Below are 53800 nucleotides of genomic sequence, written 5' to 3'. Positions count from 1 at the left end.
AAGCTCCAGGTGTTCGCCGTGGAGCCCACCGCGTCGCCGGTGATCTCGGGCGGGCAGCCGTCGCCGCACCCGATCCAGGGCATCGGGGCGGGCTTCGTGCCCCGCAACCTGCAGACCGACCTGCTGGACGGCGTGATCCAGGTCGACGCGGAACCGGCGCGCGAGATGGCGCGCCGCGCGGCCCGCGAGGAAGGCATGCTGGTGGGCATCTCCTCCGGCGCGACGCTGGCCGCGATCGCGCAGAAGCTGCCGCAGCTGCCGGCCGGGAGCACCATCCTGGGCTTCAACTACGACACCGGCGAGCGCTACCTCTCGATCGAAGGCTTCCTGCCTGCCTGACCGCTGCGCCGCTCCAGGGCCGCACGCGGCCCGGCCGTCTGCTTGATCGCCCCAAGCCACGACCCATGATCCGACTCTCCGAACTCAAGCTCACGCTCGGCCAGGCCGAACAGCCCGAGACGCACCTGCGGGCCGGCGCCGCCGGCGTGCTGGGCATCACGCCGGCCGAGATCGCCTCGGTCCAGGTCTTCAAGCGCAGCTTCGACGCCCGCAAGGCCGAGCTGATGGCGGTGTACATCGTCGATGTCGGGCTCGCCGATCCGTCGCGCGAGACGGCCCTGCTCGCCCGGCTGGCGGGGCGCCCGCACGTGGCTCCCACGCCCGACATGGACTGGCATCCGCCGGTGACGGCCAGCACGCCGCCCCCGGTGCGCCCGGTGGTGATCGGCTTCGGGCCCTGCGGCATCTTCGCGGCGCTGGTGCTCGCCCAGATGGGCCTGCGCCCGATCGTGCTCGAGCGCGGCAAGCCGGTGCGCGAACGCACGCAAGACACCTGGGGGCTGTGGCGCCGCCGCGTGCTGCAGCCCGAGAGCAACGTGCAGTTCGGCGAAGGCGGCGCCGGCACCTTCTCGGACGGCAAGCTGTACAGCCAGATCAAGGATCCGCGCTGGCTGGGCCGCAAGGTCATGGGCGAGTTCGTCAAGGCCGGCGCGCCCGAGGAAATCCTCTACGTCGCCCATCCCCACATCGGCACCTTCAAGCTGGTGAAGGTGGTCGAGAGCATGCGCGAGCAGATCATCGCGCTGGGCGGCGAGATCCGCTTCCAGCAGCGCGTCACCGACTTCGTGGTCGAGGACGGCGGCGTGCGCGGGCTGCGCATCCTGCACCAGGACAGCGGCGCCACCTCCGAGCTGCGCGCCGACCACGTCGTGCTGGCCCTCGGGCACAGCTCGCGCGACACCTTCGAGGCGCTGCATGCCCGCGGCGTGTTCCTGGAGGCCAAGCCGTTCTCGATCGGCTTTCGCATCGAGCACCCGCAGGGCATGATCGACCGTGCGCGCTGGGGCCGCCATGCCGGCCACCCGCTGCTGGGCGCCGCCGACTACAAGCTGGTGCACCACGCGGGCAACGGCCGCGCGGTCTACAGCTTCTGCATGTGCCCGGGCGGCACCGTGGTCGCCGCCACCTCGGAGCCCGGTCGCGTGGTCACCAACGGCATGAGCCAGTACTCGCGCAACGAGCGCAACGCCAACGCCGGCATGGTGGTGTCGATCGACCCGCGCGACTACCCCGGCGGCCCGCTCGCCGGGGTGGCGCTGCAACGCGAGCTCGAATCGCGCGCGTTCGTGCTCGGCGGGTCTAACTACGAGGCGCCGGGGCAACTGGTCGGCGACTTCATCGCCGGCCGGCCGTCGACCGCGTTCGGCGATGTCCTGCCGTCGTACAAGCCGGGCGTGAAGCTCGGCGACCTGCATCCGGCGCTGCCGCCCTACGCCATCGAGGCACTGCGCGAGGCGCTGCCGGTTTTCGGCCGCAAGATCCCCGGCTTCGACCGGCACGACGCGGTGCTCACCGGCGTCGAGACACGCACTTCCTCCCCGCTGCGCATCACGCGCGGCGAGGATTTCCAGAGCCTGAACGTGCGGGGCCTGTACCCCGCCGGCGAAGGCGCGGGCTACGCCGGCGGCATCCTGTCGGCTGGCGTCGACGGCATCCGCGTCGGCGAGGCCGTCGCCCGCAGCATCGCGGCCACACTGCACTGAAAGACCCCTGTCCCGAATGACCGAGATCCCCAGCACCGCCACGGCCCTGCAACAGCAGGCCCAGCCCGCCGCCCCGACGCCCCGGCCGCAACCGAAGCCCGGCGCCAAGTCCGGCGGCGGCGACCGCCGCCAGCGCGGCCGGCAGGCCGGCGGCCGCCCCACCCATCCGCTGCTGCACACGCTGTACGAGCTGTACCCGATGCTGTTCGGCGCACGGTTCCTGCCGCTCAAGGTGGGCATCTTCGAGGAACTGCGCGCCGCGCACCCCGACAAGCTTCCGGCCGAGGAACTCAAGGTGGCGCTGGGCCTGCACACCCGCTCCAGCCGCTACCTGGAGGCGGTCGCCTCGGGCCTGCCCCGCCACGACCTGGCCGGCCAGCCGACCGATCCTGCGGCGCCCGAGCACGTGCACCACGCGATCCTGGAGCTGTACCGCCGCAAGAGCACGACCCCGCAGGAGCCGGCGGCCCGCACCCGCGCCGTGACCCAGCTGATCGGCGCGATCGAGCGCTCCGGGCTTGGACGCGACGGCTACCGCGAGCGCTTCGGCGGCGGCCACGAGAGCGGCCGCGCACTCCTGGAGGAGGCCCTGGCCGCGCTGGCCCAGCAGGCGGCGCGCAAGGAAGCGCTGCTGCGCGCCTTCCAGGCCAGCGGCAAGAGCGTGGAGGCATTCGCCGAGATGTACGGCATGGAGCCGGGCGAGGTCGCGGCGCTGGTGCAGCCTGGCTGACTCCCCGCGTGGCGTGCAACGCTGCAGGCCTCTGCGGTGTCGCCGCCCAGGAAAAAAGCCGCCCGGAGGCGGCTTTTTCGTTGCGGCGCAGCGCGTCAGGCCTGCGCGCTCTGCAGTGCGGCGATGCGCTCCTCGATCGGCGGGTGGGTCGAGAACAGCTTGCCCACCCCCGAGGTGATGCCCATCGACTGCAGCCCGCGCGGCAGGTCGCCGGGCACCATGCCGCCCAGGCGGGCCAGGGCGTTGATCATCGGCTGGCGGCGGCCCATCAGCTGGGCCGAGCCGCGGTCGGCCCGGAACTCGCGCTGGCGCGAGAACCACGCCACGATGATGGCCGCCAGGAAGCCCAGCAGGATGTCCAGCACGATGGTCGTGACCATGTAGCCGATGCCGGGCCCGTTGCGCTGCTCACCGCGGCTGAGCCAACCGTCCACCACGTAGCCGATCACGCGGGAGAGGAACACCACGAAGGTGTTCATCACGCCTTGAATGAGGGTCATGGTCACCATGTCGCCGTTGGCGATGTGCGCCACCTCGTGGCCGATCACCGCCTCGACCTCGTCCCGCGTCATGCCCTGCAGCAGGCCGGTGGACACCGCGACCAGCGCGTTGTTCTTGAACGCACCGGTGGCGAACGCATTCGGCTCGCCCTGGAAGATGCCGACCTCGGGCATGCCGATGCCGGCCTGGTCGGCGAAGCGGCGGACGGTCTCGACGATCCAGCGCTCGTCGGGCGAGCCGCTGCCGTCGATCACCTGCACCCCCGAACTCCACTTGGCGATCGGCTTGGACAGCAGCAGCGAGATGATGGCCCCGCCGAAGCCCATGATGAACGCGAAGCCCAGCAGTGCGCCCAGGTTGAGCCCGTTCGCCGTGAGGTAGCGGTTGACGCCGAGCAGGCTGGCGACCACGCCCAGCACGACCACCACCGCGAGGTTGGTGGCCAGGAACAGGAAGATTCTTTTCATTCAGTGGCTCCGTCAGGAAGTCAGGATGGCGTTGACGCCGAGATGAGGCCGCCCGGGCCGATCTCAAGCATGGGTCCGGTGCGCTGCGCCCTCTTCTCGTCGCCTCATGGCTTGCGCGGCCGGAACACCAATGAGTCATCGTAGAACGAAAAGTTCTCGTTCTGCGCCGACCAGCCCGGAATTCCCAGCACCGGCAAGGGCGTGAAGGGCTTGGTCGCGAGCCGCGCCGCGGTGCACTCGCCGGCCAGCCACGCGTCCAGCCGCACCGGGTCGCCCACCGGCGCGGGGCCGGCCCAGACGTGGGCCGTCATGTCCTTGCGGGGCGCGGCGAGCTTTTCCAGCAGCGCGTGCCCGACCACCAGGACGTGGGCGTGCGCCCACAGCGGACGCAAGGTGACGAACAGTCGTTGCCAGTCGCGGGCGAGCAGCGCCTCCCACAACGGCGCCGGTGCGTCGAGCAGCGCGCCGTTCTCGTCGAACACGGTGATCGCGTCGCGCACGGGTCCGCGGCGGCCGCCGATCCCGCCGGCAGCGATGGCCTGCGCCTGCAGCTCGTTCAGCCGCCGCTTCGTGCGCGGCAGGCGCAGCCAGACCAGCCCGTTGAAGAAGTCGTGCAGGCCCGGACGCACGGGGCAGGTGCCGCTGTCGAAGATGAACTGCTCGTAGGCCGTGCGGGCCGGCAGCGCGTCCTGGGGGACGAAGCGCACCGCAGGCGAGGCGGCGTTCAGCGCCTCGTGCGGCGCCCGCCCGGCGGCCAACGCAGCGGCCACGGGGTGGCCGACCTCGCGCCAGGGCGCGAACCAGGGTCGCGTCCAGTCGATGCCCGAGGTCACCGGCGTCGGCTGGCCGGCGCCTGCTTCTCGCGCACCGCCACCCGCGATGTGCCCTCGTCGGCGAACTCGAACAGGTCGATGGCCGACAGCAGCTTGGTGAGCGTGGAGTAGCCGTAGTTGCGCTGGTCGAACGAGGCCTGGTTGCCGATCTGCTGGCGCACGTCGTTGACCGAGGACCAGCCGTCGTCGTCGGCGGCGGACTGCACGGCGTTGCGCAGCAGTGCGACGAGCTTGCGGTCCTGCCTGAGCTCGGCGGGGGACATCCGGAGCCGCGGGCCACGGTCGGTGTCGCCGGCATCGCCGTCGTCGGCGCCGCTGGCCGGCCGCAGGTCGTCCAGGAACAGGAAGCGCGAGCACGCGTTGACGAACGGCTCGGGCGTCTTGCGGGCCCCGAAGCCGTACACCGCGGCGCCCTTGGCGCGCAGGTGCATCACCAGCGGCGTGAAATCGGAATCGGACGACACGATGCCGAAGGCGTCCGGCTTGTCGGTGTACAGCAGGTCGAGCGCGTCGATGACCATCGCCATGTCGCTGGCATTCTTGCCCTTGCTGTAGTCGAACTGCTGCATGGGGCGGATGGCGTGCTCGTGCAACTGCTCCTCCCAGCCCTTGAGCTCGCTCTTCTTCCAGTTGCCGTAGGCACGCCGGATGTTCGTCTCGCCCTGGGTGGACAGCTCATTGAGGATCAACCCGATCTTGGAGGCCGGCGAGTTGTCGGCATCGATCAGCAGGGCGACGCGCGGTTTGGTGCTCATGCCACGGCCCTCCAGTCCAGCGTCTCGCCGGCACGCAGCGGCTTGAGCTGCGCCTCGCCGAAGGCATAGGCCTCGGGCACGGTCCACGTCTCCCGGCGCAGCGTCAGCTGGCCGCGGTTGCGCGGCAGGCCGTAGAAGTCGGCGCCGAAGAAGCTGGCGAAGCCCTCCAGCCGCTCGAGCGCCCCGGCGGCATCGAAGGCCTCGGCGTACAGCTCCATCGCGGCGTGGCCGGTGTAGCAGCCGGCGCAGCCGGTGGCGTGCTCCTTCAGGTGCGCCGGGTGCGGCGCGCTGTCGGTGCCGAGGAAGAACTTCGGGCTGCCCGAGGTTGCGGCCTCGACCAGGGCCAGACGATGGGTCTCGCGCTTGAGCACCGGCAGGCAGTAGTAGTGCGGCCGGATGCCCCCGAGGAAGATGGCGTTGCGGTTGTAGAGCAGGTGGTGCGCCGTGATGGTGGCGGCGGTCAGCGCGCCGGCCTCGCGCACGTACTGCGCCGCCTCCTTCGTCGTGATGTGCTCCAGCACGATCTTCAGGCCCGGGAAATCCCGGCGCAGCGGGATCAGCTGGCGGTCGATGAACACGGCTTCCCGGTCGAACAGGTCGATCTCGGGCGAGGTCACCTCGCCGTGCACCAGCAGCGGCAGGCCTTCGCGCTGCATCGCCTCGAGCGTGCCGTAGGTCTTGCGGATGTCGGTGACGCCGGCGTCGCTGTTCGTGGTGGCACCGGCCGGGTAGAGCTTCAGGGCGACCACGCTCGCCTCCCTGGCCCGGCGGATCTCGTCGGGTGGCAGGTTGTCGGTGAGGTACAGCGTCATCAGCGGCTCGAAATGGACGCCGCGCGGCACCACGTCGAGGATGCGCTGGCGGTAGGCCACGGCCTGGGCCGCCGTGGTCACCGGCGGCTTGAGGTTGGGCATGATGACTGCGCGGCCGAACTGGGCCGCGGTGTGCGGCACGACCGCGGCCATGGCCTGCCCGTCGCGCACGTGCAGGTGCCAGTCGTCGGGACGGGTGATGGTGATCTGCTGGGACATGGCGCGATTGTCCCAGACCGCACCGGGGCGCTAGCGCAGCGGCGCGCCCCGGAAGGCCGACGGGCTCATGCCGGTGTGGTCGCGGAAGACGCGGCTGAAGTGCGAAGGGTTGCCGAAGCCCCACGACAGGGCGATGTCCGTGATTGGACGGCTGCCGCCGTGCTGCAGTTCGCGGACGCAGGCCTCCAGCCGCAGTCGCTGGATGAACCCGGCGATCGATCCGCCTTCTCCCGTGAAGGCGTTGTACAGGTGGCGTCGGCTGCAGTTGAGGGCGCGTGCGATCGTGTCGACCGACAGCTCCGGATCGCGCAGGTGCTGCTGGACGTGGGCACGGATGCGGTCGCGCAGGGCCTCGCGCTGGGTGACGGCCGTCTCCTGCCCCCACAGCTCCATGAGCGACAGCCGCACCAGCTGCTTGATCGTCTCGCCGGCGCCTTGCGCCGCCGCGGCGCTCATGTGCGGCAGTTCCTGGTAGGTGTTGCGCAGCGTCTCCAGCGTCACCCGCGAGATGCCGCTCGCGCCCAGGCGGCGCGCCATCACGCCCTCGAAGCGCAGGCCACGTTCGGCGACGGCGTCTTTGGGCACCATCACGATCAGGTGGTCGCAGCGCTCGGGGTTCGCGATCTCGTAGGCACCGGTGGTGTCGTAGACGACCCAGGCACCGTCGCGTGCACAGGCTTGGCGCCCCTGCTGCTGCACGGTGGCGCTGCCCTGCCAGGGCGCGACGATCTTCAGGTAACCGACGTCGCTGGTGCGCGCCATCGACGGCGTGCGCAGCACCCGGTGGCGGTTGGCCTCCAGGCGGGTGAGGATCACGTCGCCGGCGTGCGAGGCGGCGATGTGGCCGTCGAAGTCGCTGTCGCCATACAGGTCCGACTGCAGGCCGCAGAAGTGCCGGGAGATCCACTCGCTCCACTGCGGCGCGCGGTCGCGCGGGGCGACGGCGTCGGTGCTGAGCAGGGTGGAGCTGGTCATGGCCGGACGATTATGGCCACCGCTCCGGCTGGCCCCGCCTTCAGGGAAAACCCGGGGCGGCATGCACGTCCAGACAAGCGCTTTCTGCCCGCACAGCAAAGCCGCACCGACGGCGGCTTCCTACGATTCGCGCTTCCCGCACACCACGACAGGAGACAGCATGGGACGCCATCCGGGCAGCAACCGCCGCCAGTTCATCCAGGGCGCCGCCGTGGCGGTCGGCGCGGCCGCCGCCGCTCCGGACCTGCTGGCGCAGTCGGCGCCGGTGCGCGTGGGCTATGCCATGTCCCGCACCGGCCCCTGGACCGGCGGGGCGCAGGTCAGCCAGGAGCCCAACTACCTGCTCTGGGCCGAGCAGCAGAACGCCGCCGGCGGCCTGGACATCAAGGGCACCCGGCGGCCGATCGAGCTGGTGAGCAGCGACGACCGCAGCGACGTCGAGACCGTCGTGCGCACCTACGAGAAGCTGATGGGCAGCGACAAGGTCGACCTCATCCTGCCGCCCTGGGGCAGCAACGCGAACTTCGCGCTGGCGCCGCTGGCCAACCGGTTCGGCTACCCGATGCTGGCGCCCACCGCCCTGTCGCGCAAGCTGATCGACATGAACCTGCCGTTCTTCTTCTCGCTCCTGCAGCAGCCGGATCGGATGATGGGCGCGCTGGTCGACATGCTGGTGGCGCAGGGCGCGAAGACGGTCGCGATCGTCTACATGGACGACCTGTTCGGGCTGGAGAACTTTGCCGCCCTGAACAGCGCGCTGAAGAAGACCAGCCTGCAGGTGGTCGAGCGCAAGAGCTATCCGCTGGGCGTGAAGGACCTCTCGCCGGTGCTGCGCAGCCTGAAGGAGCAGAATCCCGACGCGTTCATCGGCATCACCTACCCGCCCGACACCATCCTGGCCAGCAAGCAGGCCAAGGAGGTCGGCTTCAACCCGAAGTTCTTCTATGCGTCCGTCGGCACCGCCTTCCAGCTGTACCGCAACGTGATGACGCCGGCCGGCGCCGAGGGCGTGCTGGGCATGGGCTCCTGGAACCCGAAGACCAGCCCCGGCGCCAAGGCCTACTTCGACGCCCACACCCGCAAGTTCGGCGGCAAGGAGCCGGACCGCTGGGCGAGCGGGCATGCCTGGGCCGGCCTGGAGATCCTCACCGCCGCGGTCAGGCAGGTGGGCCTGGACCGCAAGGCGATCCGCGACCACGTGGCCAAGGGCACGCACAAGACCATCATCGGCGACGTGAAGTTCACCGGCAGCGAGAACACCGCCACACCGGGCACCGTGAGCCAGTGGCAGAACGGCGAGTTCGAGGTGGTGTGGCCCTCGCAGGTCGCGACGGCGAAGCTGGCGGGCAAGACGGCGTGGAAATGAAGCCCACGACGGCCGGGCAGACCGGCCGGTCCACCACGACCCTGACCCATGTCCCTCGGCGCCTGGACTGAACTCATCGCCTCCGGCCTGATCACCGGCGGCATCTACGCGCTCGTCGCGCTGGGGCTCAACCTCCAGTACGGCCTGATGCGCATCCTGAACATCGCCCATGGCGAGTTCCTGATGGTGGGCGCCTACCTCACCTGGATGGCGCAGACCGCGTTCGGCGTGTCCCCGCTGCTGATGGTGCCCGTCTCGTTCGCGGTGCTGATGGCCCTGGGGCTGGCCGTGCACCGGCTGTGCTTCCGGCGGCTGGCGGCCAGCTCCGCCAACCTCGACATCTTCGAGGCCCGCGGCCTGATGGTGGCTTTCGGCCTGATGTTCCTGGTGCAGAACCTGGTGTCCTGGGCCTGGGGCGGCGACCTGCGCGGCTACGACTTCCTGGCGGCGCCGGTGGCGATCGGCGGGGCCCAGTTCGCGGGCAACAAGCTGCTGGTCTTCGTCCTGGCCCTGGTGTTCGCCGGCGCCCTGATCGTGGTGCTGCGCCAGACGCTGCTGGGCAAGGGCGTGCGGGCCCTCATGCAGTCGCCCACCGGCGCGCAGCTGGTGGGCATCAACACGCGCGTGCTGCACCCGCTGATGTTCGGCATTGGCCTGGGCCTGTCGGGCGTGGCCGGCTGCCTGCTGTCGATGGCCTACACGATCTCGCCCTCGATGGGCGAGCCCTACACCGTCACGGCGCTGATCGTGATCACCCTGGGCGGCTTCGGCAGCATGGGCGGCGCGCTGGCTGGCGGGCTGCTGCTGGGGGTGGTCGAGGCGCTCGGCATGCATTTCACCAACCCCTCGCTCAAGGCGCTGCTGTCGTACGCCGTGTTCATCGCGGTGCTGCTGCTGCGGCCCGAGGGCCTGTTCGCCCGCAAGGGCCGCAAGGCATGACGTCCCGTCCCCTCCTCGTGCGTGACCTGCTGGTGCTGTTCGGCTTCACCGGCTGGGCCCTGGCGCTGCCGTCCTGGGGCAGCGACTTCATCGTCTCGCTGGCGCTCACCTGCCTGATGTACGTGGCGCTGTCCTCCAGCTGGGCCCTGTTCTGCGGCACCACGCGCTACCTGTCGCTGGCCACCTCGGCGTTCTTCGGCATCGGCGCGTACACCAGCGCCGTCGGCCTGCAGGCACTCGGCTGGGTCCCGGCGGTGCTGCTCGGCGCAGGCCTGGCGACGCTGGTGGCGCTGGTCATGGGCGCGGCGGTGCTGCACCTGCGCGGCACCTACTTCGCCGTGCTGACGTTCGGGATGACCGAGTTGATCCGCCACGCCATCACGTACTTCGAGAAGAGCGTGACCGGAACGGTGGGCCGGGTGCTGGCCGTGGCCCCGGAGCGCGACACGATCTACCAGACCGTGCTGGGCCTGGCGGTGCTGTCGGTGCTGGTGTCGATCGTCGTGCGGCGCACGCGCTTCGGCCTGGCGCTCGCCGGCATCGGCGCCGACGAGCAGCGCGCGCAGACCCTGGGCGTGAACACGCGCTGGGTCAAGCTGGCGGGTTTCGCGATGACCGCCGCCTTCGCAGGCGCCGTCGGCGCCGCCATGTCGGCGCGCTGGACCTACATCGACCCGCCGACGGTGTTCAATCCCTTCATCGGGTTCCAGACGGTGCTGATCGCGCTGGTGGGCGGCGCGCTCACGCTGTGGGGCCCGCTGATCGCCGCCATCGTGTTCAGCCTGCTGGCCGAGACGCTGCGCCTGCAGGCGCCCCAGGTGTACATGATGTCCCTCGGGATCCTGCTGATCCTCTCGGTGCTGTACCTGCCCGGCGGCCTGGCTTCGCTGCGGTGGGAGACGTTGCGCGGCTGGCGCGACGGCGCGCGGGCCTGGTGGAAGGACGGCCGCGCCACAGTGCGCGGCACCGAGGGGCGCGCACCACGTCGCGCCGGGGAGCGCCGCCTTGCCTGAGTTCCGCTGGCTCCCCCGCCCCCTCGTGCCGCCACGTGCCGGGCTGGCGCCGGAAGGCTCGGCAGGCGCGCCCGCGCCCACCTCGCCCGGCACGCCGCTGCTGGAGGCACGGGCGGTCACCGTGCGCTTCGGCGGCCTGGTCGCCGTGGACGGCGTCTCGGCCAACCTGCAGCCGGGCGAACTGGTGGGGATCATCGGTCCCAACGGCGCCGGCAAGACCACCTTCTTCAACGCGATCTCGGGCGTCCTGGCGCCGACCTCGGGCCGGCTGCTCGTGGACCGGACCGACCTCACCGGCCAGGCGCCGCACCGCTTCGCGGCCCACGGGCTGGCCCGCACGTTCCAGACGCCACGGGTCTTCCCGGACATGACGGTCGCGGCCAACATCGACTTCGGGCTGCAATTCGCAGGCCGCCGTCGGGGCAAGGGGTGGTCGGGCGGCGCCGGTGGCGCAGCGTTCGGGCCGCTGGCCGATGCGGCGCGCATCCTGCATCTCATCGGCCTGCAGGCCCAGGCCGACCAGGCAGCCGGTGCGATCACGCCGTCGCAGCAGCGGCTGCTGGAGATCGGCATGGCCCTGGGCACCCGGCCGCGACTGCTGCTGCTGGACGAGGTGGCGGCGGGGCTGACCGAGGCCGAGATCGAGAACATGGCGCGCCTGATCCGCCGGCTGCGCGACGAGCTGGACCTGACCGTGGTCTGGATCGAGCACGCCGTGCGCACGCTGCTGCGCCACGTGGAGCGGGTGATCGTGCTGCACCAGGGCCGCAAGATCGCCGACGGCACGCCGGCCGAGGTCACGCGCGACCGCGGCGTGATCGAGGCCTACCTGGGCGACGAGATGGTTGATCCCGGCGAGGAGGCCGCCTGATGCACTGGAGCGACCGTCCCTTCGAGCTGGGCACCCGCGGGCGCCGCGCGCACCTGGCCGTGCGCGGGCTGAGCGCCGGCTACGGCGCCTTCCTGGTGCTGCGCGACCTCGCCTTCGACGTTCGGCCCGGCCTCACCGTCGTCCTCGGCCCGAACGGCGCGGGCAAGACGACGCTGCTGCGTGCACTCAATGGCCTCCTGGCGCGCCAGGGCGACGTGCTGCTGGACGGCAACGACCTGCCGGAGGCGACGCACGAGATCGTGCGGGCCGGCGTGGCGCTGGTGCCCGAAGGACGGCAGCTCTTCCCGCAGATGACCGTGGCCGAGAACCTGGAGCTGGGCGGCTGGCTGGTGGCCCGGGCCGATCGGCGCCGCCGGCTCGAGCAGGTGCTGCAGGATTTCCCGAAGCTGCGCGAGCGCGCCAGCCAGCTGGCGGGCACCATGAGCGGCGGCGAGCAGCAGATGGTCGCGGTCGCCCGCGCGATGATGAGCGCGCCGCGGCTGCTCATGCTGGACGAGCCCTCGCTCGGCCTCGCGCCCCGCATGGTCGACGAACTGCTGGTGATCGTGCGGCGCATCGCGGATGCCGGCACCACCGTGCTGATGGTCGAACAGAACGTCAAGAAGGCGCTGGCCGTGGCCGACCGCGGCTACGTGCTCGAGCGCGGCGCGCTGGTGGCCAGCGGCCCGGCCCGCCTGCTCGCCCGCTCCAGCGTCATCCGCGAGGCCTACCTCGGCGCCGAGAGCACCGCCCCCGACACCACCCGTCCGATGGCGCGCGCCGCCACGCCGGGCTGACCCCCACGTTTGCTGTCACCAGGAGAACCACCGTGTCCGACATGTCCATGCTGATCAACGGCCTGAAGGTCAGTGCCGAAAAGGGCGCCACCTTCGAGCGCCGCAACCCGCTCGACGGGTCCGTCGCCACCCGGGCGCCGGCCTGCTCGCCGGCCGACGCGGTGCTGGCCGTCGAGGCCGCGGCCGAAGCATTCCGCACCTGGAGCGAGACCGGGCCGGGCGAACGCCGCGCCCTGCTGCTCAAGGCCGCCGAGCGCCTGGAAGCCAAGCTGCCGCAGTTCGTCGAAGCGGTCGCCACGGAGACCGGCGGCACCGGCATGTGGGCCGGCTTCAACGTCATGCTGGGTGCCGGCATGATCCGCGAAGCGGCGTCGCTGACGACCCAGATCACCGGCGAGGTGATCCCGTCCGACATCCCGGGCTCGCTCGCCATGGGCGTGCGCCAGCCGGCCGGCGTCGTGGTGGGCATCGCGCCCTGGAACGCCCCCGTCATCCTGGGGGTGCGCGCCATCGCGACGCCGCTCGCCTGTGGCAACACCGTCATCCTCAAGGGCAGCGAGAACTGCCCGCGCACCCACCAGCTGATCGTCGAGGCGTTCCAGGAGGCAGGCCTGCCCGCCGGCGTGGTGAACTACATCACCAACGCGCCGCACGACGCGGGCGCGGTGGTCGAGGCGATGGTGGCCCACCCCGCGGTGCGCCGCGTGAACTTCACCGGATCGACGCGGGTCGGCAAGATCATCGCGGCCACGTGCGCGCGGTACCTGAAGCCGGCGGTGCTGGAGCTGGGCGGCAAGGCGCCGCTGGTGATCCTGGACGACGCCGACATCGACGATGCGGTCGACGCCGCCGCCTTCGGCTGCTTCGCCAACAGCGGCCAGATCTGCATGAGCACCGAGCGCGTCATCGTCGACGAGAAGATCGCCGACGACTTCGTGCGCAAGTTCACCGCCAAGGCGAAATCGCTGCCGGTGGGCGACCCGCGCAAGCCAGAGCCCGTGGTGCTGGGCAGCGTGATCGGCATGAGCACTGTCGAGCATTGCAACGCGCTGCTGGCGGACGCGCTGGCCAAGGGCGCGAAGCTGCTGTGCGGCGGCAAGGCCGACAGCACCCTGATGCCGGCGACGCTGCTGGACCACGTGACGCCGGCCATGCGTATCTACCACGAGGAGAGCTTCGGGCCGGTCAAGGGGATCGTGCGGGTGAACGGCGTCGAGGAAGCCGTCGCCTGCGCCAACGACAACGAGTACGGGCTGTCGTCGGCGGTGTTCGGCCGCGACCTGGCCCGCGCCTTCAACGTGGCCCGCCGGATCGACTCGGGCATCTGCCACGTCAATGCCCCGACCGTGCACGACGAGGCGCAGATGCCGTTCGGCGGTGTCAAGGGCAGCGGCATCGGGCGCTTCGGCGGGCGCGCCGGGATCGCGGAGTTCACCGAACTGCGCTGGATCTCGATGCAGACGCAGCCGCGGCACTACCCGTTCTGAAGACGGCGCAGGGCCGGCCTCAGCCGGTCACGCGCCGTCCTGCCCGGCGGAACACCGGCGCGCGGCAGAGGCGGGATCGCGCGCGGCGATCCTCAGTGCGACAGGATCTTGTTGAGGAAGTCCTTGGTGCGCGCCTGGCGTGCATCCGGATTGCCGAAGAACTCCTCCTTGGAGCAGTCCTCCAGGATGCGGCCACCCACGTCGATGAAGATCACCCGGTTGGCCACCTTGCGCGCGAAGCCCATCTCGTGCGTGACCACCATCATGGTCATGCCTTCCTTGGCCAAGTTGACCATCACGTCCAGCACCTCGCCCACCATCTCGGGGTCGAGCGCGGAGGTGGGCTCGTCGAACAGCATCACGATCGGGTCCATCGACAGCGCCCGGGCGATCGCCACACGCTGCTGCTGGCCGCCCGAGAGCTGGCCGGGGAACTTGTCCTTGTGCGCCATCAGGCCCACCCGGTCGAGCATCTTCAGGCCCCGCACCTTCGCCTCGTCGGCGTTGCGGCCCAGCACCTTCATCTGCGCGATGGTCAGGTTCTCGGTGACCGACAGGTGCGGGAACAGCTCGAAATGCTGGAACACCATGCCCACGCGGCTGCGCAGCTTGGGCAGGTCGGTCTTGGGGTCGTTCACGGCGATGCCGTCGACGGTGATGGTGCCCTTCTGGATCGGCTCCAGCCCGTTCACGGTCTTGATCAGGGTGGACTTGCCCGAGCCCGACGGGCCGCAGACGACGACCACGTCGCCCTTGTTGATGTTGACGGAACAGTCGGTCAGCACCTGCACCGGGCCGTACCACTTGGAGACGTTCTTGATTTCGATCATGGGTAACTCCGTGCGGGGTCAGCGGATGATGGCGATGCGCGCCTGCAGCCGCTTGACCAGGAACGACAGGCCGACGCAGACGATGAAGTAGACGACGGCGGCCATGAGGTAGGACTCCTCGGGGCGGCCATAGATCTTGCCCGCCGTGACGAAGCCCTTGAGCAGGTCGTAGGCGCCGATCGCATAGACCAGCGAGGTGTCCTGGAACAGGATGATGGTCTGCGTCAGCAGCACCGGCAGCATGTTGCGGAAGGCCTGCGGCAGCACCACCAGCCGCATGTTCTGCGCATAGGTCATGCCCAGCGCCTGCCCGGCGTGGACCTGGCCGCGCGGGATCGACTGGATGCCGGCGCGCATGATCTCGCTGAAGTAGGCCGCCTCGAACGCGACGAAGGTGATGATGGCCGAGTATTCGGCTCCCACCGGCCGGCCGATGATCACCGGCACCAGCAGGAAGAACCACAGGATCACCATCACCAGCGGGATGGACCGCATGCCGTTGACGTAGAACGTTGCGGGCAGCACCAGCAGGGGCTTGCCCGACAGGCGCATCAACGCCAGCAGCGTGCCGAACACGATGCCGCCGATGGTGGAGATGAAGGTGAGCTGGACGCTGAACCAGAAGCCGTTGACGACGTAGCGGCTGATCAGGTCCCAGCTGAAGAAGGACAGATCCATCTCAGTGCCCCCCGCCGGTGCCACCGGCCACGATGAAGCCGGGAATCTGCATCCGGCGCTCGATGTAGGCGAACACGCGGTTCACCGCAAACGCGGAGATGGCGTACAGGGCGGTGACCGCGAGGTAGACCTCGATCCCGCGCGAGGTCTCCTCCTGCGCCTGCATCGCGAACATGGTGAGCTCGGCGATCGACACCGCGAACGCCACCGAGGAGTTCTTCAGCAGGTTCATCGACTCGCTGGTCAGCGGCGGCAGGATGATGCGCAACGCCATTGGCAGGATCACGTAGCGGTAGGTCTGGGCGGTGGTGAAGCCCATCGCCAGCCCCGCATAGCGCTGGCCCCGGGGCAGGGCCTGGATGCCGGCGCGCACCTGCTCGGCGATCCGCGCCGACGTGAAGAACCCGAGCGCCAGCACCACCAGCATGAAGCCGGGCACTTCGCGGAAGACGGGGAAGATCTTGGGCACGACGAAGTACCAGATGAAGATCTGCACCAGGATGGGGATGTTGCGGAACAGTTCGACCCAGGCATTGCCCAGACGCACCACCCAGGGGCTGTTCGGCAGCGTGCGGGCCGTGCCCACCAGTGCGCCCACCACCACGGCGACCACCCAGGCGCAGACGGCGACCGAGAGCGTCCAGCCCCAGGCGTGCAGCATCCATTCGAGGTAGGTGGTGTCGGCGCCTTTCGCCCAGCACCCGGCTTCCACCGTCCCCTCGATCGTGTTCTTGCAGAAAACCTGCCAGTCCCAAGCCATCGATGTTTCCCCGCCAGGGGGCCCCTCTCGTCAGATGTTGTTCGTTCTCGCCCGCGCATCCGGCGTGCGAAGGCTGACCTTCAAGCGCAAACCCCGCCCGGGCGACGCGCCGGACGGGGTTTGCGGTTCCAGCATGGCGGAGATTACTTCTTCAGGTAGTCTTCCAGCGGCTTGTCGTTGGGGTTGGCCCAGGCGTTCTTGGTTGCCTCGCTGGCCGGCAGGCCGACCTTGGTGTTCTTCGGCGGGATCGGCTGGACGAACCACTTGTCGTAGATCTTGGCCATCTCGCCGCTCTTCATCAGGTCGCGCAGGGTGTCGTCGGCCAGCTTCTTGAAGGCGGCGTCGTCCTTGCGCAGCATGATGGCGATCGGCTCGACGCTGATGGTCTCGCCCACGATCCGGTAGGCCGCCGGATCCTTGGAGGTGGCGATGTTGCCGGCCAGGATCTGGCCGTCCATCACGAACGCGTCGGCGCGGCCGGACTCGAGCATCAGGAAGCTGTCGGCGTGGTCCTTGCCGAACACCTCGTTGAAGTTCACGTTGTTGGCACGCTCGTGCTTGCGCAGCAGCTGGACCGAGGTGGTGCCGGTGGTGGTTGCCACGGTCTTGCCGCTCAGCTGGGCCAGCGAGTTGATGCCGGAGCTGGCCTTCACCGCGATGCGCACTTCCTCCACGTAGGTCGTCACGGCGAACGCGACGTCCTTCTGGCGGGTGGCATTGTTGGTGGTGGAGCCGCACTCGATGTCGACGGTGCCGTTCTGCACCAGGGGGATGCGGTTCTGCGAGGTCACCGGCAGGTACTTCACCTCGAGCTTGCGGCCGGCAGCCTTCTCGACGTTGGCCACGATGCGCTGGCACAGGTCGACGTGGAAGCCGGCGTACTTGCCGTCGCCCAGCGTGTACGACAGGGCGCCGGAGGAGTCGCGCACCCCCATCGTGATGGCGCCCGCGGCCTTCACCTTGGCGAGCGTGTCGTTCGCCTGCGCGAACGCGGCGCCGGTGGTGGCGGCCGCAATGGCTGCGGCGAGCAGAACCTTCTTCATTCGGATCTCCTGATCGAGAGCTAGGGGTGAATCTGAAAACGAAATTCTAGAGTCCAGGCCTTCGGGGATAACCCTGAAGACTTCGTCGGAACCGTAGAGTCTAAGCAGAGTTCATGCCGCCCGGCCATCCGACGCCTGCAGCCGCAAGGGCTCCGTCAGCCTCTCGGGCACCAGCAGGGCGTCCATTTCGGTCCGCGTGAGGATGCCCAGCGACTCGGCCACCGCGTCGATCGGCGCGCCGGTGGCGATCGCGGTCTTGGCGATCATGGCCGCCTTCTCGTAGCCGATGATCGGGTTGAGCGCCGTCACCAGCGTCACCGATTCGCGCACCCGGCGCGCCAGCAGCTCCCGGTTGGCCTCGATCCCGGCCACGCAGTGGTCCTGCAGCGTGATGCAGGCGTTAGAGAGGTGGCGGATGCTCTTGTACAGGCTCCAGCCCATGATCGGCTCGAAGGCGTTGAGCTGCAGCTGCCCGGCCTCGGACGCCATCGTCACCGTCACGTCGTTGCCGATCACCTCGAACGCGACCTGGTTCATCACCTCCGGGATCACCGGGTTCACCTTGCCCGGCATGATCGACGAGCCGGCCTGGCGCGGGGGCAGCCGGATGTCGCCGAAACCGGCCTGCGGCCCGCTGCCCAGCAGCCGCAGGTCGTTGCAGGTCTTGGACAGCTTGCTGGCCACGCGCTTCAACACCCCCGACAGCTGCACGAAGGCGCCCGTGTCCTGGGTGGCCTCGACCAGGTTCTTCGACTTGACCACCGGCACGCCGCTGACCTCGGCCAGCGTGCTGCAGGCCAGTTCCGCGTAGCCGGCCGGTGCGTTGATGCCGGTGCCGATGGCGGTGGCGCCCAGGTTGATCTCCTGGATCAGGACGCGCGCCTCGCGCAGCCTCGCCTCGTCCTCCTCCATCATCACCGCATAGGTCGAGAACTCCTGCCCCAGCGTCATGGGCACGGCGTCCTGCAGCTGCGTGCGGCCGATCTTGAGGATGTCGCGGAACTCGTGCGACTTGGCCTCGAAGCCGGCGCGCAGGTAGGCCATGGACTGCAGCAGGTGCTCGATGCCGAACCACAGCGCGAGCCGCACCGCGGTGGGATAGACGTCGTTGGTGCTCTGCGAGGCATTGACGTGGTCGTTCGGGTGCAGCACGTCGTAGCGGCCCTTCTCGAACCCCAGCCGCTCCAGCGCGAGGTTGGCGATCACCTCGTTGGCGTTCATGTTCGTCGACGTGCCGGCGCCGCCCTGGATCACGTCGACCACGAACTGCTCGTGGTGGTGGCCTGCGATCAACTGCTCGCACGCACCCATGATGGCGTAGGCGCGGCTCTCGTCGAGCACGTGCAGGGCGAGGTTGGTGCGGGCGGTCGCCTTCTTGACGTACCCGAACGCGCGGATCAGCTCGGGCATGGCCGAGATCGGCGTGCCCGAGATCGGGAAGTTCTCCACGGCGCGCGCGGTGTGGACGCCCCAGTAGGCCTGGGCGGGAATCGGCTTCTCGCCGAGGAAGTCGTGCTCGATGCGGTGGTCGTTCGTCATGCGGTGGCCGGCAGTTGCGGTGCGGCGACTGTAGGTCCGGCGCCGGGCGGTGACCAATGCCGTTTGGACGCGGCCCCATGCCGGCGACGCATAACCACCGCCCCGCGCGCCTGTTCAGCCCATCAGGACGTGGTCGTGCTGCCCGCCAGGTAGGTCCAGAGTGCCTGCACCGTGCCCTTGCCCGGTTCGCGGCCGCTCGGCTTCTCGCGGTAGGCGCGCACATCCATCGCCATCTCCAGTCCGCCCAGTCCCCCCGCCGCCGGCACCAGCCGACGCGCCCGCAGCTCCTTCTTGACCGCGCTGTGCGGGAGGAAGGCGACGCCGTGGCCCTCCAGCGCCATCACCTTCAGGCCCTCGGCCATGTCGGTCTCGTACACCCGGTCCAGGTGGATCGCCGTGCCGGCCTGCCGCAGGATCAGCTCGGTCACCTGGCCGAGGTAGGCGCCCGGCGCGTAGCCCAGGTAGGGGAGCGGGTGCCCGGGCCGACCGGGCAGACGGAACAGCGGTTCGCCGTCGGGGTCGGGCTTGCAGTACGGGGCGAGCACCTCCTGGCCGAGCGTCACCATCTCGTAGCGGTCGGCGTCCAGCTGCAGCGGCTGCGCGGCGTGGTGGTAGGCGATCAGCAGGTCGCAGCCGCCCTCGACCAGCCGCATCGCGGCGTCGTGCACGTTCAGTGCGATCAGGCGGCTCTTGATCGGTCCGAACCGCTCGCGCAGGCTCGACACCCAGGCCGGGAAGAAGGTGAAGGCCAGCGTGTGCGGCACCGCGAACTCGATGACGTCTTGCCCGGCACTCGAATGGCCGCGCAGCATCGCGCGCGTGCTTTGCAGCGCCTGCAGCATCTCCAGCGACTGTGCGTACAGCGTCTCGCCGGCGGGCGTGAGGCGGGTGGGATAGGAACTGCGGTCGACCAGGTCGGTGCCTGCCCAGGCCTCCAGCGCCTGGATGCGCCGCGAGAAGGCGGGCTGGGTGACGTGGCGCAGCTGCGCCGAGCGGCTGAAGCTGCGGGTCTCGGCAAGGCTGACGAAATCCTCGAGCCACTTCGTTTCCATCAGCACGCCTCCCCGCGGGCGACCGCCTCGTAGTGCGACACCACCGGGAACGGTTCGTAGAAGTGGTGCAGCAGCCGCTTCCAGTCCTGGTACTGCGGCGAGCCGCGAAAGCCCACCGTGTGCGCCTCCAGCGTGTCCCAGCGCACCAGCAGCAGGTACTCGCCAGGGCGCTCCAGGCAGCGCTGCAGCTCGTGCGAGCGGTAGCCCGGCATCGAGGCGATGATGCGCTGCGCCTGGCCGAACGCGGCTTCGAACGCCGGCTCGTGGCCGGGGCGCACCTGCAGGGGAGCGGCTTCGAGAATCACGAGACCTCCGGGACGTGGACTGCCGCCGTGCCCGCCACGGCGGACTCCGCGGGCGCTCGCCGTCGCCCTCGTTCCCGCAGCGCAGGCGCCGGGACCCCGCCTTCGCGGGGACCGCTGGGATCGCGAGCGGAAGTCTTCACGGCTGGTCAGGGCGAAAGCTCGATGGTACGTGCCTGCACCTCGGTTCCCTCGATGTGCAGCTCGCCCACCGAGACCGGCAGCTTGAAGCGGCGCGGGCCGGCGCTGCCCGGGTTGACCGTCAGCAGGCCGTCGCGCTCCTCGACCCGCGGCTTGTGCGAGTGGCCGCACACGATCACGCGCGTGCCCGGGGGCGCAGGATGGCGGCGCAGGTCGGCCAGGTCGTGCAGCACCCAGATGCCCACCGCGCCCACCTGGAGCAGCGCGGTCTCGGCCAGGCGCGCCGCCCAGGGTCCGCGGTCGTTGTTGCCGCGCACCGCCGTGAGCGGCGCGATGCCTGCCAGCTGCTCCAGGATCGAGGGCTGCACGATGTCGCCGGCGTGCACGATCAGGTCGCTGCCGCGCAGCCACTCGAGCGCCTGCGGGCGCACCAGGCCGTGCGTGTCGGAGATGAGGCCGATGCGGGTCGCCACGCGCCGGCCTCGTGGACTCAGGCGGCCCCGATGTTCGGCACCAGCGCGCCGGCCGGCTGGCCGTTCTTCAGCGCGGCGGTGAAGGCGAGCATCCGGTCGATCGGCAGGCGGGCCCGCACGCCCAGCGCCGGATCGACATGGACCTCATTGACGCCGGTCTCCAGCACGTGGGCGAGTCCGGCCAGGCCGTTCATGGCCATCCAGGGGCAGTGCGCGCAGCTCTTGCAGGTCGCACTGTTGCCGGCCGTGGGCGCCTCGTGGAACACCTTGTCCGGATTCAGCGTTCGCAGCTTGTGCATCATCCCGTTGTCGGTGGCGACGATGAACTCGCGCGCGTCCATCTCGCGGGCAGCCTTCAGGATGGCGGAGGTCGAGCCCACGGCATCGGCCAGCGCCACGACGTCAGCCGGCGACTCCGGGTGCACCAGCACCTTTGCGCCGGGATGCTGGCGCTTGAGGTCTTCGAGCTCGAAGGCCTTGAACTCGTCGTGCACGATGCACGAGCCGCTCCAGAACACCATGTCGGCGCCGGTCTCGCGCTGGATGTAGCCGCCCAGGTGGCGGTCGGGCGCCCACAGGATCTTGTGGCCCTTGTCCTTGAGGGCCTTGACGATCTCCAGCGCGCAGCTGGACGTGACCAGCCAGTCCGAGCGCGCCTTCACCGCGGCACTGGTGTTGGCGTAGACGACCACCGTGCGGTCGGGATGCTGGTCGCAGAAGGCGCTGAATTCGTCGATGGGGCAGCCCAGGTCGAGCGAGCAGGTCGCATCCAGGTCCGGCATCAGCACGCGCTTCTCGGGCGACAGGATCTTGGCCGTCTCGCCCATGAAGCGCACGCCCGAGACCACCAGCGTCTGCGCCGGGTGGTCGCGGCCGAAGCGCGCCATCTCCAGCGAGTCGCTGACGATGCCGCCGGTCTCCTCGGCCAGGTCCTGCAGGTCCGGATGCACGTAGTAGTGCGACACCATGACCGCGTTGCGCTCCTTGAGCAGGCGCCGGATGCGGTCCTTGAGCTCGTCGCGCTCGTGCGGCAGCGGCTCCACCGGCACGCGGGCCCAGGCATGCCGGGTGCTGCACACGTCGCCGACGGGCTGCTCGTAATCGACTTCCTTGATCGGGATGACGGCGGACATCAGAGTTCCTTCAGGCGCATCGAGTAGTCCGTGGCCTTCACGTCCTTGGTGAGGGTGCCGATGGAGATGCGGTCGACGCCCGTCTGCGCAAGCTCCCGCAGCTTCTCCAGCGTCACGCCGCCGGAGATTTCCAGGATCGCGCGGTCGGCGTTGCGGCGCACCGCTTCGCGCAGGGTGGCCAGGTCCATGTTGTCGAGCAGGACCATGCGGGCACCCGCGGCGAGCGCCTCGTCCAGCTGCTCCAGGGTCTCGACCTCGATCTGGACGAACTCGGCGCGCGCCGCGACCTCGGCCGCCGCCTTCAGCACCGCCGAGACCCCGCCGGCGGCCGCGATGTGGTTCTCCTTGATGAGGACCGCGTCATGGAGCCCGATGCGGTGGTTGGTGCCGCCGCCGGTGCGCACCGCGTATTTCTGCGCCAGCCGCAGGCCCGGCAGCGTCTTGCGCGTGTCGACGATCCGGGCGCGCGTGCCCTTCACCGCCTCCACGTAGCTGGCCGTCTTGGTGGCCACTCCGCTGAGCAGTTGCAGGAAGTTGAGCGCGGTGCGCTCGGCCGTCAGCAGGGCGCGCGCCGCACCGCGGATCTCCACCACCGGCTGGCCGACCGCGCAGCGGTGGCTCTCGGGCACGGCCCAGGTGATGGTGGCCTGGGGATCGAGCTGGCGCACGGCCGCCACGAACCAGGGGCCGCCGCAGACCACCGCGGCCTCGCGCGCGATCACCACGGCTTGTGCCCGGCGCGCGGGGTCCACCAGGCTGGCGGTCAGGTCACCGTCGCCCACGTCCTCGGCCAGCGCCCGCGCGGCGTCCTGGCCGGCGAGTGCGGCAACGGCGGCGGCGCTGAAATCGAATCGTTCCGTCATTGGCCGAGCATAGCCGGATCGCTTTCGCACCAGCGCCGACGCGGTTGCACACGCTGGCGCGCTCCGGCCGACAATCGGGCCATGGAAACAGCCTATCTCGACAAGGAACCCGGCCGCGACGAGGTGGACGGGTGGACCGGACCGGCCCTGATCGAATTCGGCACGCCCTGGTGCGGCTGGTGCCGCGGTGCGCAGCCGAAGATTGCCCAGGCCCTGGCCGACCATCCCGGCGTGCGCCACGTGAAGGTGGAGGACGGCAGCGGCCGCCGCCTCGGACGCTCGTTCGGCGTGAAGCTCTGGCCCACGCTGGTGTTCATGCGCGACGGCCAGGAGGTCGCCAAGCTGGTGCGCCCGATGGATGCGCAGCCGATCGCGGACGCGCTGGCGCAGATCGATCCGGTTGCCTAGCCACCGGAGGCCCAGGCCGGCGCCGTTGCTGCGGCCCGGCCGGCGAGCCTTGCGCGGTGCGGCCGGTGTGCCGGGCCTGCGATCCGCTGGGGGACCGCGCCCACCACGGCCTCAGCGGCCCTCGGCGGCCGGATCGCGTCCCATCAGCCGGGCCACGGCGTCGGCGGGGCGCAGGCCGCCGTCCAGCAGCTCCACGACCGCACGGGCGACCGGCATGTCGACGCCCAGGCGCTCGGCGCGCGCCACCACTGTGCGGGCGCAGTACACGCCCTCGGCCACGTGGCCCAGCGAGTCCACGGCCTGCTGCAGGCTGTGCCCCTGCGCCAGCAGGAGCCCCACCTTGCGGTTGCGGCTGAGGTCCCCGGTGGCCGTGAGCACCAGGTCGCCCAGCCCCGACAGGCCCATGAAGGTCTCGGCGCGTCCGCCCAGCGCGATCCCCAGGCGGGTGATCTCGGCCAGCCCTCGCGTGACCAGGGCTGCACGCGCGTTCAAACCCAGCGACAGGCCATCGCACAGGCCGGTGGCGATCGCCAGCACGTTCTTCACCGCGCCGCCGACTTCGGCGCCGACCAGGTCGTCGTTGGCGTAGACCCGCAGCTCGCTGCTGTGGAACGCGGCCACCAGCGCGTCGCGCACGGCCGCGTGCGGGCTGGCGGCCACCAGGGCCGTCGGCCGCCGCAGCGCGACCTCGAGGGCGAAGCTCGGACCGGTGAGTGCGCCGCCTTGCAGCTGGGGCGCGACGTCGGCCTGGACCTCGTGGCCGAGCAGGCCGAACGGCTGGGACTGGGGCGCCTCGAACCCTTTGCAGAGCCAGGCGATGGGCAGCCGGCTATCGGCCAGGGCCTGCAGCATGCCGCGCAACCCGGCCATGGGGGCCGCGATGACGACCAGGTCGTGCCCGGCCGCCAGCGCGGCCGCATCACCCTCCCCTGCCACCCGCAGCTGCGGCGGCAGCGGCACCTGCGGCAGGTAGCGGCGGTTGCAACGCTCCTCGCGCAGCGAGCGCCGCTGCGCGGGGTCGCGCGCCCACAGCGTGACCGCATGCCGGTCGGCCGCGCTCACGGCGAGCGCAGTGCCCCACGCCCCGGCACCGAGGACGAGCAGCTTCATGTCGCCGGCCGGCGGAATCAGGCGGAGGTGATGATCGACGACCCCTGCTGCTGAGCCTGCTGCTGCTCGTACATGGCCTGGAAATTGATCTCGGCCAGGTGCACGGGCGGGAAGCCGGCACGGGTGACCAGGTCGGACACGTTGCTGCGCAGGTAGGGGTAGACGATCTGCGGGCAGGCGATGCCCATGATGGGGTTCATCTGGTCGGCCGGCAGGTTGCGGATCTCGAAGATGCCGGCCTGCTTGACCTCGACCAGGAAGACCGTGCGGTCCTTGATCTTGGTGGTCACGGTCGCGGTGACGCACACCTCGTACATGCCCTCGGCGGCCTGGCCGGCCTCGACACCCAGCTGGATGTCGACCGACGGCTGCTCCTGCTCGAGCAGGATCGCGGGCGAATTGGGCTGCTCCAGGGACGCCTCCTTGAGGTAGACGCGCTGGATCTGGAAGACGGGGTCCTGTTGGTCGGCCATGGAGTGCTTTCTGTGAAATGAGAAGGCCCGCCTGCGTGGCAAGCGGGCCGGGTGTCGACCGGTGATTATCTCAGGGCCGTCGGCGGGCCTTCGAACGCGATGGCTCGGCTTGGGAACGCCGCAGCCGAGGCGGCGGCTCGACGCTCAGCCGTTGAGCAGCGGCAGCAGCCCGCCTTCGCTGTCCAGCGCCATCAGGTCGTCGCAGCCGCCCACGTGGGTCTCGCCGATGAAGATCTGGGGCACGGTGCGCCGGCCGGTGATCTCCATCATCTTCATGCGCTCCTGCGGCTGCGCATCGACACGGATCTCGTTGATGTGCTCCACCCCGCGCGCCTTGAGGATCTGCTTGGCCCGGATGCAGTACGGGCAGACGGCGGTGGTGTACATCGTGACGGGTTGCATTGCGATCGGTGTCCTCAGGCTTTCTCGACCGGCAGGTTAGCTTCTTTCCAGGCCTTGAGTCCGCCGGCCAGGACTTGGGCCTTGTCGTAACCCAGTTTCTTGGCCACCGCCAGCGCGCGCTGGGCGCGGCCGCCATTGGCGCACACCAGGATCAGCGGCACGGTCTTGTTCTTCACGGCCTCGGGCAGGCGGCGCTCGAGGTCGGCGAGCGGCACGTTGCGCGATCCCACCACGTGGCCCGCCGCAAATTCCTCCACCTCGGAGACGTCCACCACGACCGCCTTCTCGCGATTGATGAGCAGGACGGCGTTGCCGGGCGTGAGGCCGGACGCGGCGGCACCACGCAGCGCAGGCCACAGCAGCATGCCGCCCGAGGCCACCGCCACCGCGACCAGGGTCCAGTTGTCGATCAGGAATTTCATTCTTCGCTCATGTCCCGCCTCTCGGCGCAAACCCGGGATTCTAGAATCCGGCGTTTTGCCCGGCCACTTTCTGCCTATGTACAAGCTCGTGCTGGTTCGCCACGGCGAATCGACCTGGAACCTGGAAAACCGCTTCACCGGCTGGACCGACGTCGACCTGACGCCGACCGGCATCGAGCAGGCCAAGGCCGCCGGACGCCTGCTGCGCGCCGAGGGCTACGAGTTCGACGTCTGCCACACCAGCGTGCTCAAGCGCGCCATCCACACCCTGTGGCACTGCTTGGACGAGATGGACCGCCAGTGGCTGCCCACGGTGAAGTCGTGGCGCCTGAACGAGCGCCACTACGGCGGGCTGCAGGGCCTGAACAAGGCGGAAACCGCACGCAAGTACGGCGACGAGCAGGTGCTGGTCTGGCGCCGCAGCTACGACGTTCCGCCCCCCGCACTGGAGGCGGCCGATCCGCGCAGCGAGCGCGGCGACCTGCGCTACGCCCGCCTGGCCCCGGGCGACGTGCCCCTGACCGAGTGCCTGAAGGACACGGTCGCGCGGGTGATGCCCTACTGGAACGAGTCGATGGCACCGGCCATCCGCGCCGGCAAGCGGCTGCTGGTGGCGGCGCACGGCAACTCGATCCGGGCATTGGTCAAGTACCTGGACGGCATCTCGGACGCCGACATCGTCGGGCTGAACATCCCCAACGGCATTCCGCTGGTGTACGAGCTCGACGCCGACCTGCGCCCCATCCGCCACTACTACCTGGGCGACGCCGAGGCGGCCGCCCGTGCGGCCGCGGCGGTGGCAGGCCAGGGCAAGGCCTGACCGCGACCTGACGCCCATCCGCTGGCCGGCACCGCCCGGCTTGCGAACGGCTTGTAAAGTCCGGCGATTTCGCACGGCCCGGCACGCTCTTCCGGAACCACGCTCCCTCCGACGCGTCTGAGCATGTTCTCAGGTGTATATTGACTGCGCGAGAGGACTTGACTTTCCCCATGAGCCACAAACTGAAGATCGCCGGCTGGATTTCGGTGGGCGCGCTGGCCGGCGCCCTGACCACGGTCTCGCTGCAAACCGTCGCCCGTGGCTCCCTGGCCCCGCTGCCGCTCGAGGAACTCCAGCAGCTGGCCGCCGTGTTCGGCATGGTCAAGAGCGACTACGTGGAGCCGGTCGACGAGCGCAAGCTCATCTCCGACGCCATCTCCGGCATGGTGTCCAGCCTCGATCCGCATTCGCAGTATTTCGACAAGAAGTCCTTCAAGGAATTCCGCGAAGGCACCTCCGGCCGCTTCGTCGGCGTGGGCATCGAGATCTCCCAGGAAGACGGCCTGGTGAAGGTGGTCTCGCCGATCGAGGGCTCGCCGGCCTACCGGGCGGGCCTGAAACCCAACGACCTGATCACCAAGATCGACGACACCGTCGTCAAGGGCCTGACGCTGTCCGACGCGGTCAAGCGCATGCGCGGCGAGCCCCAGACCAAGGTCACGCTCACCATCTTCCGCAAGGAGGAGAGCCGCACCTTCCCGGTCACGATCACCCGCGAGGAGATCAAGACCCAGTCGGTCAAGGGCAAGGTGATCGAGCCGGGCTATGGCTGGATCCGCCTGTCGCAGTTCCAGGAGCGCACCGTCGATGACTTCGTGCGCAAGGTCGAGGAGATCTACCGTGCCGAGCCCAACCTCAAGGGCATGGTGCTGGACCTGCGCAACGACCCGGGCGGCCTGCTCGACGCGGCCGTGGCCATCTCCGCGGCCTTCCTGCCCGAGAACGTGACGGTGGTCTCCACCAATGGCCAGCTGGCCGAGAGCAAGTTCGTCTACAAGGCCTCGCCCGAGTTCTACCAGCGCCGCTCCGGCTCCGATCCCCTGCGCCGCCTGCCGGCCGGCATCAAGACGGTGCCGCTGGTGGTGCTGGTCAACGAAGGATCGGCGTCCGCCAGCGAGATCGTGGCTGGCGCCCTGCAGGACCACAAGCGCGCCGCCATCCTGGGCAGCCAGACGTTCGGCAAGGGTTCGGTGCAGACGGTGCGCCCGCTCGGCCCCGACACGGGGCTGAAGCTCACCACGGCCCGCTACTACACCCCCAGCGGCAAGTCGATCCAGGCGCGCGGCATCGTGCCGGACGTGCTGGTCGACGAGAGCGAGGAAGGCAACCTGCTGTCGCTGCTGCGCACGCGGGAAGCCGACCTGGAAAAGCACCTGGGCAGCGGCCAGGGTCCGGAAGTCAAGGACCCCGCGCGCGAGAAGCTGCGCGAGGAGGCCCGCAAGCGGGCCGAGGAAGAGGCCCGCAAGCCGGTGTCCGAGCGCAAGACCCCTGAGTTCGGCACGCCCGAGAAGGACTTCCAGCTGGTGCAGGCGCTGAACCAGCTCAAGGGCCGGCCGGTGCTGGTAAGCAAGACCCAGGTCATCGAGAACAAGAACGAGAAGAAGGAACAGTGATCGCGGCGGCCTGCGCCGCCCCTGTTCCCACCAGGCCGGACGAGCGCCGGCCGGATGCAGCAAAGCCAGCCTCCGGGCTGGCTTCGTTCTTGTGGCCCACAATCGCGGCCCATGACCGATGACGACCTGCTGCGCTACTCGCGCCACATCCTGCTCGAGGAGATCGGCGTCGAGGGCCAGGAGCGCCTCGCGGCCGGACGCGCGCTGGTGATCGGTGCCGGTGGGCTGGGATCACCGGTCGCGCTGTACCTCGGCACGGCGGGCGTGGGCCACATCACCCTGGTCGACCACGACCGGGTGGACGTCACCAACCTGCAGCGCCAGATCGCGCACGCCATGGCCCGGGTGGGGCTTCCCAAGGTCGAATCCGCGCGGCAGGCCATCGCCGCCCTCAATCCGGGCGTGCAGGTGGACACGGTGGACGCAAAGGCCGATGCGGCCCTGCTCGACGCGCTGGTCGCCCGGCACGACGTCGTGATCGACTGCTGCGACAACTTCGCCACCCGCCAGGCCGTCAACGCCGCCTGCGTGCAGCATGGCAGGCCCCTGGTGTCGGGGGCAGCGATCCGCCTGGACGGACAGCTGGCCGTGTACGACCCGCGGGATCCGCAGTCGCCCTGCTATGCCTGCGTCTTTCCCGCCGACAGCGCGCCGGAGGAGACACGCTGCGCGACGCTGGGCGTGTTCGCGCCGCTGGTGGGCATCATCGGTTCGATGCAGGCGGCCGAGGCGCTGAAGCTGCTGGCCGGCATCGGGCCCGGGCTCGCCGGGGTGCTGCTGCTGCTGGATGCACGCGGCATGGAGTGGACCCGCCTGCGCACGCCCCGGCTGGCCGCCTGCCCGGTCTGCTCGGGCCGCAGTCGGCACTGAGGATCAACGTCGCGGCGCAGCCGGTGCTGCGCCCATGCGCTGACGGTCTTCCTCGGTGGGCTTGCCGTTGCTGGCGGGCGCTGCGGCCTGGCGCAGCGTGCCCACGCAGTCCGCGTCCTGCCCCGGCCCGGTCTCGATGGTCGCGGCCAGCGCCAGCAGCGGATTCACCGCGCCCAGGGCCACGGCGGCCAGCGCGCGGCCGGCCAGCGAGCCCTTGTCCAGGCCCACCTCGGGCGCGCCGAAGGTGCCGCCCACCTTCAACGGCGAACGCAGGCTCAGGATGCTGGTGTCCTTGGGCTGCGGCTTGATCACCACGTCCATCGCTTCGCGGCCGAGGTCGATCCTGGCGTTGCCCCAGAACACGGTGTCGTCGGTGTCCAGCAGCAGTGCACGCGAGGTCATGACGCCCTTCTCGACGTTGAAGGCGGTCGCGGCGCACCGCACCTCCACCCGCCGGTCGCCTTCGACGAAGAACTTCAGCACCTCGCCGCCATCCAGGCCGGCGAACTCCAGCAGGATGTTGCTGATCTCCCCGCGCCCCATGAGCAGCGCGACGTTCCCGTCGGCGTTCCCCAGCATCTGGGCCACCGAACCGCCGCGGGTGGTCAGTTCGATCTGTGCCTGGAGCTTGCCGAAGCTGTTGCGCATGGACTGCGACGCAGGAACGAGCTTGCTGAGTTCCAGGGAGCGCGCGTCGAGCCGCGTCTGGGCGGTTGCCGGATTCGCATTCGCATCGATGCGGATCTGGCCGGCCAGCCGCCCGCCCGCCACGCCCAGGTCGAGTGGATCGAGTCGCAGCACCCCATCGGCGAGCCGCACATGGGTGCGCATGCTGTCCAGCGGCAGCCCCTTGGCATTGACGACCTTGGCGGCTTCCACCTGCACGTCGGCATTCATGCTCTTGATCCGGCTGACGTCCAGCGGCGCATTCGGCAGGACCTTGCGGTTCGGGTCCTTGGGCGCCTTGTCCTTGCGGTCCTTCTTGGCGGCCGGTGTGCCGGCATCTGCGACCTTCTGCGTGGCGGCGGCCGACCGCCCCTTCGGGTCGTCGCGCAGGCCGATCAGCGGCGCGAGATCCTCGAAATCCAGCATGCGGGACTTCAGTTGTCCGCTGAGCGCCGGCACCTTGGCCGACTGGTCGAAGGCGAGCTCGCCCGTGATGTCCGTGCGGCCCAGGCGCGCGTCGATGCGGCGCGCGCGCCAGAGGTTCCCCTCCTTCGCGAGCTGGCCCCCCATCGCGTACTTCGGCGTGTCGGGCAGCGACACGCCGACCAGCTTGTACAGGTCGCCCAGGTTGTTCCCCTGCAGGCGGAAGTCGACGTTCGCACCATCGAGCGTCGCCAGGCTCGAGACGGCTCCGCGGGCCTCGAGCCGGGTGTTGCCCGCGGCGAGCTGCACTTCGGCCGGGAAAGGCTGCTGCAGTGGCGCGCTCAGGTACAGCACGTCGCCTGTCCTGCCCTGGGCGGTGAAGGCCTGCTCCTGCCAGGTGCCGCGTGCCTGGAACTGCAGCGGCATGGCCGGCGTGCCGGCAGCCGCCCCCGCGTTGGCGGTGGCACGGTCCATCGCGAAGTCCACCCGCACGTCGGCGCCTTGTGCGCTGGCCACGTAGTGCAGCGTGCCCTGGTCGACCACCAGAGCCCCGATGTCCGGCACGTTGCTCTCGTCCTTGGTGTCGCCTCCCAGGGCCCAGGTCTTGCGGCCATCCGGCTCGATCTGCATCCCCAGCTGGGGTCGCGTGAGCCGGATCAGCGGCAGCTCGATGCGGCGGCGCAGCAGCGGCCACAGGCGCACGTCGACTTCGGCGGCATCGGCCTTGACCAGGTGCCGGTCCCGGGCCCAGTCGGGGTTGGCGAATTCGATGCCGTCCATCAGCACGCGCGTCGTGCGGCCGACCTTCACGTCCAGGCGGCGCGTGATCTCGAAATGGCGGCCGGTCTTCTCGCTGACGTACCGGTTGATCGGCCCGCGCAGCACGTCCCAGGGGAACAGGGCGACCAGCAGCATCAGCGCAGCGAGCACCAGCACGATCGCAGCCAGAAGCTTGGCCCACCAGGGCAAGCGCTTCGCCGGGTGGACTGCTGCGTCGGCCATGGGTCGGTCAGCGTGACGTGGTGGGCTGGATGGTGGACGCGACCGACGCCGGCGCGACGTGCTGGGCGGTGGCGCCGTCGACTGGCTCGCCCAGCGCCACGAGCCCGGCCGCAACCAGCGTGCCGAAGAAGATCATCAGCGTATCGAGGACGAGTTTCATGGCCGGCTGCTGGAGGTTTCGTGTTTCGGCCGAGTCTGGGGGGTGAACAAATGTTGCCCGGTCAGTGCCGTGCGTCAGCTCCTGTCGGCAGGTGCCTACAAGCGGCCTGCCGCCATGCCGACGGGAGCCACGGGCGAAACAGCCCGCTCCTGCGATCGCCCGCGGGAAGGTGATGGCTGGGGAGCGCCAGCAAGGCAGGGCCCTGCTCGGAGCCTTTTTTGCCGGGCCCGCTCGCCTGCCAGCAGGGCGCATCCAGGCACCGATGGTCGGCGGCCGACCGGCGAAGGTCGCAGCGGCAGGAGCCTGAGAGCGGGGGGAAGACGGCGGGGGTGGAGCGCAGGATGGGATGCATCGTGCCAGCGCCGCCTCGAGGAGAGGGCGCGCTGCAGGATGCGATGTCTCTGCAGCGCGCAGAGCAGCGAGGGGGCTGCTCGGGTGGGATGCGGCCGATCAGTCGATCAGCTTGTTCTTCAGCGCGTAGCAGGTCAGGTCGCTGTTGGAAGCCAGGCTCATCTTCTCCATCAGGCGCGTGCGGTAGGTGCTCACGGTCTTGACGGAGAGCGACAGCGCCTTGGCGATGTCGCCCGCAGTCTCGCCCTTGGCCAGCTTCAGGAAGACCTGGAACTCGCGCTCGGACAGCTGCTCGTGCGGCGCACCGCCTTCCTTGCGGTTGAGCTGCTGGGCCAGCAGTTCGGCGACGGCGGGCGAGATGTAGCGGCGTCCGAGGGCGATGGTGCGGATCGCGTTGACGATCTCCATCGGCTCGCACTCCTTGTTCAGGTAGCCGCTGGCGCCCTGGCGGATCAGGTTCATCGCATAGTGCTCCTCCGGGTAGCCCGAGAGGATCAGGATGCCGACGTCGGGCGCCTTCGCTCGGATCATGCCCAGCGCGTCGATGCCGCTCTGGCCCGGCATCGACAGGTCCATCACCAGCACATCGAGCTCCGTGGTGCGGACCAGGTCGATGGCCTCGCGGCCACTCGCGGCTTCGCCCACCACGCGCAGATCCACCTGCTCGGAGAAGAACTGCTTGAGTCCCGACCGAACGATGGCATGGTCATCCACAATGCCGACTTTGATCATGTGTTTCGCTTTCGAGTGCCTGTCCGTCGGACCATTGTGGCCCAACTTGGAATGGAAATGGCCTACCCTTCAGCCATGATTATTTCGGATTTTCCTGGTTCACGGGGCCGCAGGCCGTGAACTTCGCCACTGGCGGCCGGCTGCCGAAGAAGGCGCTCAGCCTTTTACTGGCCGTTCTGGCTGCCCTCACGCTCATCGGCATCAACGAGGCCGGCCATGAGCGCTCGACAGCGGCCCTCGACAGTGTGGCACGCGAATTCGAGACCCGCAGCCGCCTCAACAGACTGCTGCAGCACATCCTGGATGCCGAGACCGGCTCCCGCGGCTTCCTGCTCACCGGCGACCCGCGCTACCTGGAACCGTACGACGCCGCGGTGACCAGGATCGGCACCGTGCTCGAAGGTCTGCGCCAGGAGCCGCAGCGCACCCCCCAGGATGCCGTCGCGCTCGCCGAGCTCGGCCGCAACGTGGAACGCAAGCTGGCCGAGATGGAACTGTCGGTGCGCATGCGCAAGCAGGGCAACGAGGATGCCTGGAAGTTCGTGCTCATGACGGACGTCGGCAAGGAGCACATGGACGCGATCCGGCTGCAGTCGATGCGGCTGCTGGAGTCGGCTGCCACGCGGATCGAGGCCAGCCAGGCCCAGGTTCGCCACTCGCTGCTGCTCTCGCGCATCGGGATCGCGCTCACCGGGGTGGCCGCCCTGGTGGCGTTCTGGCTGTACCTGCGCCAGTCCGGCCGCCTCGAGCAGGCTGGCGAGCGGCAGCAGCAGGCGCTGCAACAGGAACGCGACCAGCTGGAGCTGCAGGTGCGCGATCGCACCGCCACGCTGGCCGAACTGGCCACCCACCTGCAGCAGGTGCGCGAGGACGAACGCGGGCACCTGGCGCGGGAACTGCACGACGAACTCGGCGCCCTGCTCACGGCGGCCAAGCTCGACGTGGCGCGGCTGAAGTCCCGCCTGGGCACGCCGCCCCCGGAGGATATCGGACAGCGGCTGCAGCACCTGACCGAGACCCTCAACAGCGGCATCGCGCTGAAACGCCGCATCATCGAGGACCTGAGGCCGTCCTCGCTGTCGAACCTGGGGCTGACCGCGTCGCTCGAGATCCTGGGTCGGGAGTTCTCGGAGCGCTCCGGCGTGGACGTGGCCACCAACCTCGAGCCGGTCGACCTCGACGAAGCGCACCAGCTGACCGTCTACAGGCTGGTCCAGGAAGCGCTGACCAACGTCGCCAAGTACGCCGAAGCCCGGCACGTCGAGGTGGCCGTCCACCGCTACGAGAACCACGTGGAAGTGACGGTGACGGACGACGGCAACGGCTTCGACCCGGCCGGCGCCCGTCCGACCACGCACGGGCTGGCCGGCATGCGCCACCGGGTCGAAACGGCCGGTGGCCGACTGATGGTGGCATCCGAACCGGGGCGCGGCACCCGCATCACCGCCGTGTTGCCTTCGCAGCTTCCGGCCGCCTGATTCCGGTTCAGCCGTCAGCCCGCTCCTACGCGGCCCCACCCCGCGCACCGACATCCGATCACGCTTGCGGCCGATCAGCCACGGCCGAGCCGGCCACGTACGCTTGTCCGCGTAGCGCAGTCGACAAACGCGCCAACCCACGGTGCCGCGCTCGCATCGGGGCGCACCAACACGAGAGAGGACATCTGATGGCCAACAGCAAATCGTTCCGTGCCGGAACCTCCACCCAGTCGCTCGCCGACGACGCCATGGAGAAGGTGCGCGACCTGCGCCTGGGCGTGCAGGACCTGGCGAGCAAGAGCCTGAACGCCGTGGGCGACACCGCCAGCGTCGCGCAGGAACGCCTGGGCCGCTACGCGGGGCTCACCGGCCGCTATGTCACCGAACAACCGGTCAAGTCCGCGCTGATCGCCGCCGCGGTCGGCGCCGCGGTCGCCGCGATCGTGATGGTGGCCCGCAGCCGTCGCAACCGTTACTACTACTGATCGGGGCAGGCGCGCCATGGCCCTCGTGCATCCCATCTTCTCGGTGCTGGTCAGCCGGCCGGAGCTGGTCATGGACCACGTCGCCGGCTACGCTTCCCTCGTGCAGGAGGAGGCGTCCACCGTTGGCACCGAGGTGAAGAAGCGGGCGATCGCCTGGGCGGTGTGCGGGGTCTGCGCGCTGGTGTTCCTGATCCTGGCCGGCGTCGCCTTCATGCTGGGCGCCGTGCAAAGCTTCCACTGGGCCCTGGTGCTGGTGCCGCTGGTGCCGCTGGCCATTGCCGGCGCGGCGTTCGGGATGGCGCGCAAGCAGCTTCCCGGCCGCGCCTTCGCCGAGCTGCGCGCGCAGCTCGACGCCGATGCCCAGGCCCTGCGCACCCTGGGAGGGCGCCCGTGAGCACCGGGTCCGACCGGGTCGAACGCACGCGGCTGGCGATCCTCGAACACATCCACCGCAGGGACCAGCGGCGTCACGGACGCGACCCCGACCAACTCGACGCCAGCACCACGCAGGCGCAAGCCGACCGGATCCAGGCCGACGCCGTGCAGCGGGATGTCGGGGGCGGCGGCGGCGGCGGCTGGATGTCCCAGGCCCGCGACCAGGTGGAAGCCTGGTGGCGCTACCACCCGGCGCATGTCGCGGTGGACCTGGCGCGTCCTGCCCTGGCCTCCTACGCGCGCCGCAAGCCGCTGGCCTACCTGGGCATCGCGGCTGCCGCGGGAGCCGTGCTCTTCATGCTGCGGCCCTGGAAGCTGATCTCGGTGACCGGTGTGGTCGTGGCACTGGCGAAGTCGCCCCAGGTGGCGGGCCTGGTGATGTCCGCGCTGTCCTCCTCGCACAACCCCAAGGACGACCCCCCCGTCGAGGAATGAACCACGACCGCGGCTGGAAGGTGCGGCCAGCCGGCGGACCTCATGCAACCGCACCAATGAACAGGGATACAAGGAGAACACCATGAACAAGTACGCACGCGCCATCGCCATCGCCGCCCTCGCGGGTGCCACGCTCGCCGGCACCGGCTGCGCCGTCGTGCGCGGCCAGCAGACCGCCGGCTCCTACGTCGACGACACCACCATCACCACCGCGGTGAAGGCCAAGTTCGTCGAGGACAAGACCGTCGATGCGGCTGCCATCAAGGTGCAGACGCTGAACGGCACCGTCCAGCTCTCGGGTTTCGCCAAGTCCAGCGCCGAGAAAACCCAGGCCGAATACCTCGCGCGCAACACGAAGGGCGTGCGAGACGTCAAGAACGACCTGATGGTCCGTCCCTGATCTGAACATCCATTCCGAGGGCGCCCCGGCCACGTCCGATCCGGACGGGGCCGGGGCGCATTTCCCATGAAAACATTCCGCTGCGACCACTGCGGTCACCCCCTGTTCTTCGAGAACGTCCGATGCCTCCAGTGCGGCAGCGCCCTCGCCTTCCTGCCGCACCGGCTCGCGCTCTGCGCGATCGAGCCGGCCGAGGGGGCAGCCCCCGGGCTGTGGCAGCGCAAGGCGGCGCACCGCCGGCGGCCCGCGCACTGGCAGTACCGGCTGTGCCGCAACCACACCGACCACCAGGCCTGCAACTTCGCCGTGCCGGCGAACGATCCCAACGAGTACTGCGTCTCGTGCCGCCAGACCCGCGTCCTGCCCGATCTCTCGGTGCCCGAGAACGTGGAGCGCTGGTACCGCATCGAGGTCGCCAAGCGACGTCTGTTCTACACGCTCGCCCATCTGGGCCTGGTCTCGGTGGACCCGCCCAACGGCGAGCGCGACGGCCCGGTCTTCGAGTTCCTGGCCGACACCCCTGGCCACATGGTCATGACCGGCCATGCCAACGGTCTCATCACCCTGAACATCGCGGAAGCCGACGACGCCGAACGGGTCAAGCGGCGCGTCCAGCTGCACGAGCCGTACCGGACGCTGCTGGGCCATCTGCGCCACGAATCGGGCCACTACTACTGGGACCGCCTGATCGACGAGGGTGGTCGGGTCGACGAGTTCCGTCGGGTCTTCGGCGACGAGTCGGTCGACTACGGCGAGAGCCTGCAGCGGCATTACGCGAACGGAGCGCCGGCCGACTGGAAGAACAGCTTCGTCAGCGCCTACGCGACCTCGCACCCGTGGGAGGACTGGGCCGAGACCTGGGCCCACTACCTGCACATGGTGGATCTGCTGGAGACGGCGGCCTCGTACAACACCAAGGTGGAGATCCCTGGCGGCGGCGGCACGCCGGCGCCGGATGACGCCGCCGAAGTCGAGGTCGACGATCCCTTCGAGCGCAGCGAGCCCGACTTCGACAGGCTGGTGGAACAGTGGGTGCCGGTGACGCTGCTGGTGAACAGCCTCAACCGGAGCCTGGGCCAGGAGGACGCCTATCCCTTTGCGCTCACCCCGGTCGCGCTCGAGAAGCTGCGGTTCATCCACCAGGTGATCCATGACCACCGCGAGCAGCCAGACGGCGGCAAGCCGGAGCAGGACGACACCAGCGGTCCCGCCATGCAGACGCCCGAGCCGGTGCCAGCAGGGGCCTGACGAAGCCCTCCGGCGCGCGAGCAAGCGCCGGAGGCGATCCACGCGTCAACTGGAGCTGACGGTCAGCTGGTTGTTGACCGACTTCACGTCGCGGATGTTCTTGGCGATCTCGTCGGCCCGTGCCTTGGCCGACGCGCTGGGCACAGGTCCGGTCAGCGTGACCACCCCGTCGCGGGTGTCCACGTCGATGCGGGTGGCCTTCAGGTCCTTGTCGCCCATCAGGCTCGCATTCACGCGGGCCGTGATCTGCGCGTCGTCCACCTTGACGCCGGCCGTCCCGGCCGCGCCCATCACCGAGGTCCGCACGTCGGCCGTCGCACTGCGGGCTGAGTCGCCGGCGCGCGCGGTGGCCTCTCGGGTGGTGCTTCCGAGTTCGGCGGTCTTCTCGCGCACCGCGGCACCCAGCTCGGCGGTCTTGTCGCGTCCGGTGTCGCGTGCGGTCGCGGTCGCTTCGCGCGCCTCCTGGCCGGCGTCGCGCGCGACCTCCCCGGTCCGGGCGACGGCCCCATCGAGCTTCTGGCCCACGGTCTCGCCGTCGCTGCGCTCCCCGCAGGCACCCAGCGCCAGGGCCAGCAGCAGCGTGGACGCGCCCAGGACGCGGTGTCGGTTGGCAGGCTGCATCTTCTTTCCTTTCCGAAAAATGGAACGGGGCTCCACGCCCCGCCTGCAGCCACTCTAGGAACGCACCGGCCGGGCATGCAGCGGCCGCCGGCGCGTGTCCCTGTAGGACCCGTCGCGCGCGGCTCAGCCGTCCCCTTCGATGTCCCGCAGGATGCGATCGAGCCGTGTCGACAAGGACTCTGTCGAGAGCTTCTCGCGAAAGCGTTCGACCATCAGCGGAAGGCTCATCGGACTCGGGTGGCGCAGGTGGACCAGTTCCAGTCGCCGTCGTGCGATGCGCTCCAGCGTCGCCCGCAGTCGGGACAGCTCGAGCTCCTGGCTGAGCACCTCGCGCTCGGCCTGGTTCAGCAGCAGGTTGCCCTGGTCGTACTTGCGAAAGACCTCGTAGAACAGGCCGCTGGAGGCCTGCAGCTGCCGCATGCTCTTGGGCTGGCCGGGGTAGCCCGTGAAGATGAGTCCCGCCACGCGCGCGATCTCGCGGAAGCGGCGCTGCGCGAGCTCCGAGGAATTGAGCGACGCCAGCACGTCGTGCAGCAGGTCGTCGCCGGAGAAGACCGATCCGTCGGCCACCGGCGCAAGGTCGAACGCCTCGGCGCTCACCAGCTCGAATCCGTAGTCGTTGACCGAGATGCTGAACGTGTTGGGGCGCTCGCGCGCGAGGCGCCATGCCAGCAGGCTGGCCAGCCCCAGGTGCACGTGGCGGCCGGCGAACGGATGCACGTACAGGTGCTGCCCCTCGCGCGAGCGGTAGGTCTCCACCAGGATGGTGTCCGGCGTCGGGATGCGGGACAGCCGTGCCTGCGTCTCCAGCATGGGCCGTGCGGCCTCCAGTTCGGGATGGGCGTACTCGCCCCGGGACGCCGCCTGCATCATCTCCAGCACCGCGTCGCCAAGCTCGGTGGACAGCGCCATCTTGCTGCCCTGCCACGTCGGCACCGTGCCCTTGGTGCGGGTGGCCTTGCGCACGTAGGCGGCCATGTCCTGCACCCGCACGAATTCGAGCAGCCGTCCCGCGAAATAGAAGCAGTCGCCCTTGCGCAGCCGCGCGATGAAACCTTCCTCGATCGTGCCGATGTTGCCGCCGCTGAGGTATTTCACCTGCATCGACGCATCGCTGACGATCGTGCCGACGGACAGCCGGTGCCGCCGGGCGATGCCGCGGTCGGGCACGCGCCACACGCCCGCCTCGTCCTGCCGGATGCGGTGGTAGTCGGGGTAGGCCGAGAGGCTCTCGCCGCCGCGTTCGCAGAACGCCAGCGCCCAGTCGAACTCCTCGCGCGTGAGGTCGCGATACGACCAGGCCGAGCGCACTTCCTCGTAGAGCGCATCCGCCTCGAATCCACCGCCGAGCGCGATGGTGACGAGGTGCTGCACCAGCACGTCCAGCGGCTTGGCCGGCGCTTCGCGCCGTTCGACCCGGCCCTCGGCGGCAGCGACGCGCGCCGCGGCCGCCTCGATCAGCTCCATCGTGTGGGTCGGCACCAGCGTGAGCCGGCTGGCGCGGCCGGGCGCATGACCGCTGCGGCCGGCGCGCTGCATGATCCGCGCCACGCCCTTGGCCGAGCCGATCTGCAGCACCCGCTCCACCGGCAGGAAGTCCACCCCGAGGTCGAGCGAGGACGTGGCCACGACGGCGCGCAGGCGCCCTTCCTTCAAGCCGAGCTCGACCCACTCGCGGGTCGAACGATCCAGCGACCCGTGGTGCAGCGCGATCTCGCCCGCCCAGTCCGGCCTGGCCTGCAGCAGCAGCTGGTACCAGATCTCGGCCTGCGACCGGACATTGGTGAAGACCAGCGTCGGGCCGGCCTGGGCGATCTCCTCCACCACGGGCGCCTGCATCCGCGCGCCCAGGTGGCCGGCCCAGGAGTACTTGCCCGGATCGGGCGGAATCAGCGTGTCGATCACCAGGGTCTTGTCGATCCTGCCGCGCACCAGCAGCGGCCGCGGCCGCCGCTGAGGACCGCACAGGATCTCCATCGCCTCCTCGAGATTGCCGAGCGTCGCGCTCAGTCCCCAGGTGACCAGCGCGGGATGGAAACGCCGCAGCCGCGCCAGGGCGAGTTGCGCCTGCACCCCCCGCTTGCTCCCGATCAGCTCGTGCCATTCGTCGACCACGACGAATTCGACCGACTGGAGTTCCTGGCGAGCGTGCTCGCGCGTGAGCATCAGGCTCAGGGACTCCGGCGTGGTGACCAGCACCGTCGGGAAGCGCCGGTCCTGGCGGGCACGCTCGGCACTGGCGGTGTCACCGGTGCGCTGGCCGATCGTCCACGCCGGTGCCAGGTCGCGCAGGGGCGCGGTGAGCGCCCGCGTGGTGTCGGCGGCGAGCGCCCGCATCGGCGTGAGCCAGATCGCCCGCAGCGGCTCGGCGCCACGACCCGGCGGATGGCGCGCCAGCAGCATGTCGAGCATGCCGAGCCACACGGCGTAGGTCTTGCCGGCGCCGGTCGTGGCATGCAGCATGCCGCTGCGTCCCTGCGCGATCGCGCGCCACACCTGCTGCTGGAAGGCAAAGGGTGTCCAGCCGCGCGCGGCCATCCAGCGCTGGCCGGGCGCCGCCAGGCTGTCGCTCCCGTCCGGGACACCTTCCACGTCTGCGTTGCGAGCCATCGTCGCTCACGATTGTCGGCGCGCCGCTGTCCCCGTGGGGTCCCGCGACCTGTCGCATTGCCGCCGCACTGCCGCCTGCGACGCCCGCGCCCTCGCTTAAGCTCGGGGCATGTCGAGCCTGTCGCGCTGGTTACCCTTCCTCCGCTGGCCGCGACCCGACGCGGCGCTCTTGCGCGGCGAGGTCGCCGCGGCCCTCACGGTCGCCGTCGTGATGATCCCGCAGTCGGTGGCCTATGCCGGCCTGGCAGGCATGCCGCTGGTGACCGGCCTGTACGCCACCTTCCTGCCGATGCTGGCCGCGGTGCTGTTCTCCAGCTCCACGCGCCTGTCGGTCGGGCCCTCCGCCCTCAGCAGCGTGCTGGTGGGGGCGTCGCTGGTCGGCATGGCTCCCCCAGGGAGCGCGCAATGGGTGGCGCTGGCGGTCTGGCTCGCCCTGCTGTCCGGCCTGATGCAGCTGGCCGTGGGCGCCGGTGGCGCCGCCTGGATGCTGAACCTGGTGAGCTCGCCGGTGCTCACCGGCTTCAGCCAGGCGGCCGCGGTGCTGATCATCGCGTCGCAGCTGCCGCAGCTGCTCGGACTGCAGGGGCCGCTCTCCAGCCTGCTGCACGGCCCCCGGTTCGACCTCGAGGGGCTCGCCTACGGCCTGGTCTGCGTGGCCCTCTTCGAGTTCGGCAAGCGCAAGCTGCCCAAGGTGCCGATGGTGCTGCTGGTGCTGGCCGCGGTGGCCGTCCTGAGCGCCGCCACCGGCTATGCCGGCCGGGGGCATGTCGTGGGCGCGCTGCCGGCAGGCCTGCCGGGGTTCTACTGGCCCGCCCTCCCCGCCTGGGACGTGCTGGGCGCGCTGGTGGCCCCTTCGCTCGTGCTGGCGCTGGTCAGCTCGATGGAGATGGCGTCGAGCGCCAAGATCGAGAGCCAGCGGGACGGGCGGCGCTGGGACGCCAACCAGGACCTGATCGGCCAGGGGGTGGGCAAGCTGGCATCCGCGTTCTCCGGCAGCTTCCCCACGAGCACCTCGTTCTCGCGCTCGGCGATCACGCTCTATGCGGGTGCCCGCACCGGCTGGGCGACCGTCGCCTCCGCAGCGATCGTGCTGCTGGTGCTGCTGTTCCTCACCCCGGCGCTCTACCACGTGCCGACGGCGGCGCTCTCCGCCGTGGTGGTGGCGGCGGTCATGGGGCTGATCAAGCCCAAGGTGTTCCGCACCTTGTGGCAGGTCGACCGGGTCGAGGCGATCACGGCCGCCGTGACCTTCGCGGTCACCGTGCTGTCGGCCCCGAGGATCTACTGGGGCGTGCTGACCGGCGTGGTGATCGTGCTGGCGCACTTCCTCTACCTGCGGCTGCACCCCCGCATCATCGAGGTGGGGCTGCACCCGGACGGCAGCCTGCGCGACCGCCACCTGTGGACGCTGGCGCCGATCGCGCCCCAGACCTATGCGCTGCGCATGGACGCGGAGCTCGATTTCGCCTCCGCCACCGCGCTCGAGCGTGCTGTCGTCGAACACCTGGCCGCGCATCCCAACACCCGGCACGTGTGCCTGTTCGCGCAGCCCATCAACCGGATCGACGCCACCGGCGTCGAGATGTTCGGCGCGCTGCGGCGCCTGCTCCACGGGCGCGGCATCACACTGCACATCGTGGGCATCAAGCTGCCGGTGGAGAAGGTGCTGCGCAAGTCGGGCGAGCTGGAGGACGGGCCGCTGCTGCGGCTGTACCGCACCGACGTCGAGGCGCTGCTGGCGTTCGGGCGGCTCAGCCCCTGAAGGCGACCGAACTGGGCAACGGCCGACGGGGAGTGGCCGCCCGCGGTGGCGGCCGCCGGGCGCCCGGCTAGGCGCTGACGATCCAGCCCTCGAGCGGATCGAGCCCGACGGGCAGGCCGTAGCGGGGCGCCCCCTGTCGCCACGCCCACGCGGCCTGCATGAGGCACAGCACGGCATCGAGCGCGTCGCCGCTCGCGTCCTCCACCAGCGCGTCGCGCTGCGCGTGGCTCACCTTCAGGCGCAGGCCCAGGCGCGTGCGGCCCGCCTCCAGGGCGGTGACCACGTCCTTGCGGGCGATCAGCCGCTCGGGCGTCTGCTTGCTGCGGTCGTCGTTCTTGTAGCTGCGCCGGCCGATGAGCTCGCGGGCGAGCAGGCCGGGATAGGCCTCCAGCGCGACGCGCTGCGGGTCGCCGTCGTGCAGCCCGGGAAGGTGCACCCCCGCGGCCAGCAGCAGCGGCACGGCCGCGTGCAGCATGTACGCCACGGGCGGATTGACCCATTTCATCGAGGAGCTGGAGCCGGCCAGCCGGTCGAACCGGCGGTGCGCGAACTTCTGCCCGGCCGGCCGCGCGTCGCAGAACGCCGCGAAGGTGCGGCGGATCTCCTCGCGCGACAGGCCCGCATAGTGCCGCATGCAGTCCCGCCAGTCCGTGGGCCAGCCCAGGTGCTCGACCAGTTCGCGCGGCAGCCCGAACGGCACATCGAAACCACCGATCCAGGGCGTGGGCGACCCGAGCCAGTGGCCGAAATCCGCCAGGCTGTCGAGCTTGTGCAGGCGCTCCAGTACCACGCGCTCCTGCACGGCGTGGCCCGTTGCCAGGACGATGGGCTTGCGTCGCGTCGGGCTGCTGGTGAAGTCGCAGCCGACCAGCGGCGGCGAGGCCGGCGTCGTCACGGACCCGGCGCGCCGAGTGCCGCGCGCACGTCGTCGGGCAGCCGCGCACTGCGCAGCCGGCTGCCCGGCCCCGCCTCGTAGCGGCACCACACGCGCGACTCGCTGCCGCGGGCCAGCGGCCGCTCGGGGCCGAGCAGCACGATCTCGTGGCTGACCGTGAAGGAGCTGCCGCCCCAGCGCGAGATGTGCGAGCGCACCTCGCAGTGGTCGCCGAAAGTGGGTGAGCTGAGGAAGTCGCACTGCGCTGACACCAGGGGCAACGTGACGTGCTCGTCGCGCATGCGCTGCGCCGGCCATCCCGCCAGCGCCATCAGCGCCCAGCTGGCGGCGTCCATCCAGCGGTAGTAGGTGGGGTAGTAGATGATGCCGGCAGGATCGCAGTCGCCCCACTCCAGTGTGCGGCGCAGACGGCCCGTCGCAGCCATGCCCCTGCCCTGCCCGGCGATGCTCAGACCCTGCCGCAGATGGCGGCCGTGGCCATCAGGTCTTCCAGCAGCGCCAGCGAGACCCGGCCCGACACGGCGTACGGGTCGAGCTCCGGCTTCTCGGAATACTTCAGCAGGATCGAGTGATTCAGCTTGCTCAGGTTGACTTGGCCCATGGTCCAGCCGCCGAACCGGCGCTCGAAGATCTCTTCGTAGTGCAGCAGCGCCACGTCCTTGTGGCGTTCATCCTTCTGGATGTGGCCGAACAGGTCCGACACCTGCAGGCGGCCGCCTTCGATGGCCTGCAGGAAGATGCCGCCGCCGTAGCAGAGGATGCCGGTGATGCCGCTGATCGGGTTGTGCTGGCGCGCCTGGGCCAGGATCGACTCGATCGCCTCGGGGCTGGTGTCGACGGCGCGGCTGCAGTACAGCAGGCGGACGAGCATGTCAGTTCCCGTTGCCGCGCTTGGGGATCAGCGCCAGGAATTCGCGGCGCAGCGCCGAATCCTTCAGGAACACCCCGCGCATGACCGAGTTGATCATCTTGCTGTCCATGTCCTTCACGCCGCGCCAGGCCATGCAGTAGTGGCTGGCCTCCATGACGATCGCCAGGCCGTCCGGCTGGGTCTTCTCCATGATCAGGTCGGCCAGCTGCACCACGGCCTCTTCCTGGATCTGCGGGCGGCCCATGACCCACTCGGCCAGGCGCGCGTACTTGGACAGGCCGATCACGTTGGTGTGCTCGTTGGGCATCACGCCGATCCACACCTTGCCGATGACCGGGCAGAAATGGTGGCTGCACGCCGACCGCACGGTGATCGGGCCGACGATCATCAGCTCGTTCAGGTGTTCGGCGTTCGGGAACTCGGTGATCGTCGGCGCCTTCACGTAGCGCCCGCGGAACACCTCGTTGATGTACATCTTGGCGACCCGCCGCGCGGTGTCGCCGGTGTTGTGGTCGCTCTGGGTGTCGATGACCATGCTGTCGAGCACGGCCTGCATCTTCACCTCGACCTCGTCGAGCAGGCCCTCGAGCTCGCCGGGTTCGATGAACTCGGCGATGTTGTCGTTGGAGTGGAAGCGCTTGCGGGCGGCGAGCAGCCGCTCGCGGATCCGCACCGACACGGGGGTGCCCTCGTCGGCGGGCTGGAGGGCCGTCAAGTTCGGATCAGCTTTCATGAGCATGGACAATCGTAACACCGCCTGTCCAGCCCTCAGGTCGGAGGGGCAACCCAGCAATGCGAAGCCCCAGCTGGTGGCTGCGCTCCTGATTCCATAGCGGACAAGGCTCTGCCGGCGGCACGGGCGGGCGTTTGGCCCGGAGCGGCGTGGCGTCGGCGCCGAGGCTAGGGATCCAGCAGTTGCTCCAGGTCCTGCAAGGTGTTGGCCTCGTGCAGCGGCTTGTCGGAGCGGATGCGCAGCATGCGCGGGAAGCGCACCGCGATGCCGCTCTTGTGGCGGCTGCTGCGGTTGATGCCTTCGAAGCCGAGCTCGAAGACCAGCGATGGCCGGACGCTGCGCACCGGCCCGAACTTCTCGATGGTCGAGCGCCGGATGATGGCATCGACCTGCCGGAACTCCTCGTCCGTCAGGCCGGAGTACGCCTTGGCGAAGGCCACGAGCTGCAGCCCGCCCGGCTGCGGCGGCTCCTTGCGCGCGATCGCCTCCAGCACCGCCTCGGCCTCCTCCCGCCCGGTCGGCGGCCGACTCCAGACGGCGAAGGTGTAGTCGGTGTAGACCGAGGCGCGCCGACCGTGCCCCGCCTGGGCATAGACCAGCACGCAGTCGATCGTCATCGGGTCGATCTTCCACTTCCACCAGAGCCCGTCGGCCTTGGTGCGGCCGGTGCCGTAGGCCGCGTCGAGCCGCTTGAGCATGAAGCCCTCGACGCCGAGCTCGCGCGACCGCGCCCGCCGCCCGGCGAATTCCAGCCAGGAGGCCGCGGTCTCGATCGGCGACAGCTTGAAGGGCGTGCCGGCCAGCAGCGCCTCCAGCCGGGCGCGTCGTTCACGCTGGGCGAGTTCACGGATGTCGCGGCCGTCCTGTTCGAGCAGGTCGTAGGCCATGAACGTGACCGGCGCGTCCGCCAGCACTTTCTTCGTGAGCGTCTTGCGGCCGATGCGCTGCTGCAGCAGGGAAAAGGGCGCGGGGCGGCCGATCCAGGTACCCGGCGGATCGGCCGGCTCGTCCTTCCAGACCAGGATCTCGCCGTCGAGCACCGTGCCGTCCGGCAACGCCTGTGCCAGGGCCACGATCTCGGGAAAGCGCTCGGTCACCAGTTCCTCGCCGCGCGACCACACCCACACCCGACCGGCGCGCTTGACGATCTGGCCGCGGATGCCGTCGTACTTCCATTCCACCTGCCAGTCGGCCACCGGGCCCAGCCGGGACGCGAACACCTCGGCGGGCCCGTCGAGCTGGTGCGCAAGGAAGAAGGGGTAAGGCTGGCCGTCGTCGGCCCGCTCGGAGGCGCCCTCCTCGACCTGGGCCACCAGCGCCGCGTAGCGCTCGGCCGAGGGCATCACCTTGCCGTCGGTGTAGCCCATCATGCGCTGGGCGACCCGCTTGGCATCCACGCCGCCATGGGCCGCCAGCGCGCGCTGGACCAGCAGCTTGCTGACGCCGACCCGGAAGCCGCCCCCCACGAGCTTGGTGAGGAGGAAGCGCTCCTGGTCGTCCAGCTCGCGCCAGTAGCCGCGCACGCGCTCGGCGATCTCCTGCGGCGGCAGCCCGCGCAGCGGCAGCAACCGCTGCTCGACCCACTCCGCCAGCCCCACGCCCGAAGTGTCCGCCGCGGCGGGAAGCACGTGGGCGATGGTCTCGGCCAGGTCGCCCACGGCCTGGTAGCACTCGTCGAACAGCCAGGGCTCGATGCCCGCCTCCTGGCAGGCGAGCTGCGCGAGCAGGCCCATGCTGATCACCTGGCGCGGCTTGCCCCCCGCCAGGAAGTACACCGCCCAGGCGGCGTCGGCCGGCTCGGCCTGGGCGAAGTAGCGCTGCAGCGCCTCCACCTTGGCATTGGTGGAGGTGGTCGCGTCCAGCTCGGTGAACAGGCGGGAGAACTGCTTCATGCCTGTCCGCCCCTGGCAGGGCCGTCCGACCGCGTGTCGCTCAACCCGGAAGTGCGCTGGCCGGGGCCGCGGCGGCAACGCGCTGCGGCTCCAGGGCCTGAACCACGACGGCACGGTAGCGGTCGAGGAACCAGCGCTCGGTGAGCGACTCGAGGACCACCTGGCGGGCGGCCCGCGTGATGCGCTCCAGTTCCTGCGGACGCGCGGCGTAGTGCGCCACCTTCTCCTCCAGGTCGGAGTAGTCCCACTTCAGCGGCACATAGGTTTCCCCGGGCACGAACAACTGGGGAGCGGTCTCCACATGTGCCATGTCGGGTTTGAGGATCAGGCTGCCGCACAGCGCGGCCTCGAAGTCGCGCCAGCACAGCTCGCCGAAACCGAAGGGGCAGACGCACATCTTGCTGCGCAGCATCTCGCCGTAGTACTCGTCCTGCGGCACCGGCGCCGTGGGCGCCAGCACCTTGAAGCGGTCACCCAGCCGCTGGATGGCCGCATTGGCCGGCTCACGCACCGCATAGAGCAGCGACCCTGGCTGGCCATTGCTGGCGCGGCACATCACGTCGACATCGCGTCGGGCCATGTCGGGCGGCGTGCCCAGGCTCTTCGAGAGCGCATGGATCTTGTCGTCCAGGCCGATGTTCCAGCCGACCTTGATCTTGACCAGATCGTGTGCCGGCAGCGCGCCGATCTGCGGCACGTGGTCTTGCGAGAAGTCGAAGCCGAAGGTGCGCGCAGCGTAGTCGGTGAGATTGCTGCGGCCTGCATAGCCGCGCTCGTAGGCGCTGCGGTCGGCGAAGGCATGCTTCTTCACATACAGGTCCACGGCCTGCAACACGCCTGGCCACGGAATGCACTGGTCGTCGTCGCCGTCGAAATACACCAGCGCCGTCCCGCTCGCATCCGCGCGGCGGCGCAGGGTCCGAGCGATCTCGTGCGCCTGCGCCAGTGGCGTGCGGAAGGTGAACTTGAAGAACACGGCCTCGTACCCGGCGAAGTCTGGTGCCTTGTCCTTCAGCACCGCGTCGAGCGGGCGGAAGTGCAGCACGTGTCCGAACTCCCGGCGCAGTGCCTTCAGGTGCCGCGTCATCGGCGCGAACTGCTGGTCGCTGGTGTAGGACGCGCCATCGCACGCCACCAGGACGTGGACGGGCCGCGGCCCATGGCCGAGCGTGTGCGCCTTCCAGGCCGCTGCACCGCTCAGGCCAGCCTGCGGCGTCGCCATGCCCATGCGCCAGCCCAGCGCCTTGCGCTTGAGCCAAGGCTTCAATCTCTTCTTCAACTCGTGCATGTGTCGGGTCCCGGTGGCTGCAGGTGGCGCCCGCCGATGCGGACTTGGCGCAGTCTAGGCTCAGGCATGGGAAAAGAGCCCGCCTCGTAACCGATTGCAACACCAGGTCGTTAGGAGGCGTCCGGTGCGGGTGCGGGCGCGCCGTCCTCGATGGCGTCGTCGTATTCGGTCTGGAATCCCTCGGCGCGCAGCCCCCGCTCGGCCAGGTAGCGCACCATCACGGGCACGCTGCCGTGGGTGATGATGACGCGTTCGGCACCGGTCGCGCCGATGGCACCCAGCAAGCCCGGCCAGTCGGCATGGTCGGACAGCACGAAGCCGCGGTCGTAGCCGCCCCGGCGGCGCGCGCCGCGCAGCTGCATCCAGCCGCTGGCGAAGGCCGTGCTGCTCTCGCCGAAGCGGCGCAGCCAGGTGCTGGCCACCGCGCTCGGCGGACAGAGCACGAGCGCGCGGCAAAGCTCGGCGCGGTCCTTCACCTCGGTCACCAGGCGGGTCTCGGGAAGGGGCACGCCGGCCGCACGGTAGGCGTCGTTCAGCGGGCGGACGGCGCCGTGCACGATGATCGGGCCGATGGTGGGGTCCACGCCGCTGAGGATGCGCTGTGCCTTGCCGAAGCTGTAGCAGGCCAGCACGCTGGCCCGCCCCACCGCCGCGTTGCGGGCCCACCAGCCGTTGATGTCGGCAAACAGTTCGTCGTCTGCGCGCCAGCGGTAGATCGGCAAGCCGAAGGTCGACTCGGTGATGAACACGTCGCATCGCACCGGCTCGAACGGATCGCAGGTGCGGTCGGGCGCCACCTTGTAGTCGCCGCTCGCGACCCACACCTGCCCGCCGTGCTCCAGACGCACCTGGGCCGACCCGAGCACGTGTCCGGCGGGGTGCAGCGACACCCGCACGCCGTGGTGCTCGATGGCTTCACCGTAGCGCAGGGTCTGCAGCCGGATGTCACCGAGTCGCGAGCGCAGCACGCCTTCGGCGGACGCCGCGGCCAGGTAGTGCCCGTTGCCGACGCGCGCGTGGTCGGCGTGCGCATGGGTGATCACGGACCGGGCGACGGGGCGCCACGGATCGATGTAGAAGTCGCCCGGCGGGCAGTACAGGCCCTCCGGCCGCTGGATGACGAGATCCTGCCGCGCCACGCCTTCGCCCGCCATCACCAGTACCTCCTCTTGCCCTGGACCGCCAGCGCCAGCCGCATCACCGCAAGGGCCACGCGCTCGAACAGGCGCTCGCGCAGCGAACGCTGGTCGTACTGGGACACCAGCATCGGCTCCCCTTCCCGGCCCACGGCGTCCAGCAGGCGAGCGCGCAGCGCGGCGGCGAAGCCGGCGTCCTCGATGACCACGTTGGCCTCGCGCGCCAGCAGCAGGCTGAGCGGGTCGAGGTTGGACGACCCCAGCGTCGCCCAGGTGCCGTCGATCACCGCCACCTTGGCGTGCAGGAAGCTGGGCGAGTATTCGTGGATCTCGATGCCGGCCCGCAGCAGCGCCCCGTAGACCGGGCGCGCCGCGTAGTACTGCATGAAGTATTCGTAGCGGCCCTGCAGCAGCAGCACCACCCGGACCCCGCGCCGCGCGGCGTTGGTCAGCGCATCGCGCATGCGCCGGCCCGGCACGAAGTAGGCGTTGGCGATCAGGATCTCCTGGCGGGCCCGGCCGATGGCGCGCAGGTACGACTTCTCGATGCTGGCCCGGAAGCGCAGGTTGTCGCGCAGCACCAGGGCTGCGCGCGAGCCGCGCTGCGGGGGCGCGGCCGGCAGCGGACGCGGCCGCTGGCGAAGCTCGCGCAGCGAGGTGATCGCGCCTTCCAGATCGCCTTCGCGCAGGTCCTCGAAGGTGCGCATGCGCTGCCACAGGTGCAGGACGGTGGCGTAGGCGTCGACGACCAGGGGACCGGCCACCCGGACGGCGAAGTCCAGGCGCGGCGCCGGCAGCGTCCCGTGGTTGGGATCGTGCAGGTCGTCCAGGATGTTGATGCCCCCGCAGAACGCGACGTTGCCGTCGATCACGCACAGCTTGCGGTGGAGCCGGCGCCAGCTGCGCGGCGTCACGACGTAGAAGCGGCCCGGCGGCGCGAAGGTGCGCCACTGCACGCCGGCCGCCACCAGGCGGCGGCGCCATTCCGGCGGCACGGCCGGAGTGCCGAAGCCGTCGACCACGACGTGCACCCGCACGCCGCGCCGCGCCGCCTCGACCAGCGCGCCGGCGACCGCCTCGCTCGCACCCGTGAAGTCGAAGATGTAGGTTTCCAGCCAGACCTCGCGCCGCGCTGCGTCGATGGCCTCGACCAGCGCCGGAAAGAACTCGGCGCTGCCTTCGAGCAGCCGAAGGGCATGGCCCGTGCGCAGCGGTGGGATGCCGTGCGCCATGGCCGTCAGAGCCCCAGGGTGGCGATCAGCGGCAGGTGGTCGGACATCTTGCCCCACACCCGGCCGCGCGGGATCTCCAGCCCCAGCGGCTTGAGCCCGCGGGCGTACACGTAGTCCAGCTGCGTGAGCGGCAGGCGCGACGGGTACGTGCGCGCCCGGGCGTCGATCGCGTCGCGCAGCCCCAGCGCATTCATCGCCGGTCGCAGCTTGCCGCCCCAGTCGTTCAGGTCGCCGGCCACGACCAGCGGCGCCCGCCGCGGGATCTCGCGGTCGACGTACTGGCCCAGCTGCTCCACCTGCCGCAGCCGGCTGGCGGCGATCAGCCCCAGGTGCAGCACGATGACGTGCACCTCGCGCCGGCCGATCATCAGCTGCACGTGCAGCAGCCCGCGCTGCTCGAAACGGTGGTCGGACATGTCCTCGTGACCTTGCGACACCACCGGCCAGCGCGACAGCAGGGCGTTGCCATGTTCGCCATGCCGCGTGGTGGCGTTGGTCTGGTAGACCGCCTCGTAGCCCTCGGGGGCGAGGAACTCGGCCTGCGGCAGCTCGGGCCAGCGGGTGAAGTAGCGTTCCTCGCGGCGGTGCAGCTTGCGCACTTCCTGCAGGCAGACCACGTCGGCGTCGAGCTGTTCGACGGCATGGCCGATGTTGTGGATCTCGAGACGCCGCGCGGGCCCGAACCCCTGCACGCCCTTGTGGATGTTGTACGTGGCGACGCGGATCACGGGCATCGTTGAAATTGTGGCAGCAACAGGATCGCTTCGGCGTTGGACGGCGAGAAGCAGGCGTCGGCCGCCTCGCGCCAGGGCAGCCAGCGGCAGGCCGTGTGCTCGCGTGGCGCGAGCCGCACGGGCGTTCCCGGCGGCACCTGCAGCCCGAACACGTGTTCGGTGTTGTGCGTGACGCCGGGCGCGTAGCGCGACCGCCAGCGTGGATAGATCTCGTAGACGTTCTCGAGCCCCCAGTCGCACAGCTGCGCGTGCAGCGGGGTGCCGGGGCTGCAGTCGATGCCGGTCTCCTCGGCCACCTCGCGCACGGCCGTCTGCGCGAATGTTTCGCCTTCGTGGTCCTTGCTGCCGGTCACCGACTGCCAGAAGCCGGACGCATCGGCGCGGCGGATGAGCAGGACGTCCAGGGCCGGCGTGTGGATGACCACCAGCACCGATTGCGGGATCTTGTAGGGGCGAGGCTCCATGAGAAAGGGGCGCCGAGGCGCCCCTTGATTCTGCCCGCCGGCGCCGCGCTGCGGCGGCCGTGGCCTCAGGCAGGCTGCGGATTGCGCAGGCGAATGTGCAGTTCGCGCAGCTGCTTCTCGTCCACCGGGCCCGGCGCCTGGGTCAGCAGGTCCTGGGCACGCTGGGTCTTGGGGAAGGCGATCACGTCGCGCAGGCTCTCGGCGCCCGTCATCAGCATGACGAAGCGGTCCAGGCCGATGGCGATGCCGCCGTGCGGGGGCGCGCCGTACTGCAGGGCGTCCAGCAGGAAGCCGAATTTCGCCTGCGCCTCCTCCGCGCCGATCTTCAGCGCACGGAACACCTTGCTCTGCACGTCCTCGCGGTGGATCCGGACGGAGCCGCCCCCCAGCTCGATGCCGTTGAGCACGGCGTCGTAGGCCTTGGCCACGCAGCGGCCGGGATCGGTCTCGAGCCAGTCCTCGTGGCCATCCTTGGGCGAGGTGAACGGGTGGTGCACCGCGTTCCAGCGCTGGGCGTCGTCGTCGAACTCGAACATCGGGAAGTCGACCACCCACAGCGGCTTCCACTCGCCTTCCACCAGGCCCTTGGCCTTGCCGAACTCGCTGTGGCCGACCTTGACGCGCAGTGCGCCGATCGCGTCGTTCACCACCTTGGCCTTGTCCGCACCGAAGAAGATCAGGTCGCCGTCCTTGGCGCCGGTGCGCTTGACGATCTCGGCGATCGCGGCGTCGTGCAGGTTCTTGACGATGGGCGACTGCAGGCCGTCACGGCCCTTGGCGACCTCGTTGACCTTGATCCACGCCAGGCCCTTGGCGCCATAGATCTTCACGAACTCGGTGTAGCCATCGATCTCGCCGCGGCTCATCTCGCCGCCGCCGGGCACCCGCAGGCCCACGACGCGGCCGTCTGCCTGGTTGGCCGGCCCGGAGAACACCTTGAAGTCCACGTCCTTCATCACGTCGGTCAGCTCGGTGAACTCCAGCTTGACGCGCAGGTCCGGCTTGTCCGAGCCGTACAGGCGCATGGCGTCGGCGTGCTTCATCACCGGGAAGGCCGGCAGTGCGACGCCGATGGCGTGCTCGAAGGTGCTGCGGATCATGCCCTCGAACATCGTGCGGATCTCCTCCTCGTTCATGAAGGAGGTCTCGATGTCGATCTGGGTGAACTCGGGCTGGCGGTCGGCGCGCAGGTCCTCGTCGCGGAAGCACTTGGTGATCTGGTAGTAGCGGTCGAAGCCGGCCACCATGAGCAGCTGCTTGAACAGCTGGGGCGATTGCGGCAGCGCGAAGAACATGCCGTCGTGCACACGGCTGGGCACCAAGTAGTCGCGCGCGCCCTCGGGCGTGCTCTTGGTGAGCATCGGCGTCTCGATGTCGATGAAGCCGTTGGCGTCGAGGAACTTGCGCACCTCCATCGTCACCTTGTAGCGCAGCATCAGGTTCTTCTGCATGTACGGCCGGCGCAGGTCCAGCACGCGGTGCATCAGGCGCGTGGTCTCCGAGAGGTTCTCGTCGTCCAGCTGGAACGGCGGCGTCACCGACGGGTTCAGCACGGTGAGCTCGTGGCACAGCACCTCGATCTTGCCGCTCTTGAGGTTGTCGTTGGTGGTGCCGGCCGGGCGTGCGCGCACCAGGCCCTTGACCTGGATGCAGAACTCGTTGCGAAGGCCTTCGGCCGTCTTGAACATCTCGGGCCGGTCGGGATCGCACACCACCTGCACATACCCCTCGCGGTCGCGCAGGTCCACGAAGATCACGCCGCCGTGGTCGCGGCGTCGGTTCACCCAGCCGCACAGGGTCACCGTCTGACCGAGCAGGGCTTCGGTCACGAGGCCGCAATAGGTGGAGCGCATTGTTTGTGAAGACATGGGGGAACCTCGGAAGGACGGACCGCTCTCGGGCGGGCCGTTAGCGGGAGTTGGGGAGAACGGGGGCGCTGGGGACGACCACGCCCATGGAGATGACGTAGCGCAGCGCCTCGTCGACGCTCATCTTCAGCTCGATGCAGTCGCTGCGGCGGAGCATGACGAAGTAGCCGCCGGTGGGGTTCGGCGTGGTCGGCACGTAGACGCTGACGAAGTCCTCGCGCAGGTGGTTGATCACGTCGCCACCGGGGGCCCCGGTGATCAGCCCGATGGTCCAGACGCCCTGCCGCGGCCACTCCAGCAGCACCGCCGTGCGGAAGGCGTTGCCCGACGGCGAGAACAGCGTGTCGGAGACCTGCTTGACGCTCGAGTAGATGGAGCGCACCACCGGGATGCGCTTGAGGATGGCGTCGCCCCAGTCGACCAGCTTGCGGCCGATGAAGTTGCTGGTGATGGCACCCACCAGCAGCAGGATCGCCAGCGCCAGCAGGACGCCCAGGCCGGGGATGCGGTAGCCGGTGAGCCGCTGCGGCTGCCACGCCTCGGGCAGGATCAACAGGGTCTGGTCGAGCGTGCCGACGATCCACTGGAGCACCCAGAGGGTGATCGCCAGCGGGGCGAGGACCAGCAGGCCGGCGAACAGCCAACGGCGCAGGGCGGCCATGGTCCTCGGGTTCCGGTCAGTGGCAGGCGCAGGCGCTGCCGCAGCCGCCGGCGGAGGCCGAGGGCGAGTCTGTCTTGGCAGACGAACCACTCTCCGACTTGCCGTCGGCGGGCTTGTCGGCGGCTTTCGCCTCGCCCGAGGAGGTGCCGGAGGACGTCGCCCCGGAACTGCCGCCGTTGCGGAAGTCGGTGGCGTACCACCCGGATCCCTTGAGCTGGAAGCCGGCCGCCGTGATCTGCTTGCTGAATGCTTCCGCGCCGCAGGCCGGGCAGGTCGTCAGCGGCGCGTCGGACACTTTCTGCAGGACGTCCTTGGCATGGCCACAGGACCCGCATTTGTAGGCGTAGATGGGCATGGTCAGGAAGGAAGTGTTGCGTTGCGCAAAGCCCGCAATTATAGGCGGGGGCCCGTCACCCAATCCGGGGGAACCCTGGGTCCCGCGGGCCCGCGCAGCTCAGGCGGCCATGTGGGCACGCGCT

At 70.0% G+C, this 53800-nt stretch carries 58 protein-coding genes (2 of these 58 running past the window's edge); 20 read left to right on the top strand and 38 right to left on the bottom strand.

What is annotated here, in order from left to right; all coding sequences use genetic code 11:
- The 3 genes from cysK to VFE82_RS04205 form a co-directional block, all read left to right on the top strand.
- Positions 1-339, top strand: the final stretch of a protein-coding gene (cysK, locus tag VFE82_RS04215; RefSeq protein ID WP_324998992.1) for a cysteine synthase A. The gene continues 579 nt to the left of window position 1, outside the view; the window shows 339 of its 918 coding nt (coding positions 580-918); its start codon lies beyond the left edge, outside the window; its stop codon occupies positions 337-339.
- A gap of 65 nt (positions 340-404) precedes the next feature.
- Positions 405-2042 (top strand): NAD(P)/FAD-dependent oxidoreductase, encoded by a 1638-nt coding sequence (locus VFE82_RS04210; protein WP_324998991.1) that lies wholly within the window; start codon positions 405-407, stop codon positions 2040-2042.
- 16 nt (positions 2043-2058) lie between these two features.
- Complete coding sequence (locus tag VFE82_RS04205; RefSeq protein ID WP_324998990.1) at positions 2059-2772, top strand: ProQ/FinO family protein; 714 nt, start codon at positions 2059-2061, stop codon at positions 2770-2772.
- A gap of 95 nt (positions 2773-2867) precedes the next feature.
- Here the strand turns inward: VFE82_RS04205 and htpX are convergent, their stop codons facing one another.
- The 5 genes from htpX to VFE82_RS04180 form a co-directional block, all read right to left on the bottom strand.
- Positions 2868-3740, bottom strand: a complete 873-nt coding sequence (htpX, locus tag VFE82_RS04200) for a protease HtpX (protein ID WP_324998989.1) — start codon at positions 3738-3740, stop codon at positions 2868-2870.
- A 104-nt stretch (positions 3741-3844) separates the two neighbouring features.
- A complete protein-coding gene (locus VFE82_RS04195; protein ID WP_324998988.1) occupies positions 3845-4573 on the bottom strand; it encodes a DUF3025 domain-containing protein in 729 nt (242 codons plus the stop codon).
- The gene (locus VFE82_RS04190; RefSeq protein WP_324998987.1) at positions 4570-5328 is read right to left on the bottom strand and encodes an NYN domain-containing protein; all 759 of its coding nucleotides are present in this window, start codon (positions 5326-5328) and stop codon (positions 4570-4572) included. Before VFE82_RS04190 ends, VFE82_RS04195 begins: the two co-directional genes overlap by 4 nt.
- Entirely contained in the window at positions 5325-6359 is a 1035-nt protein-coding gene (gene pyrC, locus VFE82_RS04185; RefSeq protein WP_324998986.1) for a dihydroorotase, read from the bottom strand. The genes VFE82_RS04190 and pyrC overlap by 4 nt, the downstream gene beginning before the upstream one ends.
- Positions 6360-6389: 30 nt before the next feature.
- A complete protein-coding gene (locus VFE82_RS04180) occupies positions 6390-7334 on the bottom strand; it encodes a helix-turn-helix domain-containing protein (protein WP_324998985.1) in 945 nt (314 codons plus the stop codon).
- A gap of 160 nt (positions 7335-7494) precedes the next feature.
- On the opposite strand from VFE82_RS04180, the gene VFE82_RS04175 reads away from it, so the two are divergent.
- The 6 genes from VFE82_RS04175 (at position 7495) to VFE82_RS04150 (ending at position 13807) form a co-directional block, all read left to right on the top strand.
- On the top strand, positions 7495-8700 hold the full coding sequence (locus tag VFE82_RS04175) for an amino acid ABC transporter substrate-binding protein (RefSeq protein ID WP_324998984.1): 1206 nt from the start codon (positions 7495-7497) through the stop codon (positions 8698-8700).
- A 48-nt stretch (positions 8701-8748) separates the two neighbouring features.
- Positions 8749-9639 carry a branched-chain amino acid ABC transporter permease gene (locus VFE82_RS04170; RefSeq protein ID WP_324998983.1) on the top strand — a complete coding sequence of 297 codons (891 nt, stop codon included), beginning with the start codon at positions 8749-8751 and terminating at the stop codon, positions 9637-9639.
- Positions 9636-10652, top strand: coding sequence for a branched-chain amino acid ABC transporter permease (locus VFE82_RS04165; protein ID WP_324998982.1), 1017 nt, complete (start codon positions 9636-9638; stop codon positions 10650-10652). The genes VFE82_RS04170 and VFE82_RS04165 overlap by 4 nt, the downstream gene beginning before the upstream one ends.
- Before the next feature lie 97 nt (positions 10653-10749).
- Positions 10750-11523 carry an ABC transporter ATP-binding protein gene (locus VFE82_RS04160; protein ID WP_324999900.1) on the top strand — a complete coding sequence of 258 codons (774 nt, stop codon included), beginning with the start codon at positions 10750-10752 and terminating at the stop codon, positions 11521-11523.
- Entirely contained in the window at positions 11523-12320 is a 798-nt protein-coding gene (locus VFE82_RS04155) for an ABC transporter ATP-binding protein (RefSeq protein WP_324998981.1), read from the top strand. Before VFE82_RS04160 ends, VFE82_RS04155 begins: the two co-directional genes overlap by 1 nt.
- Before the next feature lie 32 nt (positions 12321-12352).
- On the top strand, positions 12353-13807 hold the full coding sequence (locus VFE82_RS04150) for an aldehyde dehydrogenase (RefSeq protein ID WP_324998980.1): 1455 nt from the start codon (positions 12353-12355) through the stop codon (positions 13805-13807).
- 92 nt (positions 13808-13899) lie between these two features.
- Here VFE82_RS04150 and VFE82_RS04145 read toward each other — a convergent pair whose 3' ends face one another.
- From VFE82_RS04145 to nadC, 10 genes are all read right to left on the bottom strand, one after another.
- A complete protein-coding gene (locus VFE82_RS04145; RefSeq protein WP_324998979.1) occupies positions 13900-14637 on the bottom strand; it encodes an amino acid ABC transporter ATP-binding protein in 738 nt (245 codons plus the stop codon).
- A gap of 18 nt (positions 14638-14655) precedes the next feature.
- On the bottom strand, positions 14656-15315 hold the full coding sequence (locus VFE82_RS04140; protein WP_324998978.1) for an amino acid ABC transporter permease: 660 nt from the start codon (positions 15313-15315) through the stop codon (positions 14656-14658).
- A 1-nt stretch (position 15316) separates the two neighbouring features.
- Entirely contained in the window at positions 15317-16075 is a 759-nt protein-coding gene (locus tag VFE82_RS04135) for an amino acid ABC transporter permease (RefSeq protein WP_324998977.1), read from the bottom strand.
- Positions 16076-16218: 143 nt separating this feature from the next.
- Positions 16219-17118: an amino acid ABC transporter substrate-binding protein gene (locus VFE82_RS04130; protein ID WP_324998976.1), complete on the bottom strand. Its 900-nt coding sequence runs from the start codon at positions 17116-17118 to the stop codon at positions 16219-16221.
- A gap of 111 nt (positions 17119-17229) precedes the next feature.
- Positions 17230-18657, bottom strand: a complete 1428-nt coding sequence (locus VFE82_RS04125) for an aspartate ammonia-lyase (protein ID WP_324998975.1) — start codon at positions 18655-18657, stop codon at positions 17230-17232.
- Between the two features lie 122 nt (positions 18658-18779).
- Positions 18780-19709 (bottom strand): LysR family transcriptional regulator, encoded by a 930-nt coding sequence (locus VFE82_RS04120; protein WP_324998974.1) that lies wholly within the window; start codon positions 19707-19709, stop codon positions 18780-18782.
- A complete protein-coding gene (locus tag VFE82_RS04115) occupies positions 19709-20014 on the bottom strand; it encodes an antibiotic biosynthesis monooxygenase (RefSeq protein WP_324998973.1) in 306 nt (101 codons plus the stop codon). The genes VFE82_RS04120 and VFE82_RS04115 overlap by 1 nt, the downstream gene beginning before the upstream one ends.
- 146 nt (positions 20015-20160) lie before the next feature.
- Entirely contained in the window at positions 20161-20625 is a 465-nt protein-coding gene (locus VFE82_RS04110; protein ID WP_324998972.1) for a metallophosphoesterase family protein, read from the bottom strand.
- A gap of 17 nt (positions 20626-20642) precedes the next feature.
- Complete coding sequence (gene nadA / locus VFE82_RS04105; protein WP_324998971.1) at positions 20643-21758, bottom strand: quinolinate synthase NadA; 1116 nt, start codon at positions 21756-21758, stop codon at positions 20643-20645.
- A complete protein-coding gene (nadC, locus tag VFE82_RS04100; protein WP_324998970.1) occupies positions 21758-22621 on the bottom strand; it encodes a carboxylating nicotinate-nucleotide diphosphorylase in 864 nt (287 codons plus the stop codon). The genes nadA and nadC overlap by 1 nt, the downstream gene beginning before the upstream one ends.
- Before the next feature lie 81 nt (positions 22622-22702).
- Here nadC and VFE82_RS04095 point away from each other — a divergent pair, with 81 nt between their 5' ends.
- Positions 22703-23029 (top strand): thioredoxin family protein, encoded by a 327-nt coding sequence (locus VFE82_RS04095; protein ID WP_324998969.1) that lies wholly within the window; start codon positions 22703-22705, stop codon positions 23027-23029.
- Between the two features lie 111 nt (positions 23030-23140).
- On the opposite strand, the gene VFE82_RS04090 is transcribed toward VFE82_RS04095, so the two are convergent.
- The 4 genes from VFE82_RS04090 to VFE82_RS04075 form a co-directional block, all read right to left on the bottom strand.
- A complete protein-coding gene (locus VFE82_RS04090; RefSeq protein WP_324998968.1) occupies positions 23141-24139 on the bottom strand; it encodes an NAD(P)H-dependent glycerol-3-phosphate dehydrogenase in 999 nt (332 codons plus the stop codon).
- Positions 24140-24156: 17 nt separating this feature from the next.
- Positions 24157-24612: a protein-export chaperone SecB gene (secB, locus tag VFE82_RS04085; protein ID WP_324998967.1), complete on the bottom strand. Its 456-nt coding sequence runs from the start codon at positions 24610-24612 to the stop codon at positions 24157-24159.
- A gap of 144 nt (positions 24613-24756) precedes the next feature.
- The gene (gene grxC, locus VFE82_RS04080) at positions 24757-25014 is read right to left on the bottom strand and encodes a glutaredoxin 3 (RefSeq protein WP_324998966.1); all 258 of its coding nucleotides are present in this window, start codon (positions 25012-25014) and stop codon (positions 24757-24759) included.
- 14 nt (positions 25015-25028) lie between these two features.
- Positions 25029-25436, bottom strand: a complete 408-nt coding sequence (locus VFE82_RS04075; RefSeq protein WP_324998965.1) for a rhodanese-like domain-containing protein — start codon at positions 25434-25436, stop codon at positions 25029-25031.
- A 76-nt stretch (positions 25437-25512) separates the two neighbouring features.
- Here VFE82_RS04075 and gpmA point away from each other — a divergent pair, with 76 nt between their 5' ends.
- From gpmA to VFE82_RS04060, 3 genes are all read left to right on the top strand, one after another.
- Positions 25513-26256 carry a 2,3-diphosphoglycerate-dependent phosphoglycerate mutase gene (gpmA, locus tag VFE82_RS04070; protein ID WP_324998964.1) on the top strand — a complete coding sequence of 248 codons (744 nt, stop codon included), beginning with the start codon at positions 25513-25515 and terminating at the stop codon, positions 26254-26256.
- Between the two features lie 170 nt (positions 26257-26426).
- Positions 26427-27869 (top strand): S41 family peptidase, encoded by a 1443-nt coding sequence (locus VFE82_RS04065; protein WP_324998963.1) that lies wholly within the window; start codon positions 26427-26429, stop codon positions 27867-27869.
- Between the two features lie 111 nt (positions 27870-27980).
- Positions 27981-28739: a molybdopterin-synthase adenylyltransferase MoeB gene (locus VFE82_RS04060; protein ID WP_324998962.1), complete on the top strand. Its 759-nt coding sequence runs from the start codon at positions 27981-27983 to the stop codon at positions 28737-28739.
- Positions 28740-28742: 3 nt separating this feature from the next.
- On the opposite strand, the gene VFE82_RS04055 is transcribed toward VFE82_RS04060, so the two are convergent.
- From VFE82_RS04055 to VFE82_RS04045, 3 genes are all read right to left on the bottom strand, one after another.
- Positions 28743-30830 (bottom strand): AsmA family protein, encoded by a 2088-nt coding sequence (locus VFE82_RS04055; RefSeq protein ID WP_324998961.1) that lies wholly within the window; start codon positions 30828-30830, stop codon positions 28743-28745.
- A 7-nt stretch (positions 30831-30837) separates the two neighbouring features.
- Positions 30838-30990: a hypothetical protein gene (locus tag VFE82_RS04050; RefSeq protein ID WP_324998960.1), complete on the bottom strand. Its 153-nt coding sequence runs from the start codon at positions 30988-30990 to the stop codon at positions 30838-30840.
- 450 nt (positions 30991-31440) lie between these two features.
- Positions 31441-32073: a response regulator transcription factor gene (locus VFE82_RS04045; RefSeq protein WP_324998959.1), complete on the bottom strand. Its 633-nt coding sequence runs from the start codon at positions 32071-32073 to the stop codon at positions 31441-31443.
- Positions 32074-32189: 116 nt separating this feature from the next.
- Between VFE82_RS04045 and VFE82_RS04040 the strand changes: the two genes are divergently transcribed.
- The 6 genes from VFE82_RS04040 (at position 32190) to VFE82_RS04015 (ending at position 36554) form a co-directional block, all read left to right on the top strand.
- Complete coding sequence (locus VFE82_RS04040) at positions 32190-33551, top strand: CHASE3 domain-containing protein (protein WP_324998958.1); 1362 nt, start codon at positions 32190-32192, stop codon at positions 33549-33551.
- A gap of 188 nt (positions 33552-33739) precedes the next feature.
- Positions 33740-34036 (top strand): hypothetical protein, encoded by a 297-nt coding sequence (locus tag VFE82_RS04035; RefSeq protein WP_324998957.1) that lies wholly within the window; start codon positions 33740-33742, stop codon positions 34034-34036.
- 16 nt (positions 34037-34052) lie between these two features.
- Positions 34053-34430 (top strand): phage holin family protein, encoded by a 378-nt coding sequence (locus tag VFE82_RS04030; protein ID WP_324998956.1) that lies wholly within the window; start codon positions 34053-34055, stop codon positions 34428-34430.
- Positions 34427-34906 carry a hypothetical protein gene (locus VFE82_RS04025; RefSeq protein WP_324998955.1) on the top strand — a complete coding sequence of 160 codons (480 nt, stop codon included), beginning with the start codon at positions 34427-34429 and terminating at the stop codon, positions 34904-34906. The genes VFE82_RS04030 and VFE82_RS04025 overlap by 4 nt, the downstream gene beginning before the upstream one ends.
- 82 nt (positions 34907-34988) lie before the next feature.
- Positions 34989-35306 (top strand): BON domain-containing protein, encoded by a 318-nt coding sequence (locus VFE82_RS04020; protein ID WP_324998954.1) that lies wholly within the window; start codon positions 34989-34991, stop codon positions 35304-35306.
- A 66-nt stretch (positions 35307-35372) separates the two neighbouring features.
- Positions 35373-36554 carry a putative zinc-binding peptidase gene (locus VFE82_RS04015; protein ID WP_324998953.1) on the top strand — a complete coding sequence of 394 codons (1182 nt, stop codon included), beginning with the start codon at positions 35373-35375 and terminating at the stop codon, positions 36552-36554.
- A 45-nt stretch (positions 36555-36599) separates the two neighbouring features.
- On the opposite strand, the gene VFE82_RS04010 is transcribed toward VFE82_RS04015, so the two are convergent.
- Together VFE82_RS04010 and VFE82_RS04005 are read right to left on the bottom strand one after the other, a co-directional pair.
- Complete coding sequence (locus VFE82_RS04010; protein ID WP_324998952.1) at positions 36600-37175, bottom strand: BON domain-containing protein; 576 nt, start codon at positions 37173-37175, stop codon at positions 36600-36602.
- Positions 37176-37298: 123 nt separating this feature from the next.
- Entirely contained in the window at positions 37299-39713 is a 2415-nt protein-coding gene (locus VFE82_RS04005) for a ligase-associated DNA damage response DEXH box helicase (RefSeq protein ID WP_324999899.1), read from the bottom strand.
- A gap of 181 nt (positions 39714-39894) precedes the next feature.
- On the opposite strand from VFE82_RS04005, the gene VFE82_RS04000 reads away from it, so the two are divergent.
- A complete protein-coding gene (locus VFE82_RS04000; RefSeq protein ID WP_324998951.1) occupies positions 39895-41547 on the top strand; it encodes a SulP family inorganic anion transporter in 1653 nt (550 codons plus the stop codon).
- Between the two features lie 67 nt (positions 41548-41614).
- Here the strand turns inward: VFE82_RS04000 and VFE82_RS03995 are convergent, their stop codons facing one another.
- The 14 genes from VFE82_RS03995 to VFE82_RS03930 form a co-directional block, all read right to left on the bottom strand.
- On the bottom strand, positions 41615-42442 hold the full coding sequence (locus VFE82_RS03995) for a DUF429 domain-containing protein (RefSeq protein WP_324998950.1): 828 nt from the start codon (positions 42440-42442) through the stop codon (positions 41615-41617).
- Entirely contained in the window at positions 42439-42867 is a 429-nt protein-coding gene (locus tag VFE82_RS03990; RefSeq protein WP_324998949.1) for an acyl-CoA thioesterase, read from the bottom strand. The genes VFE82_RS03995 and VFE82_RS03990 overlap by 4 nt, the downstream gene beginning before the upstream one ends.
- A gap of 23 nt (positions 42868-42890) precedes the next feature.
- Positions 42891-43313, bottom strand: a complete 423-nt coding sequence (locus VFE82_RS03985) for a BLUF domain-containing protein (protein WP_324998948.1) — start codon at positions 43311-43313, stop codon at positions 42891-42893.
- Position 43314: 1 nt separating this feature from the next.
- Complete coding sequence (folE, locus tag VFE82_RS03980; RefSeq protein ID WP_324998947.1) at positions 43315-44052, bottom strand: GTP cyclohydrolase I; 738 nt, start codon at positions 44050-44052, stop codon at positions 43315-43317.
- Between the two features lie 161 nt (positions 44053-44213).
- Positions 44214-45938: an ATP-dependent DNA ligase gene (locus VFE82_RS03975; RefSeq protein WP_324998946.1), complete on the bottom strand. Its 1725-nt coding sequence runs from the start codon at positions 45936-45938 to the stop codon at positions 44214-44216.
- A gap of 40 nt (positions 45939-45978) precedes the next feature.
- Positions 45979-47205 carry a glycosyltransferase gene (locus VFE82_RS03970; RefSeq protein WP_324998945.1) on the bottom strand — a complete coding sequence of 409 codons (1227 nt, stop codon included), beginning with the start codon at positions 47203-47205 and terminating at the stop codon, positions 45979-45981.
- A gap of 131 nt (positions 47206-47336) precedes the next feature.
- Entirely contained in the window at positions 47337-48380 is a 1044-nt protein-coding gene (locus VFE82_RS03965; RefSeq protein ID WP_324998944.1) for a ligase-associated DNA damage response exonuclease, read from the bottom strand.
- Positions 48380-49594, bottom strand: a complete 1215-nt coding sequence (gene clsB / locus VFE82_RS03960) for a cardiolipin synthase ClsB (RefSeq protein WP_324998943.1) — start codon at positions 49592-49594, stop codon at positions 48380-48382. The genes VFE82_RS03965 and clsB overlap by 1 nt, the downstream gene beginning before the upstream one ends.
- Before the next feature lie 5 nt (positions 49595-49599).
- Positions 49600-50328 carry an endonuclease/exonuclease/phosphatase family protein gene (locus VFE82_RS03955; protein ID WP_324998942.1) on the bottom strand — a complete coding sequence of 243 codons (729 nt, stop codon included), beginning with the start codon at positions 50326-50328 and terminating at the stop codon, positions 49600-49602.
- Positions 50319-50792, bottom strand: a complete 474-nt coding sequence (gene nudB, locus VFE82_RS03950) for a dihydroneopterin triphosphate diphosphatase (RefSeq protein ID WP_324998941.1) — start codon at positions 50790-50792, stop codon at positions 50319-50321. The genes VFE82_RS03955 and nudB overlap by 10 nt, the downstream gene beginning before the upstream one ends.
- Positions 50793-50857: 65 nt before the next feature.
- Positions 50858-52660, bottom strand: coding sequence for an aspartate--tRNA ligase (gene aspS / locus VFE82_RS03945; RefSeq protein WP_324998940.1), 1803 nt, complete (start codon positions 52658-52660; stop codon positions 50858-50860).
- A 40-nt stretch (positions 52661-52700) separates the two neighbouring features.
- On the bottom strand, positions 52701-53321 hold the full coding sequence (locus tag VFE82_RS03940) for a DUF502 domain-containing protein (protein ID WP_324998939.1): 621 nt from the start codon (positions 53319-53321) through the stop codon (positions 52701-52703).
- A gap of 16 nt (positions 53322-53337) precedes the next feature.
- Complete coding sequence (locus tag VFE82_RS03935) at positions 53338-53676, bottom strand: FmdB family zinc ribbon protein (RefSeq protein WP_324998938.1); 339 nt, start codon at positions 53674-53676, stop codon at positions 53338-53340.
- A gap of 99 nt (positions 53677-53775) precedes the next feature.
- On the bottom strand, positions 53776-53800 hold the final stretch of the coding sequence (locus VFE82_RS03930) for a sodium:solute symporter family protein (RefSeq protein WP_324998937.1). It continues 1433 nt past the right edge of the window; the window shows 25 of its 1458 coding nt (coding positions 1434-1458); the start codon falls outside the window, past its right edge; it ends in the stop codon at positions 53776-53778.

The organism is Ramlibacter sp., from assembly GCF_035655895.1.
In the GTDB taxonomy this organism is placed as follows: domain Bacteria; phylum Pseudomonadota; class Gammaproteobacteria; order Burkholderiales; family Burkholderiaceae_C; genus Ramlibacter.
This window is presented reverse-complemented; position numbering and strand designations above follow the sequence as displayed.

What these genes read in the sequence shown, in the direction of transcription:
- VFE82_RS04210 (WP_324998991.1), top strand. Translation starts at nt 405, where the DNA reads ATGATCCGACTCTCCGAACTCAAGCTCACGCTCGGCCAGGCCGAACAG.
- VFE82_RS04205 (WP_324998990.1), top strand. Translation starts at nt 2,059, where the DNA reads ATGACCGAGATCCCCAGCACCGCCACGGCCCTGCAACAGCAGGCCCAG.
- htpX (WP_324998989.1), bottom strand. Translation starts at nt 3,740, where the DNA reads ATGAAAAGAATCTTCCTGTTCCTGGCCACCAACCTCGCGGTGGTGGTC.
- VFE82_RS04190 (WP_324998987.1), bottom strand. Translation starts at nt 5,328, where the DNA reads ATGAGCACCAAACCGCGCGTCGCCCTGCTGATCGATGCCGACAACTCG.
- pyrC (WP_324998986.1), bottom strand. Translation starts at nt 6,359, where the DNA reads ATGTCCCAGCAGATCACCATCACCCGTCCCGACGACTGGCACCTGCAC.
- VFE82_RS04180 (WP_324998985.1), bottom strand. Translation starts at nt 7,334, where the DNA reads ATGACCAGCTCCACCCTGCTCAGCACCGACGCCGTCGCCCCGCGCGAC.
- VFE82_RS04175 (WP_324998984.1), top strand. Translation starts at nt 7,495, where the DNA reads ATGGGACGCCATCCGGGCAGCAACCGCCGCCAGTTCATCCAGGGCGCC.
- VFE82_RS04170 (WP_324998983.1), top strand. Translation starts at nt 8,749, where the DNA reads ATGTCCCTCGGCGCCTGGACTGAACTCATCGCCTCCGGCCTGATCACC.
- VFE82_RS04165 (WP_324998982.1), top strand. Translation starts at nt 9,636, where the DNA reads ATGACGTCCCGTCCCCTCCTCGTGCGTGACCTGCTGGTGCTGTTCGGC.
- VFE82_RS04155 (WP_324998981.1), top strand. Translation starts at nt 11,523, where the DNA reads ATGCACTGGAGCGACCGTCCCTTCGAGCTGGGCACCCGCGGGCGCCGC.
- VFE82_RS04145 (WP_324998979.1), bottom strand. Translation starts at nt 14,637, where the DNA reads ATGATCGAAATCAAGAACGTCTCCAAGTGGTACGGCCCGGTGCAGGTG.
- VFE82_RS04140 (WP_324998978.1), bottom strand. Translation starts at nt 15,315, where the DNA reads ATGGATCTGTCCTTCTTCAGCTGGGACCTGATCAGCCGCTACGTCGTC.
- VFE82_RS04135 (WP_324998977.1), bottom strand. Translation starts at nt 16,075, where the DNA reads ATGGCTTGGGACTGGCAGGTTTTCTGCAAGAACACGATCGAGGGGACG.
- VFE82_RS04130 (WP_324998976.1), bottom strand. Translation starts at nt 17,118, where the DNA reads ATGAAGAAGGTTCTGCTCGCCGCAGCCATTGCGGCCGCCACCACCGGC.
- VFE82_RS04125 (WP_324998975.1), bottom strand. Translation starts at nt 18,657, where the DNA reads ATGACGAACGACCACCGCATCGAGCACGACTTCCTCGGCGAGAAGCCG.
- VFE82_RS04120 (WP_324998974.1), bottom strand. Translation starts at nt 19,709, where the DNA reads ATGGAAACGAAGTGGCTCGAGGATTTCGTCAGCCTTGCCGAGACCCGC.
- nadA (WP_324998971.1), bottom strand. Translation starts at nt 21,758, where the DNA reads ATGTCCGCCGTCATCCCGATCAAGGAAGTCGATTACGAGCAGCCCGTC.
- nadC (WP_324998970.1), bottom strand. Translation starts at nt 22,621, where the DNA reads ATGACGGAACGATTCGATTTCAGCGCCGCCGCCGTTGCCGCACTCGCC.
- VFE82_RS04095 (WP_324998969.1), top strand. Translation starts at nt 22,703, where the DNA reads ATGGAAACAGCCTATCTCGACAAGGAACCCGGCCGCGACGAGGTGGAC.
- VFE82_RS04090 (WP_324998968.1), bottom strand. Translation starts at nt 24,139, where the DNA reads ATGAAGCTGCTCGTCCTCGGTGCCGGGGCGTGGGGCACTGCGCTCGCC.
- secB (WP_324998967.1), bottom strand. Translation starts at nt 24,612, where the DNA reads ATGGCCGACCAACAGGACCCCGTCTTCCAGATCCAGCGCGTCTACCTC.
- grxC (WP_324998966.1), bottom strand. Translation starts at nt 25,014, where the DNA reads ATGCAACCCGTCACGATGTACACCACCGCCGTCTGCCCGTACTGCATC.
- VFE82_RS04075 (WP_324998965.1), bottom strand. Translation starts at nt 25,436, where the DNA reads ATGAAATTCCTGATCGACAACTGGACCCTGGTCGCGGTGGCGGTGGCC.
- gpmA (WP_324998964.1), top strand. Translation starts at nt 25,513, where the DNA reads ATGTACAAGCTCGTGCTGGTTCGCCACGGCGAATCGACCTGGAACCTG.
- VFE82_RS04065 (WP_324998963.1), top strand. Translation starts at nt 26,427, where the DNA reads ATGAGCCACAAACTGAAGATCGCCGGCTGGATTTCGGTGGGCGCGCTG.
- VFE82_RS04060 (WP_324998962.1), top strand. Translation starts at nt 27,981, where the DNA reads ATGACCGATGACGACCTGCTGCGCTACTCGCGCCACATCCTGCTCGAG.
- VFE82_RS04055 (WP_324998961.1), bottom strand. Translation starts at nt 30,830, where the DNA reads ATGGCCGACGCAGCAGTCCACCCGGCGAAGCGCTTGCCCTGGTGGGCC.
- VFE82_RS04050 (WP_324998960.1), bottom strand. Translation starts at nt 30,990, where the DNA reads ATGAAACTCGTCCTCGATACGCTGATGATCTTCTTCGGCACGCTGGTT.
- VFE82_RS04045 (WP_324998959.1), bottom strand. Translation starts at nt 32,073, where the DNA reads ATGATCAAAGTCGGCATTGTGGATGACCATGCCATCGTTCGGTCGGGA.
- VFE82_RS04035 (WP_324998957.1), top strand. Translation starts at nt 33,740, where the DNA reads ATGGCCAACAGCAAATCGTTCCGTGCCGGAACCTCCACCCAGTCGCTC.
- VFE82_RS04030 (WP_324998956.1), top strand. Translation starts at nt 34,053, where the DNA reads ATGGCCCTCGTGCATCCCATCTTCTCGGTGCTGGTCAGCCGGCCGGAG.
- VFE82_RS04020 (WP_324998954.1), top strand. Translation starts at nt 34,989, where the DNA reads ATGAACAAGTACGCACGCGCCATCGCCATCGCCGCCCTCGCGGGTGCC.
- VFE82_RS04015 (WP_324998953.1), top strand. Translation starts at nt 35,373, where the DNA reads ATGAAAACATTCCGCTGCGACCACTGCGGTCACCCCCTGTTCTTCGAG.
- VFE82_RS04010 (WP_324998952.1), bottom strand. Translation starts at nt 37,175, where the DNA reads ATGCAGCCTGCCAACCGACACCGCGTCCTGGGCGCGTCCACGCTGCTG.
- VFE82_RS04005 (WP_324999899.1), bottom strand. Translation starts at nt 39,713, where the DNA reads ATGGCCGCGCGCGGCTGGACACCCTTTGCCTTCCAGCAGCAGGTGTGG.
- VFE82_RS04000 (WP_324998951.1), top strand. Translation starts at nt 39,895, where the DNA reads ATGTCGAGCCTGTCGCGCTGGTTACCCTTCCTCCGCTGGCCGCGACCC.
- VFE82_RS03990 (WP_324998949.1), bottom strand. Translation starts at nt 42,867, where the DNA reads ATGGCTGCGACGGGCCGTCTGCGCCGCACACTGGAGTGGGGCGACTGC.
- VFE82_RS03985 (WP_324998948.1), bottom strand. Translation starts at nt 43,313, where the DNA reads ATGCTCGTCCGCCTGCTGTACTGCAGCCGCGCCGTCGACACCAGCCCC.
- folE (WP_324998947.1), bottom strand. Translation starts at nt 44,052, where the DNA reads ATGCTCATGAAAGCTGATCCGAACTTGACGGCCCTCCAGCCCGCCGAC.
- VFE82_RS03975 (WP_324998946.1), bottom strand. Translation starts at nt 45,938, where the DNA reads ATGAAGCAGTTCTCCCGCCTGTTCACCGAGCTGGACGCGACCACCTCC.
- VFE82_RS03965 (WP_324998944.1), bottom strand. Translation starts at nt 48,380, where the DNA reads ATGGCGGGCGAAGGCGTGGCGCGGCAGGATCTCGTCATCCAGCGGCCG.
- clsB (WP_324998943.1), bottom strand. Translation starts at nt 49,594, where the DNA reads ATGGCGCACGGCATCCCACCGCTGCGCACGGGCCATGCCCTTCGGCTG.
- VFE82_RS03955 (WP_324998942.1), bottom strand. Translation starts at nt 50,328, where the DNA reads ATGCCCGTGATCCGCGTCGCCACGTACAACATCCACAAGGGCGTGCAG.
- nudB (WP_324998941.1), bottom strand. Translation starts at nt 50,792, where the DNA reads ATGGAGCCTCGCCCCTACAAGATCCCGCAATCGGTGCTGGTGGTCATC.
- aspS (WP_324998940.1), bottom strand. Translation starts at nt 52,660, where the DNA reads ATGTCTTCACAAACAATGCGCTCCACCTATTGCGGCCTCGTGACCGAA.
- VFE82_RS03940 (WP_324998939.1), bottom strand. Translation starts at nt 53,321, where the DNA reads ATGGCCGCCCTGCGCCGTTGGCTGTTCGCCGGCCTGCTGGTCCTCGCC.
- VFE82_RS03935 (WP_324998938.1), bottom strand. Translation starts at nt 53,676, where the DNA reads ATGCCCATCTACGCCTACAAATGCGGGTCCTGTGGCCATGCCAAGGAC.